Below are 57,671 nucleotides of genomic sequence, written 5' to 3' on the forward strand. Positions count from 1 at the left end.
CTTTTTTGTGACTATTACTTTTTTAACTATGTTTTTTAGGGCCAATAATACGCTTTATAACGGGAGCTTTTGTTGGCTTTGGTTCTTTATTTAAAACCATGACAGGGCGTGTCACAAATAAATTATTAGGGTAAATTACACGGTGCCCATCAATATGCTCAAGTACTACATTCATTAAGCCCATTTCAACAATGCGCCCTTCAACATGATTTGCACCATCAATAATTCGTACCCAATAGCCAACACGGCAATCGTTTTGAATAAACATTAGTAAAAATGCGGTTAGGTTACTCAGTAATGACCAAGCGGCAAAAAGCGCTACGCCTAACATAGCGAATAAAGAGGAGCCTAAAACCAATAAGCCACGCAGCTCTATACCCCAAAATACTAAAACTAAACACAGCACGACAAAGGCGAGTATAATTTTTAGTAAGAGCTCTGCACGATATTTTCGGTGTAAATCAACTTTCCCCTTAATTGCTTTTTCGAGTAATTTTTTGGTTATTTTTAATAGCAGAGGGAAAACCAAAATAGCGATTATAGTTACAATTAACTTATATTGTGATGCAAACAATTCTAAAACTTCTATTATTTCCACATTAGACCCTGAACTTTTATACCAATTTAATTTAATGCAATTGGTATTAGTTTAACGCGTTTGTATTATTTAAAAAGTATTTTTAACGCTCACTAACCACTGTACTGAGTCTACGTCATCGTAGCTATCAACTGGGGCTGCAATATCAATGTGGATCATGGTTCCTGAATTTGCACGACTCGGTGCTAAACGAAGACCCACGCCTATATTTTTTAATACATGTGCGTTTTCGCCATTATCTTTATCGTTAAACCATGCTCTGCCCACATCTACAAAAGCTGCGCCACCCACTTTAAATAGTTGTAGTAAATCGTACTCCCAGTAATAGCGCTTTTCTAGATTAACTAAAAAGCTGCGGTCGCCATGTTGATAATCCATAGGGTAACCACGCAGGCCTGTTTCGCCGCCTAAAGTAAGTTGTTGATCAGCAGTAAGGTTTTTGGCGTATTGCACCCGGGCTTTAACATACCAAGATTGGTCTTCACTGGTATTTAAATAATATTGTACTTGGCTAGTGGCCATAAAGTTTTCGAGTTTTTTCTGTTCTTTATTCCAATAGCCATCAATATCAGCACTAAAACGCCATAAGGTATTATCGTTAGTAAAGTGGGCTTTTTTAAAGTTAAAAGAATACACCGCGCGGCTGTCGTCATTACTTAATGATTCGTCTGAATAGCCAATTAAGCTTTTAATATTCCAACCTAAGTTTAAATCCTCAGTGCGAGATATACTGTCAAAATTGCGTACTTTTATGTAGTTATCTTCAAACCAATGGCCGCTTATAAAGGGATAACTTAAACTTCTGTTATCGGCAAGTGGTGCAAATGTAGTGTCTATAGCTTCAAAGGTATGCTGCTCGTCGGTATAACCTAAGGTTAAGCGTTGGGTCCAATTATTATTAAGCGCTTTAGAGTGTCCTATAAATGCACGGTTTAAATCAGTAGTTTGATCAAATTCGCTAAACTCTTCGCCGCGTTTATATAGTGACTCTTCGCGCTGCTCAGAATAGCTTAAAATACCGTAACTAAAAGGGGTGTCTATCGCGTAAAATGGATAGGTTAGCTCAAGTAAATGGCGCTTGCCATCGCTGTTATCAGCGTACTCTAAACGGCCGCGGTAGCGAGTAGATAAAATATTAGGATCGTCGTAAACAAATAAATAACCGCTACGATCGCTGTCGGTCGTGCGTGACAAAGAAAGGCGCTTCCCCCAACCAAGCAGGTTTGATTCTCTAAAACCTATACTCGATTTATTTTCTCCGCCGCTACGGCTAAAGTTTACTTCAGGTAAAAGTGTCCACAAATCACGGGTAACCACTTCTACATTAACGTCACCGTCGCAGTTTTCGATTGCACTAATTTGTGCATCATATAAGTAGCTTTCTTTACGAAGTAGGCGCTCAGACTCTGCAAGCTTTTTAGCATCGTACTTGTCACCAGGGGAGAATAATAAAAGGTTATTAATGACATCTGGCTCTGTTTGAATATGAGCGCGGTTAGCAAATCGGAATAGGGCATTATTTTCCTCTTCAAGCTCAGTATTAAATACATTAAGTTGCTTGAGCTTTATTGAGGCTATTTTAGCGTTACTATTACTGTGCGTGAGGGTTGTTTTGTCTTGAACTTCTCGGCGTAAGTTTTTATTTGTGCTTAAATCTGTCTGTTCTACAAGGCAGTTATCAGTTTTCGTTGAAGATTGTTGTGCGAATGCATTAGGCACATAAAAGCTTAAAACCGTTAAGCTAATACAACATTGTGCTATCCATTTCTTGTTCACCATTAAACCTCTTTACTGCTACGTAGCAAATGACTATCGTAATATCAGCTTACATCATTGTTATTATAATGTAAGTAAAAGGTATGGATTTTGAAACTAATTAATTGTTACTCATATTCACTTATGTTAATAACCAACCTGGTTTAGAACCGCCTGTGGGCGGGATATTAAAAGCTAACTTAAATAAAATGCTAAAGCGGCTAATAAGTGCTCAGCTTCATGGCCTTCGGCATTAATCCAAATACTTTGGCTATAATGCTCATAGTTTAAATTAAAGGTCTGCTGATTATAGGTAAAGCGAACTTGATGGCGATCGGCGCCTGCAGAATACTCATTGAGTGTTACATCGTCTGAGTGTAAAAAGAGTGTGCTCCACAGTTCAAAGTCTTCATCGTGTGGAGGCTCGACTGGTGTAATTAAAATGTATTTATGGGCGTGGTCATATTCTATTTGGGTCATAACATTCTTAATTTGTAGCTAGGTAATTGCGAATTGCAGTTAAAAACTCGCCGCCGTATTTATTTAACTTAGTAAAACCCACACCCGACACTTTTAAAAATTCGCTGTCGTTTGTTGGCATAAGCTGCGCCATTTCGGCTAGCGTTTTATCATTAAATACCACATAAGGTGGTACATCATCGGCATCAGCAAGTTCTTTACGTAGTGCGCGCAGGCGAGCAAACAGTTTTTTGTCGTAATTAAATTGCGCTAACTTATCTTGATAAACGTGTTTGGCTTGCAGGCGTGGCTCGGCTAATTGCAGTGCGTACTCACCTTTTAAAATTGCACGCGCGGCTTCGGTTAACCTAAGTGACGCACCTTGCGTTATATCTTGGCTAAGTAAGCCTTGATGAATAAGCTGGCGTAAAATACTAAGCCAAAATTCACTGCTTTTATCTTTACCTATGCCGTAAGTGCTTAGCTCATGATGATTGTTATCGCGTATGCGGCTAGTATTTGCACCACGTAGTAATTCAACAATGTACCCAAGACCAAAGCGCTGGTCAGCTCTATACACACAAGAAAGTGCTTGTTGGGCAACCAATGTACCGTCAAAGCTTTTAGGTGGATTTAAGCAAATATCGCAGTTACCACAAGGTTCGCGCTGATACTCACTAAAATAGTTAAGTAATATTTGACGGCGACACGTTTGTGCTTCGGCAAAGCTTGCCATTGCGTTAAAGCGTTGTTCTTCTACACGGCGGCGTTGCTCGTCGTCTATGTCTTCAAAAAAGCGCCTTACGCGACCTATATCAGCTGGATCAAAATACATTATGGCTTCTGCTGCGAGTCCATCTCGCCCAGCACGCCCCGTTTCTTGATAGTACGACTCGATACTTTTTGGAATATCGTAATGCAGTACAAAACGCACGTTAGGCTTGTTTATACCCATACCAAAGGCAACGGTTGCGACCACTATTTGTATATCGTCACGGGCAAAACCAGTTTGTACAAATTGTCGTTGCTCGTTACTCATACCTGCATGGTAAGCGGCAGCGTTTAGCCCTGCATCTGCAATTTTTTCAGCAATGTCGTCTACGCGTTTACGGCTAGTGCAATAAATAATACCGCTCTGGCTTTTTTGCTCTTTTAAGTAGCGAAGCAGTTGCACCATAGGTTTAAATTTTTCTTCTATGGTGTAGCGAATATTGGGGCGATCAAAGCTGCCAGTATGAATATAAGGCTGTTGTAGTTTTAGTTGCTCAACTATATCAAAACGGGTGGCTTTATCGGCAGTTGCAGTGAGCGCCATCATGGGTACATGTGCAAAACGTTGCTTTAATTCGTTTAAGCGAAAGTAATGAGGCCTAAAATCGTGACCCCAATGCGACACACAATGCGCTTCGTCAATGGCAAATAAGCTTACATTTAAATGCGATAAACGCTCTAAAAATTCGCGTTGTAATACTTTTTCAGGTGCCACATATAAAAGCTTAATTTGCCCCTGATGAAGCTGTTGATACACCAATTGCTGCTCTTCTCGCGCTAAGCTGTTATTTACGTAAGCGGCTTTAACCCCAAGTGCTTGTAGTTGACTTACCTGATCTTGCATTAGCGATATGAGCGGAGATATAACAATAGTGACGCCTTCAAGCACTAAAGCGGGTATTTGATAGCAAACCGATTTTCCGCCGCCAGTAGGGAGCAATACAAGCGAGTCTTGGCCGTTAATAGCAGCATCAATAACTGTTTTTTGGCCGTCGCGAAATTCACTGTAGCCAAACACTTGTTTGAGGACAGTTTCGGGTTTACGCACAAGGGTGCTAGAAGGTGGTGTTGATGTATTCATTGGCGGGTATTTTAGTGGTTTTTTAGTGAGATGTCTTTAGCTGAGTTACTTATACCAATCCGCAATACTACTTAATCAATTTGAGGGGTTAAATCTGACGCTAGCTGCGTTAAAAATTTCTGATATAGAACAACTAAATAACGAGTTTTTGCCTTGTTATAGACACTATTTTCTTACCTCCAGATAGATCACTTAATTAAGCTAATTGGTATTAACCTCAACTCTATTGTAAGTAAATTAAACTCTGGTAGTGTTGAAACCGCTTATTAAGATAGATCTGCTTTCTTAAAGTTAGGTTGCTAAGTAAATGATTTAACTAGAGCCTCGTAGTTTTGCTTAAGTTATGCTTTACTCATCGTACCAGTTTAAACATAGAGAATAATAATGAATAAAGAAATGTTAATTGAACAAGTGGGCGCATTATTTGTAAATGGCATGCCGTTTAACCAGTTTTTACAAATATCGGTTGAGTCGTTGAGCCCTGAACAGGCCAAAATTACGTTTCCGTGGCAGGATGTACTCATTGGTAACCCTGCGCAAAAAATACTGCACGGTGGTGTTATTTCAGCCGTACTTGATAATGTAGGCGGTATGCTCGCTGCAGCAAGCGTGATTGATAAACTCACCGATTTAGATATAGGAAGTGTGCAAACAAAATTAGCCACGCTTGGGACTATCGACTTGCGCACTGATTATTTGCGCCCTGGTAAAGGAGAGAGCTTTACAGCGAGTGCCACACTTATTCGCTCAGGTAATAAAGTATGTGTATGCAGAATGGAATTACATAATGAGCAATCAGTTCAAATTGCTTTTGGGACAGGCACGTATTTAGTTGGATAAAACGTGTATGGGAAGTAAACTAGCGGCCTTTTAAATCACTAAGTGTTTATTATGTCGATTGATACTGAGCAGCGTAAAGGTGCTATTTTTGCTTGTCTTGCTTTTTTTATGTGGGGCCTTGCGCCAATATATTTTAAGTTAATTCAGCATGTTTCTGCCTTTGAAATTTTAATGCATCGGGTTGTTTGGTCGGTTGTATTTTTAGTATTAGTAGTAAGTGTTTTAAAGTATTGGGGTAAAATTAAACGCATTATTGTTCAGCCTAAGCTTTTGCTTATGCTTGTTATTACCTCAACATTACTAGGGTTTAACTGGGGTTTATTTATATGGGCTATAAATAATAACCATATGCTTGATGCGAGTTTGGGCTATTACATAAACCCTCTTTTAAATGTATTACTGGGTATGCTCTTTTTAGGTGAACGCCTGCGTAAGTTTCAAGGTGTAGCAGTGGCACTGGCCTTTACCGGTGTTGTGCTGCAGCTAATTAGTTTTGGCTCGTTTCCGGTAGTGGCATTTTCATTAGCTATATCGTTTGCGCTTTATGGTTTGTTACGTAAAAAACTACCCGTTGAAGCCTTGCCTGGCATTTTACTCGAAGCACTTATATTACTGCCTGTTGCACTCATTTATTGGTGGTTAATGGTGCCTACAACAACATCAAGCCTGCCAGCTAACGATTGGCATACTAATGCATTACTGATTAGTGCAGGTATTGTAACTACATTACCATTGCTGTGTTTTACCGGCGCCGCTAAGCGTTTGCAATACACTACATTAGGCTTTTTTCAGTATATTGGGCCAAGCCTAATGTTTATATTGGCAGTGGTGTTTTACGGTGAAGTGTTTGACGCTGAGAGATTAGTAACGTTTGCATGTATTTGGAGTGCGCTAGCTATTTTTAGTTGGGACTCTTACAATCAATCACGCAAACGTAAAAAAGCGGCTATTACAGCCGCAGAAGTATAATTAACCTAATAGAGCTGTTAGCTAACTACTTTATTACGACCAGATTCTTTAGCGTCGTAAAGCTTTAAATCGGCCTGTTTTAATAATTCATCAATTTGATAAACAGGCCCATCTGCAAAACCAATAGATATAGTAAATTTGATTTTTTCTTTACTAAACTCTTGGCTGTTCGCCTCTATAAAGTACCTAAAACCTTCAAGTCTTTTTAGTGCTTCTTGTTTATCCGCATTTGCAAAGTAAACGGCAAACTCTTCACCACCTAAACGGGCTACTAAATACTTTTTAAAATATTTGCTAAAGCAAATGGAGAGCCCTTTTAATACTTCGTCGCCTACATCATGCCCGTGAGTGTCATTAATTATTTTAAAATGGTCAATATCAAGCATGGCTAGCGCTCCTAAACCTTGCTTATTTTTAATCTTTTTGAGTGATTTGTTTGTTTCTTCAAAAAAGTAACGACGATTAGGTAGATTAGTTAGGTAATCGGTGTTGGCTTGGCGTTTAATTGTGGCTATTTGCTCTAGCATATCGACGTTTTGGCTAAGCCTGCAGTAAAACTCTTCACTATTAAAAGGTTTATGTAAATAATCGTTTGCGCCATTTTTTAAAAATAAACTAGAAAGCCCTAAAGAGTCAGAGCCCGAAATACCAATAATGGCTTTTTCGTCGTTGCTATATAAGCGGCGAATTTCGCTACATAACTCATCACCATTCATGTTTGGCATTTCGTTATCAGTAATGATGACTGAAATGTCGGGTGAATTTTCGAGCATTTTTAATGCTTCTTGTCCGTCTTGTGCTTCAATAATTTGATATTTGTGACGAACTAACAAGCTGCAAATGTATCGTCGAGTCGATTTAGAATCGTCAACAACGAGTACTTTTACATTTTCATTGCGAGGTAAGCGGTGTAATTGTTTTTCTAGGTATTGGTAAGCTTGTTTGTTTTCTTTAATGATGTAATCGATGATTGGGTATTTTTCTACGGTGTCGCGAGTTTTTTTATCAATATTGCCCGTCATTACAATAGTTGGGATATCAGCATTAACAGTGCAGGGTACTGCTTCACCTGATGGGGCATCAGGTAATATAAAGTCAACTACAGCGCAAAAATAGCTATTTTTACTTATAAGCTCTTTTGTTTGTGCTAATGACTCTGCTATATCAACTTCATAGCCTGCTTTAAGCGCGATGTGCTTTTGCACTCGCGCCATTGCAGGTGTATCTTCAACTATTAGTATTTTTCGCGTCACGGAACAACCCTGTTTATATTTTGCAAAAATATTTGCTTATACAAGTTGTAACTGTTAAAACGCAAAAAAGCAAATAACTTAAGTACTTACAGATTATCCGCTTCTGAATAATACTCTTGGCTAATCGGTGCCGGCCCTGACATTTTTGAGCGGCCAAATAAAGTATGAAACTTAGTTTTACAGGTCGTTAGCTTTAAGTATTTTACCCAAGCACGTTCGATTGGGTTAGTAGGTTCTTGTGAGCCAGTTACTACTGCTACAAACTGTTCTTGATGTTCGTTTTGCGGCTCAATTGTTTTACTGTATAAGCCTCTTAAAACAACACCGTGTTGTTCTAATATACTGGCTTCTAATAAGGTGAAGTTTCCGCTGCGGCTAAAACCACGTGGAAAATTCTGATCATCATAAAATTGACGTTGGCTAACAAATGCTTGGCGTAGTAATGAAATGTTATTGCTCATAGCTTTATCCTCATACCCTATTAATTAGCTGGAGTATGATGCAAGTTTGGCAATTTATTAAACAAATTATTTTTATCGTGAGGATAAAAAATTGGATATCGATTTATTAAAAACATTTGTTGAAGTAGTGCGTACGCGTCACTTTGGTAAAGCGGCCGAAAACCTTTATATTACGCAGTCTGCAGTGAGCTTTAGAATTCGCCAATTAGAGCAAGGGCTTGGTGTTAATTTGTTTATTCGCCAGCGTAATAATATTCAACTTACAGCACCTGGCGAGCGCTTATTACCGCACGCACAAATGATTATTACGGGCATGCAGCGCGCCAAAGTCGATGTTGCACTTGCCGACAATATGCATAAGCAAATTAGCTTAGCAGGAACGCCTAATATTTGGGATGCTTTTTTACAGTTTGGTATAACAAATATTGTATCGGCGATGCCGGGCGTGTCGTTGGTTGCAGAAGTTAAAGCACAACAAGAGAGCACTCGACTTTTATTAGAGCGTACTCTCGATTTGGCAATATTGTTTGATCCACCAAAAGTAGATGAATTAGTGGTAGAGCGAATTTGTGAGTTGCCAATCATTCCAGTAAGCGGATACGACACCGCAACTAACGAAAACTTTTTTGATAATCAATATGTGTATGTGGATTGGGGAACTACTTTTTCTCTTTGGCATGCGCGTCAGTTTACAGGAAAAACGCCACCTTACTTTAGAACCAGCACGGGACGTATTGCACTTGATTTAATACTGCAATGTGGTGGTAGTGCATTTATACCTCAAGTATTGGTTGAAGGGCATTTAGAAAAAGGTGAGTTGTTTCATGTTAAAGGGGTAGAAAACACCTCAAGAGACGTATTTATAGCGTATCACAGAGACAACGAGCAAAAAGAGCTAATAGAAACCTTAGTTAATTTACTTTCGCAAATGACGCCAAGCTTGTCATTAAAGCAAGATAAGTAAGTACGACCATTTACTAGGCTTTCATGTTATTTTGATTTCACATTTAATGCATTTTTATTAACAAAAAAAGACATTAATATTTCTGTTGTAATATTACTGTCATTTAGGAATGACAAAATGCAGCAGTTTTGAAAATTAGTCTTTTGTGATTATCCAAGGAAATAACATGAAATTTGTAAAATCGAGCTTATGCTTAGCACTATTAAGTGGTTTATCTTTTAATGCACTTGCCGACGTAGACATTTACGGTAAAGCGAATGTAACAGTGCAATCATCTGATGATGGCGAAGGGTCTTTTACCGAGATAAAAAGTAATGCATCTCGTCTTGGTGTTAAAGGTTCTGAAAAAATAAATGATAGTTTAGAAGCGGTATATAAGTTTGAGTTTCAAGTTGATGTGTCTGATGCTGATTCAAAAGGCGATAACGACGACAATATTTCTGCGCGTAACCAATATGTTGGTTTAAAAGGTGCGTTTGGTCAGGTTGTAATTGGTCGTAACGATACTGCGCTTAAGCAATCTCAAGGTAAGTTAGATTTATTTAACGACCTTGAAGGCGACATTAAAAATGTATTTAAAGGTGAAAACCGCTTAGGAAATACAGTTAGTTATTCATCAAACTCATACGAAGGCTTTAAAGTACTTGCTACTTTTGTAGCTGAAGATGATGTAGACGCTGATAACGGTTATTCAATGGCGGTGACATACGGTGACGTGGCACTTAAAAAGAGCGCAGTATATGCCTCTATCGCAGCCGATAGTGAAGTAAATGGCTACGACGTAGTGCGTGCATCAATCCAAGGTAAAATCGAAAACTTTAAATTGGGCGCAATGTACCAAACACAAGAAGCAGTAGATGGCAGCGCAGAAGCGGATGGTTACTTGCTAAATGCTGCTTACAGCATGGGTAACAACACATTTAAAGTGCAATACCAAGATATGGACTTTGACGACAGCGACGATAAGTCAGCAATTTCAGTTGGTCTTGATCACAAATTAAATAAAAATATTAAAGTATTTGGTTTTTATTCAAGCTTCGATATGGACAACAACGTTGACCAAGACTACGTAGGCTTAGGTATGGAATACAAGTTTTAACGATTAGTTAAAACACTCCCTTTTTAACCGCGCTCTTTTGGGTGCGGTTTTTTTTTGCTTTAAATTATTTACTTAGCCGCCCATAATAGAGCTTCATTTGGAATGAGGTGCGAGTCCTCGACTGTTCCCGCAACTGTAAGCAGCTGAGCTGTAAGTCAGATACAAATGGTATAATACCAATTTTATTAAAAACATGATCTTTCTAGCGAATTAAATAACTTACTAACTTCGTTAAAAATTATTCATATAGAACAACTATATGTCATAATTTCCGCCTTGTTATTAAGCTATTTATTTGTCGCTATAATAAATCACTAATTTAATGCAATTGGTATGAATTCTTTTAACGAGCGGGTTTACTCATTTTTTCTTGTAGTGCATTAGTATTTTTATCGCATTTTTAGTGAGTTTAACCTAGGGTCTGTTGAACTTTGCGGATTAAAATTTGTTCAAACTAGGGGCTATTTAATCGCGGCGCGAGGTTTGTAACCTAGTGGGCTAAGTAAAAACTGAGCAACAAAGAGTAAATAGCCCCTAGGAAGAACCCTTTGGGCAGCGCCTGTTTGGCATTAATGCTACGTTATCGCCCATTTATGGGGAATAACCACACTACATAGGCTCTGCCTTGCCTAAATACCAAACAGACTGTTGCAAATTTAACCTTGAAAGATCAACAGACCCTAGCCTAGGACTGACTATTGCACACTCAAACGCCATTAAATAAACCATTACTAAACGTTAAAAACGTATCGTGGGATATTGGCAATAAAACGATCCTCAAAGAAATAAACCTTAAAATAACCACAGGTAAATTTGTTGGTTTAATTGGACCTAATGGCGCAGGTAAATCGAGCTTATTGCGTTGTTTATATCGTTTTAATAAACCTAGTGATGGCGTTGTAGAGTTTAACAACACCGACATTTGGCAGCTAAAAAGCGATGAGTACGCAAAAAAAGTAGCGGTTGTTTTGCAAGAAACCCCGTCGCAATTTAACTTAAGCGTATTTGACGTTATTGCGCTTGGCCTAACGCCTCATAAATCGTTATTTAGCTCAATAACTAACATTGATAAACAAAAAATCATTCAAGCAATCAACACCGTAGGGTTGGTAGATCATAGTGAGCAAAGCTTTGAGTCGCTCTCAGGCGGTGAAAAGCAACGTGCCTTGATAGCCCGCGCCATAGTCCAGCAACCTCAACTGTTAATAATGGACGAGCCAACTAGCCATTTAGATGTTAAATACCAAATACAGGTAATGGAGCTTGCTAAATCGTTGGGTGTAACGGTGTTTGCATCGTTTCATGATTTAAACTTAGCCTCGGCAATGTGCGATGAACTAGTGGTTATTAAAAACGGTGAAATTACACATACAGGTACGCCAAGTGAGGTATTAACCGAAAACATGTTAGGCGACGTTTTTGGTGTCTGCGCCCAAGTAAATAACCACCCGCAAATATCGAAGTCGGGAAATAGCATCCCTCATATCACTTACTTTTATGGTTACAAATAATATGAGCGCAGTTAATACTCGCCAATCACTTGCGCTATTTATAAGTGCTGCAGCTGCTTTATTTAGCTTATTTGCAGCACTTAGTTTTGGCGCAGCAGAGACCTCACTTCAAGACGTACTTAATAGTTTTTTGCTCTCAAATGATGCGTCTTTTAATACGCGTATTATTTTTGAACTAAGAATGCCACGCACATTACTCGCCTTTTTAGCTGGCTCTGGTTTAGCAATTGCGGGGCTTATTTTACAAACGGTAACGCGTAACCCTTTAGCCGATCCTTACTTATTTGGTATATCGTCGGGTGCCTCATTTGGTGTGGTGTTACTTATGGCATTAGCAGGTATTAGCGCAGGCTTTATGCTATCTGCAGCAGCATTATTAGGTAGCTTACTCGCTATGAGTTTATTAATACTTATTGCAGGTAGGCAGCAAAGTGCACAGGTAGAATCAATGCTATTAGCTGGCGTCGCTCTGTCGTTTTTATTTAGTGCGTTTACCAGTTTGTTGCTTTATTGGAGCGATCCTCAGGCGGTAGCCGCTATCTTATTTTGGACACTGGGCAGCTTTGCTCGTGCGCAGTGGGCTACGCTTTGGTTACCTTTATTGGTAATCACATTGTGTACGTTTGTAATGCTAAGCTATAGAAGGCAGCTCAATGCGATGTTACTTGGCGATGAAAGCGCAATTACATTAGGTGTTAGGGTCCAGCGCTTTAGAATACTTATGCTAGTTTTGAGCTCATTAATTACCGCTGTGCTGGTGGCTATGTGTGGTGGTATTGGGTTTGTAGGATTAATGGTACCGCACATTGTGCGCTTTTTTATCTCCCAAGGCACCATCGCGGGATTGCTAGTAACCAGCTTAGTGGGCGGTACATTTATGGTGTGGGTTGATGTACTTTCGCGCTCCTTGCTAAAAAACCAAGAGTTACCTGTAGGTGTTATAACCGCTGCTATTGGTAGCGTGTTCTTTTTAAGTTTATTGTTTTTTAGAAAGCGAAGGGTGTAATTCCATGAAAACCTTAATGGTGCAAGGCACTACATCAGATGCTGGTAAAAGTACCCTAGTTGCAGCCCTTTGCAGGGTATTTGCTAAGCGAGGGGTAAAGGTTGCGCCTTTTAAACCACAAAATATGGCACTTAATAGCGCAGTAACAAAAGATGGCGGCGAAATTGGTCGTGCGCAAGCTTTGCAAGCAATAGCAGCTAAAGTAGAGCCCGAAATAGACTTTAATCCTATTTTACTTAAGCCTAATAGCGATACGGGCGCACAAGTGATTATTCACGGAAAAGCCATTAGCAATATGGAAGCGGGCAAATATCACGACTATAAAAAAGTGGCGATGGATGCAGTAATTACCTCACATAACCGCTTAGCTAAACGTTTTGATTTACTCCTTGTTGAAGGGGCGGGTAGTCCTGCTGAAATAAACCTGCGTGAAAACGATATTGCCAATATGGGTTACGCCGAAGAGGTAGATTGCCCTGTCATTATTATTGCCGACATAGATAAAGGCGGTGTGTTTGCACATTTGGTAGGTACGCTTGCGTTGTTAAGCGAGTCAGAACAGGCGCGCGTAAAAGGCTTTGTTATAAACCGCTTTAGAGGCGATATAGGTTTGCTGCAAGGCGGGCTTGATTGGCTTGAAGAATATACAAACAAACCCGTACTTGGCGTATTACCTTATTTGCACGATCTTGCTCTTGATGCTGAAGACGCTGTCGCAATTGATAATAACGTAACCAACGCCACAATTAATATTGCAGTGTTGCTTGTTCCACACATTAGTAACCACACCGATTTTGATGCACTGCGTTTGCACCCAAACATTAATATAAATTATGTGCGCCATACCCAAACGATCCCAGAAGTTGATCTGATAATTGTCCCAGGCAGTAAAAATGTGCTGGGTGATTTAAGTTTTTTGAAAAATGAAGGCTGGGACACTCAAATTAAGCGCCACTTACGCTATGGTGGCAAAGTACTTGGTATTTGTGGCGGCATGCAAATGCTGGGCAATACAATCAATGATCCCGATGGTATTGAGTCATCATTAAAACAAGTAAATGGGCTTGCTCTGTGCGATTTTGAAACCACGCTAACAGCGCAAAAAGTATTAACTAAAATAACCGCTACACTGCTTTTAAATAACCAACAAACACCCTGTAGTGGTTACGAAATACATGCAGGAATTAGCCAAGGTGCAGCGCTTGATAAGCCATTTTTAACCTTTGATGAAAACCACCCAAATGGTTTTACGTTTGATGGCTTTATTAGCGATGATAACGCCATTGCGGGCACCTATTTACATGGTTTATTTGATGAAGCCGATGCTACATCGCAAATTTTAAAATGGGTAAAACCAAGCGCCTCAATTAATCCAATTAGTATTGCCACTCATCGCGAGCAGCAGTTAGAACGATTAGCAACCATGTGCGAAACGCATTTAAATATACAGCAAATTATCTCGATTTATGAAGGGCACAATAATGACTGAACAAAACAACGATAAGCACAAGCAGCGCCAACAAAAAGTAAAAGAACAAGTGGATGCGCGCGTTGCTGCGGCACAAGATGTAAAAGGTATTTTTCAGGTAATTACCGGTAACGGTAAAGGTAAATCAACTTCGGGTTTTGGCGTTGTAGCACGCTGCGTAGGGCATGGTAAAAAAGCAGCCGTTTGCCAATATATTAAAGGTACTTGGGAGTGTGGCGAGCGTAATTTATTACAAGGTGCAGGCGTTGAGTTTGTTGTAATGAACACCGGTTTTACCTGGGATACGCAAAACAAAGAAGCCGATACTGCAGCCGCGCAGGCAACATGGCAAGAGTCAAAACGCATGCTTGCTGATAGCAGTATTGATTTAGTATTACTTGATGAGCTTACGTATATGGTGACTTACGGCTACGTAGATTTAGATGAAGTAGTAACAGCGCTTAATAACCGCCCGCCAATGCAGTCAGTTATTATTACAGGGCGTGCAGCGCATCGTACTTTAACAGACCTTGCCGACACAGTAAGCGAAGTGCGTAATGTAAAACACGCATTCGACTCAGGCATAAAAGCGCTCGAAGGGTTTGATTACTAATGTTTAAAGCGTTTTTTATTGGGCTGCTGCTTTTTAGTGTATCGGGCGGTGCACTTGCAGAGCAGGTTAATGATTCTAAAAAACTGCGAATAATCGCGCTTGCACCACATATAGTCGAAAACCTATTTGCCATAGGGGCGGGCGATAATATTGTGGGCACGGTTGATTACGCCGACTACCCAAGTGAAGCCCAAAGTATTGAGCGCATAGGGGGTTATTACGGTATCTCGCTTGAGAAAGTATTAGCGCTTAAACCCGACTTAGTTATTGCGTGGAAAAGCGGAAATCAAAGCGAAGATTTAGCACAAATAGAGCGTTTAGGTATAAAAGTGTATTTGAGTAACCCCGTCACAATCGCTGGTGTAGCCGACGAGTTACTTACTTTTGGTGAATTTACAGGGAATATTGAGCAAAGCCAGCAAGCGGCAAATGCATTTACACAAAAACTAAACGCGATTATTAAAAGCCAGCAAGATAAAAAAGATATTACTGGGTTTTATCAGTTATGGGCTGAGCCCATGATGACAGTAAGTAAAAATACGTGGATAAGCCAACTGATTGAAACATGCCATGTAAGCAATGTATTTGCACAGAGCGTTACAGATTACCCGCAAATTAGTATCGAAAATGTCATTGTTACTAAGCCACAAGTTATTATTATCCCTGATGAAAAATCAAAAACACCACAGCCGGTTGTTAATTGGCAAAAGTGGCCAGAAGTACCCGCTGTTAAAAATGATCAATTTATTAGCGTAAATGCCGATTTATTACATCGTTTTACTCCGCGCATGCTAGATGGACTCGCGGATATGTGTGATAAAATAGACGCATCACGTAAACAGATTAAGAGTACACAATGAGCAATTGGGCTACATTTTTAGAAAGTGAATTACAACAACCTTACATGCAGCAAACGTTAGAGTATGTGGCTAACCGCCGCAATGAAGGTGTTGCTGTTTATCCGCCTGAACCTCAAGTATTTAGTGCTTTTGATGCCACAGCGCTCAATAACATCCGTGTTGTAATTTTAGGACAAGACCCATACCACGGAGAAAGGCAAGCGCATGGCTTGTGTTTTTCGGTATTGCCTGATGTAAAAAAGTTGCCACCGTCGCTTAAAAATATGTACAAAGAGTTAGCTGTCGATATCAGCGGATTTATTATTCCTGAGCATGGTTACCTGCAAAGCTGGGCAGATCAGGGCGTGTTTTTACTCAATACAGTATTGACCGTTGAGCAAGGGCAAGCGCATTCACATAAGCATTTAGGATGGGAGCAATTTACCGATAATGTAATTGCCCATATTAATAAGCACTGCGAAGGTGTGGTATTTATTTTATGGGGTGCACATGCGCAAAAAAAAGGTAAAGGCATAGATAGCGCTCGCCATCATGTTTTAAAAGGGCCGCACCCATCGCCGCTTTCGGCGCATAGAGGCTTTTTTGGCTGTCAGCATTTTTCAAAAACGAATGAGCTATTACAAGCCCAAGATGAAAAACCGATTAACTGGCAGGTGTAAATAACCTGGGCTCTGAATAATAAATTTATCTCATGCAGCTATTTTCAGCGCATTAAAAAAGGCTTCCATATATCGGAAGCCTTTTTGTTTAGTTGGGGCGTATTGAATTAAAAATCGAGCTCTTCAATTGCAATACTGTCTGTAAAGTAGTCTAGTTCTTGTAGTTCTTTACGTAGGCGCTGTTTGTCTTTTATTGCTTCTATTTCACGCCATTTTCTTTTTTTATTTTTCTGAGAGGTTTTCCTTGTTGTATCTGGTCCTTCTAATATCTCTAATATATCGTTTAGGCTATCCATGAACTTCTCCTATTGATTTTATTGACCTCAAGAATACCTATACCACAGGCCTAGTTAAAATAGAATAAAAAAGTGACAGTTATGTTACATAAGTGTGATTAATTGATGAAGGTTTATACGAAGATTATATGAAGTCGATATGAAGTCGATATGAAGATTATATAGAGGGGTAGCGTATTTTAGGCATAAAAAAACGCCGCTATTGCGACGTTTTTAAAACACGATTATAGCAAATTACATTGCTTTAAAGCGCGCCTCTAGTTGTTCTTGTGCATCAGCAAAAGAGCGAATACCTTCAGCTAGTTTTTCAGTAGCCATAGCATCTTGGTTATGTAACCAACGGAACTGTGCTTCTGTTAATGGCTCTGGTTTTGGCTCTTGTGGAACATCGCTTTCAAGCAAATATTCTTGTGCGCCTTCAAGGTTACCTAAATCTTCTAAAAGATTAGGGCTAATAGTTAGCTTGTCACAACCTGTAAGTGCAATAATTTCGCCTGTATTACGGAAACTTGCACCCATCACAACTGTTTTGTAGTCATGGCGTTTGTAAAATTCAAAAATGCTGCGTACAGACTGAACACCTGGATCTTGTAGCGGATCGGTTGGTTTTTCCATACCGTTAGCAACGTGCCAATCTAAAATACGGCCAACAAATGGCGAAATTAGAAATACGTTTGCATCGGCACACGCGCGAGCTTGGGCATCGCTAAATAATAAAGTAAGGTTACATTTAGTCCCTTCTTTTTCTAGTTGCTCAGCGGCTTTAATACCTTCCCATGTAGACGCTACTTTAATTAAAATTTTGTCTTTGCTTACACCTTCTTTTTCGTAAAGGCTAAGTAGGGTATGTGCTTTATCAATCGTAGCTTGCGTATTAAACGAAAGGCGTGCATCTACTTCAGTAGAAATATAACCAGGTACAATAGCGCTAATTTCTTTACCTAGTAATACGGCAAAGTAATCACATGCTAGTTCAAGTTGTTTAGCAGGCTCTTGCTCGGTTTCTTTTGCGTAGCTCCAAGCTTTATTTAGGTAAGGCTTATATGCTTCAATCTCGCTCGCTTTTAATAAAAGCGACGGGTTTGTAGTTGCATCTTCTGGTTGATGCTTTTTAATAGCTTCAATATCACCAGTGTCGGCTACGATAGATGAATGTTGTTTTAGCCTTTGTAGAGCTGAAGTCATTTGCTTTCCTCATTCCAAGCAAGTTAAAAGAAAAATCTAATCACTCTTAATATATCTAATCCATACTGCAACAGTGTGACAATGCTTGATAGGTCTTATGTCCTGATCAATAAAAAAACGGCAATGCATGGGTTATTAAGAGAGGATTTATTTAAACAAAACGTGCTTTTCGTTTCATTTAATGTTGAAATTGACACTAAATAAATTACAAGTCAATAGCTAACTATGATCACTGTTATTTCACCTGCAAAAAATCTTGATTACGAAACGCCACCCGCAACAGACAAGTTCACTCAGCCTGAATTACTAGAGCACAGCGAAGAGCTCATGAAAGTATGCCGTGAACTAACACCAGCGCAAATTGGCAGTTTAATGAAAATTAGCGACAAGCTATCTGGGCTTAACGCAGCACGCTTTAGTGAGTGGGCGCAGCCGTTTACACAAAGCAATGCTAAACAAGCCGCACTTGCCTTTAATGGTGATGTATATGGCGGTTTAGATGCAAGTACGCTTAAAGCTAGCGAGCTTGATTACGCACAAAACCACTTACGTATACTTTCGGGTTTATACGGCTTATTAAAACCACTTGATTTAATGCAAGCTTACCGTCTTGAAATGGGCACCAAGCTTGAAAACTCACGTGGCAAAAACTTATACGAGTTTTGGGGCAGCGTAATAGCGAATAAACTAAACGACGTATTAAAAGCGCAAGACGCACAATATTTAGTTAACCTTGCTTCAAACGAATACTTTAAAGCGGTAGATAAAAAAGCGCTTAATGCACAAATTATTACCCCTCACTTTAAAGATTGTAAAAACGGTCAATATAAAGTAATCAGCTTTTATGCTAAAAAAGCACGCGGCATGATGGCGCGCTATATTATCGAAAATAAAGTAACGCAGTTAAGCCAACTTAAAGAGTTTACGGTAGCAGGTTATTACTTTAGCCCAGAGGCAACAGTTAAAGAGCTTGAGCCGGTATTTATGCGCGACGAACAAAATTAGGTTTATAAGCTTAAATAAAAAATTTAAAAGCCATGCATTGCATGGCTTTTTTGATGTTGGCGTTATATTTGCAATCTCATCTAATATTAATGAGAACACTAATTAAATAGGTGCAAATAAAATGATCAGCATTCCGTCAATTGACGAAGCCGAAAAACTAATAGAAGAAAAGCTCGGAGGCTGGTTTGATATTGTTATCAGCCATATCCCTAATTTTATAGTTGCGATACTGATCGCAATTGTGTTTTCAATATTGGCACGCTTTGCTGGCAAGCTGATGAAAAACGTATTACGCCGCTCACTCGACTCAAAACAAATTGCCGACTTAATGGCGTCAATTTTTAAAGTTATTGTGTTGTGCATAGGTTTATTTATAGCGCTCGATTTTGTTGGCTTAAAAGGCACCGTTACTTCGCTACTTGCTGGTGCGGGTATTGTGGGTTTAGCCATTGGTTTTGCGTTTCAAGACATGACCGAAAATCTAATTGCTGGTATAGCAATGGGTGTACGTAAGCCATTTAAAACAGGTGATGTAATAGAAACCGATGATGTGTTTGGTTCGATACATTCTATAAACCTACGTAACACGCTAATAGAGAGCTTTTACGGGCAACTAATACTTGTACCAAACAAAGTCTTATTTAGAAATGTACTAAAAAATTACACCACGCTAGGTATAAGACGTATAGAAGTACCTGTAGGTATTTCGTACGGCGATGACATAGAAAAAGCAAAAGACGTTATAGTCGAAAAAATTAACGAATTTGACTTTGTAATACGCAAAGACGAAACCGCCGTATACGCTGAAGGCTTTGGTGACAGCAGCATTAACTTACTGGTATGGTTTTGGATTAAATACCCAGGCGAGCCTGACTTTATGACGGTACGCCATAAAGGTGTTGTTGCCGTTAAGCAAGCACTAGACGAGGCGGACATTAGCATTCCATTCCCAATTCGTACGCTCGACTTTGGCATTAAAGGGGGCGAAAAACTCGATGCCATGATTAGCGATAAAATAAGCCAGCAATCATCAAATAAAGACAGTGGTGAGGGGACTGACTCTAACCAAAGTGAGTAATTTAGTTAAAACTCATTAGGCAAAAGCATTGGGAAATAGTTACTTACCAACAGCGCATTTTTACAGAGTAAAAATGCGCTTTTTAATTAGTTCAAGTCACTTTTCTTTATTCATTAATTATTTTCTCCAGCAGATTTTGTAACGTATTTTTTATAAGGTAAGTTTCCCTTTTATCTATTTATTATGCAATTATTGGTTATACAAGGTGTATTTTTTTAGATATTAGGGCTACAAACAAATGAAGTTAAAGATTAAATGGTTTACAAAAATAATTTTATTTTCAAGCCTAGTTATTAGCTTTATTTCAGTAGGTAACGAATATAATGCTAAATATGATGTGAGTTATAAATTAAATATAGATAACAATACCGCTGAAATGCTTTTTCTCGATAAAAACAAAAACCTTACCTCTACATTAATCTTACCAAATAAAGCGGCATATATTGAAAAAGAGAAGTTACGAGAGTTTTGTAGCTCAGATGATGTTTTATGCCCTAGAAAAAGTTATGAAAGTAACGTTATTACTTGGTCACCTGATAATGAATATTTAGCTGTGTTTGTGGGTAATACAAAAGGGTTTTGGTTTATCCCCAGTAAAGAGATAACAAAAGCCGCATTCAATAAAAATAATGTAGTTAAAGTCGGCTTACATACTCAAAACGATAAAATAAATATTGCTCTATTTCATGGCGCGGCAGGATGGGTTGATAATCATCATTACGTTTTTTCAGCGGGTTTAAGTGGTGACAATTTTGTTTATAAGTTTAACCCAAAAACAAAGGAACTTAAGGGTTTTCCTTTTGAGCTAAATGAAGATTCTACGGTAAGCAGTTTTAAAGAAGTTTTTGTTGAAAGTTTTAATTCACAAAAAAGTAGTTTTAAATTAAGTGATGTTATTCAACAACTAGATAAATTGAAATAACTACAAAAAATAAACATAAAAAAGCGCAGCTTGTGTTGGAGTAACAAGCCGCGCTTATGAATTAGTTATACAAATAAGTTTATGTAGTGCGTATTAAATAACACTAATTTTATTACGAATGATTTTAACCCCATCCATATTTTCTAAAAACTTTTGAGCCAGTGCGCGCTGAAAACCAGTTTGTGCTTCACCGTATAAATCTACTTCCCCATTTTTTACCTGCACACGAATATCACTTAACGCTAGGTTAGGATTAGTTCGTAGGGTGTTGGTGATAGCTTGTTGTAAGTTAGGTTGAGTGGCTACACTGCTTACTACGGCCATGTTGGTTGCTGCACTTGCTTTTGTAGCGCAAGCTAATAAAAATAAACAACAAAATGATACTAAAGCGATAGTTAACTTGAAGCGGTTCATAACTCAATCCTTACATTACGGTGAATAGTGCAGCCACAATATGGAAATTCCATCGGCTAGGTTATCTTTGTAGTTACAATTTCGGTGCCAATATTAACGCTATGAAATATAAGGGAATTTTATTAATTGGGAATTCAGGTGGGCAAAAATTACATTTAAATGAGTATGAGTTACATGCTTGGGTTACATATGTAACGGGTACAAACACCAGAGCCTGTAAGGCTTGCATTAAAAAGCCGGCAAAAGCCGGCTTAGTATAAAAATGTTTTAGGTTACTTCTTCTTTTTAACCTTAGCCTTTTTCTTGGCTTTCATTTTTACTGGATCTTTACGCTTTTTAGCTGGTGGCTTAGCTTCTTTATGCTGTGGCTCAACACCTCTAATTACACGGCGTTTTAATTTTTGTTCAACGTAGCGCTCTACTTTATATAAAATACCAATATCGTGTGCTTCAACTAGCGATATTGCTATCCCTTTTTTACCAGCACGGCCAGTACGACCAATACGGTGTACATATACGTCGGCAGTACGCGGCATATCAAAGTTAATAACGTGGCTGATGTCAGATACATCAATACCACGTGCAGCTACGTCGGTAGCAACTAATATGCTTGTTTTGCCACTATGGAAGTTTTCCATGGCTTTCATACGTTTGTCTTGTGGCATTTCGCCGCGTAACCACGCCGCTTTTACATCATTAGTTGTAAGTTCGCCAATCAATGTTTCTAAGCGTTCGCGAGTTTTAACAAACACAATCGCTTTAGTTACGTCAGGGTTTTTTAGCGTATTAACTAATAATTCAAGTTTGTGATGATAATCGTCGGCTAAATGTACCCATTGGTGAATTTTTGCTTTTTCTTTACGTGACGATTCGGCTTCTAATAGAGCTGGGTCGTTTAATGTTTTTTCAGCAAACCTTTCTACGCTGTCACCTTCAAGTGTTGCTGAGAATAAAAAACATTGGCGACGATTTTTAGCTTCGTCACAAATACGGCTCATTTCTTTTTTGAAACCCATATCTAACATGCGATCTGCTTCATCAATAATAAGCATTTCTACGTGTTCAGCATGAAAGTTTTCGGTTTCTAGGTATTCCATTAATCGACCTGGTGTGGCGATTAAAATATCGTTATTTTTTTCAAAAATTTCTTTATGCGTGCCGTAGTTAATACCGCCTGTTACTACACCAATTTTTAGGTGTGTGCGTTTAGCTAGCAGTTCACATTGTTCATGAATTTGATAAGCCAGCTCACGAGTTGGGGTCATAACGAGTACGCGCGCAAAACCAGGGTCACGACGTGGGAAATCCAGTAAGTACTGAATAGCCGGAATTAAAAATGCCGCTGTTTTACCTGTACCAGTAGGCGCAGATGCTAAAATATCGCGCCCCTGTAGTGCTTCAGGAATAGCTTGTTGTTGAATGCTGGTTGGCGTCTCGTAGCCCATTTTATTAATGGCATCGAGTAGCTTGTTATCAAGATCAAATTCAGAAAATTGCATAGAGTGTCTAAAATAAGGGACAATTACCCTGATTATACGCGCTATGCTGCGCTTGGTGAATGAAAAGGTGAAAAAATGTCTGGTTTTGTATTTAAACAATTTAAAGTTGAACACGACCACTGTGCAATGAAAGTTTCTACCGATGGCATTTTGCTTGGCGCATGGGCTAATTTAAGCGGTGCAAAGTCATTACTTGATATAGGCACCGGCACTGGCTTGTTAGCACTAATGTGTAAGCAGCGCAGTAATGAGCTTGATATAACTGCGGTAGAAATTGACGAAAGCGCCTATACCCAAGCATTACAAAATGTAGCTAATAGTCCGTGGCCAACTATAAGTATTACGCACCAAACTATTCAAAGCTTTAGTAGTGAAGTTAAATTTGACGTGGTTATCTCTAATCCACCGTATTTTAATCACAGTTTAAAAGGCGATAATGTTGCGCGTAATAACGCACGTCATACCGACGGCCTAAGTTTTGAAGAGTTAATTAATGCGTTTAAACATTTAAGCCATAGTGGTTCCCGCTTTAGCTTAATACTCCCAAGCGTTGAAGGCGCATTATTTATTGAGCTTGCTATTCAAAATGGGCTTTATTTAAATACTCATTGCCAAGTAAAAGCCACGCCCAACAAAGATATTAGCCGCAGTTTAATGACATTTAGCTACGTAAAAAGCGATATAGAATCATCAACCCTGTGTATTAGAAACTTAGATAATACCTACACTGCTGATTATATAGCCCTGTGCAAAGCATTTTATTTGAAAATGTGAAGCAATTGTAAAATAGGAACGAATAACGCAAACTGACTAAAACCATTGTTGAGAACAGATATGGATAGTCAGTTACCAAAATCTTTTATAATTATACTTGCCGTATTACAGGCTATTGCTCTTACCCTTTTGTATAGCAGTATAGAAAATAATGTGTGGCCAGCAACAAGCCCTACATGGTTAGTCTCACTTATTACATTTTCTATGAGCTTTCCTTTATTAATGCTAATGACCGTTAATAAAAATAATATAAAAACGTCGTTGCTTTTAATCCTTCCTTTTTCCTTGTTGTTATCTTTATTGGGGGCGTATGTTGGCTTTCAGCAAGAGCCTCAAGAGTACGTAAGTAATAACACTTTAATGTCAGTTTTTATTTTTACTAGTTTAATAGCTGGCTTTAAAGGCCTTATGTACATACAACAATTTGGTAGCTCAGAAAATGTTAGTTACAGTCGTTTATTTAAGCTCTCTTGGCGTAATTTTATAATATTTGGAGAATGCTGGCTGTTTGTACTTATTTTTTGGGGAATTCTAAATTTAGGTGCGGCTTTATTTGATATTTTAGATATAGAATTTTTCTCTGAGCTACTAAGAAATGAATGGTTTTGGATCCCAACCTTAACGCTCGCATTTGCCTTTGCGAGTGTCATATTTAGAAAGCTTTTGAACATTGAAGATAATATCGCTTTTTTACTACAAACTTTAATTAAGTTTTTATTGCCTGTTTTATCAGTTATTTCTCTCGGTTTTTTAGCAACACTTCCTTTTACCGGACTCAATAAATTATGGGAGACCGGAAGTGGCAGTTTATTAGTAATGTGGCTGCAGGTGCTCACGTTGTTTTTTGTTAACACTGTTTATAAAGATGACTCATCAGTTCGCCCTTATCACATGCTCTTGCACCGACTCGTTTTTATAAGCGTTGCGTTACTTCCCGTTTATAGTGTTATTTCTGCCTATGGAATTTACTTACGGGTAGAGCAGCATGGGCTAACAGTAGATCGTTGTTGGGGCATTTTGATTTGGTTTTTATTGGCGTGTTTTTCGTTTAGTTATCTTGTTGGAATTATAACAAAGCGAGACAATTGGCTAGAGCCGCTTAGCAAAATAAATATTGTGATGGGGTGGGTGGTGCTCGTTAGTATGCTTGCTGTTAACTCCCCTTTATTAAATTTTCAAAGCTTATCTACAAACAGCCAAATAGCGCGTTTAGATGCAGATAAAGTAACAATAGAAAAGTTTGACTATTACTATTTTGAGCACAGCTTAGGTCGCCAAGGTTATTTAGCTATGCAGTTATTAAAACAGAAAATTGAAACGAGTCACCCAGAGCAATACGCTATCATCGATAGGATGTATGTAAATAATGAGTTTGCTTTAACGCTTGAACACACAGTCGATGATTTTATTGAGCGCAGTGTATTTTGGCCATCACAAGCGCTAATACCTCAAGGTTTAATAGAGGCAGTATTTTCTGAACAACATTTTTACGATCGTAACTCTTTAAAAGAACATACTTACTATTTCATTGGCATGGATTTAAACAAAGATGATGAACTCGATTTTATAGTGATTGACGAAAGTAATGAAAATATATCCGCATATTTCTGGTTATTCGACATGGGTAAGTGGCGCTCAAGGTATATGAATGTCGAAAATCCTGAAGAGATTAGATACCTTAAAAGCATGATTGATAATAACGAATTATCTTTAGTTGAGCCTGAATATTCAAATCTAAAAATAGGGGATGTTGTTTTTAAAGTGAGGTAATACGTAACTTTTTTTTATGCTACTGCCCCTTAAACCTAAACTAATGATTATTAGTTTAGGTTTTTTGCTTTTAGTTTTTTATTTTATGTACAGCGCTTTAATAGTGTGTTTATAAATCACCTGATATGATTTAACCATTGGCCACTTAATTTAAAAGGCAACACAATGAAAAAGTTAAATAAATTAGCATTACTTAGCACGTTAGCAGCCACCATTTTTGCAAGCCAAGGTGTGTTTGCTGCTATTACGCCTGTAGGGCTTTGGAAAACGATTGATGAGGATACAAACCAAGCTAAGTCGTATGTACGTATTACCCAAACCAACGGTGTATTAAGCGGCAAAGTTGAAACCATTCTTAACCCTTCAAAACAAAATGATATATGCAGTAAGTGTGATGATGAGTTAAAAGATCAGCCTATTTTAGGAATGACTATAATCACGGGTGTAAAAGCACAAGATGATGGTGTTTGGGGAGACGGTGAAATACTCGATCCAACAAATGGTAAAACCTACACTTTACAACTAACCCCGCAAGATGAAGGTAAAAAGCTCGAGGTACGCGGCTACATTGGCTTTTTTTACCGAAACCAATATTGGCTAAAAGTAGAGTAAGTTTTACTACTTATTTAATTACTAAACGTTAAATAATTAAGTATTAACTGAAATCATTTTTGCGCTTTGCCTTTCTTACTCACTAAGCCAGCTATATTTAATTGGCATTCAATTTTGAGTAAATAATAAAGGAAAAAAGATGATTAAGTACATAGTTGCTTTAATAATGCTTAGCGCACTGTTAATAAGCGGTGGGGCAAATGCAAAGGATGATGCTGTAAATACGGGTTGGTTTAATAACACGGCTATTAAAGGGTACGACAGCGTTGCTTATTTTACGCAAAATAAAGCCGTTAAAGGCAGCGACAAATACACGTTTAGTTATTTAGGTGCCAACTGGCACTTTTCGAGTGAAGAAAACAAAACGACATTTGCAGAAAACCCAAAACGTTATGCACCGCAATACGGTGGTTGGTGTGCTTATGCAATGGCTGATGAAGGTAACGCTGTAGGTATAGACCCAGAAGCATTTTATATTCACGAAGGTAAGCTTTACTTAAACTATAGCGAAAGCGTGCAGCAAAAATGGTTAAGTAATTTACTACCGTACATTGTTATGGCAGATGGGTACTACCCACAAACAACCAATGTGATGACGTTTCAATAAATTACTCATATTGCTAGGGCGTGTTGATCTTTGTGGATTGAAATTTGTTCAATCTAGGGGCGATTAAATCGCGGCGCGAGGTTTGTAACCTAGTGGGCTAAGTAAAAACCGAGCAACAAAGAGTTGATCGCCCCTAGAAAGAACCCAGAGGGCAGTGCATGTTTGGCATTTATGCTGCGTTATCGCCTATTTATGGGGAATAACCACACTACATAGGCTCTGCCTTGCCTAAAAACCAAACATACTGCTGCAAATTCACCCACCAAAGATCAACACGCCCTAATTAAAAAGCCCGCAACTAAACTAGTTGCGGGCTTTTTGCTTTTTATTTATTAGCTTATTAATTAAAGCGTTTCACCGTATTCAGTCATTACCTGTTCAACCCATGTTGCAATGCGGTCGTCGCTTAGCTCGTATTGACTGTCTTCGTCGAGTGCGAGTCCTACAAACTGTTTACCATCAGGCGTTAATGCTTTTGAAGCTTCAAACTCGTAACTACTGTCGTTTGGCCAAAAACCAAGTTGAGTAAATGTTTGCGTATTTATTTCGTCGTGTAGCATGCCTAGCGCATCTTGAAACCACTGCCCGTAACCTTGTTGATCGCCCATGCCAAATAAAGCAATGGTTTTACCATTTAGGTTTACGTCGGCTATGTCGTCCCACTTTGACTCCCAGTCTTCTTGTATTTCACCAAAATCCCATGTTGAAATACCAAAGATGATAAAGTCATACTGCTCTGCATTTTTTAGTGGCTCGTCTTTAATATTGTGCAGGGTAACTATATCGGCACCAATAATGTCGCGAATCTTTTCTGCTGCCATTTCGGTGTAGCACGTAGTAGAACCAAAAAATAAACCAATTTGCATCGTATTTATCACTGTGTAATTGCCTGATATGATAGGCTCAAGTTTACCGTAAGGTATTTTTAATTGATACCTTAGCAAAGCATGAGAGCATAATGTGACAACGCTATCTGACGATTCTTTTGAAAATAACAGCAGTATGAGCAGTAATAGCGACTACCTAGAAACCTTTTTAGATAGCCTGTACTTAGAACAAGGCGTAAGCGAAAACACATTAAGTGCTTATCGCAGTGATTTAGATAAGTTTTGCCTATTTTTAAAGGGCGAAAGTTTAATGACGGTAACAGGGCTTGATGTAGAGAGTTACTTAGCGCACCGAGTCGATTTAGGCTTAAAACCACGCAGTACTGCACGTAGTATTAGTGCGTTAAAGCGTTTTTATCAGTACTTTGTGCGCGAAAAACTAATTAGCGACACTCCCATGCTAAATATTTCTCAGCCAAAAGCAGGGCAGTCGTTACCTAAAACACTCTCAGAGGCCGAAGTTGAGGCATTATTAAATGCGCCTAATACCGAAGAAGCGATGGGACTGCGCGATAAAGCCATGCTAGAGCTACTTTATGCAACGGGTTTGCGTGTAAGTGAGCTTGTTGGACTGCGCATGGAGCAAATTAATTTGCGCCAAGCAGTGGTGTTTGTAAAAGGTAAAGGTAATAAAGAGCGCTTAGTTCCACTGGGTGAAGAAGCCATGTATTGGCTTGAGCAATTTTTAAAGGGTGGGCGTGCGCAAATGATAAAACATGCCACCGATTTTGTGTTCCCATCTAAACGCGGAGTAGGCATGACGCGACAAACCTTTTGGCATAGAATTAAACACTATGCTATTTTGGCAGCAGTTGAGTCTCCATTATCGCCCCATACTATGCGCCATGCTTTTGCTACGCACTTATTAAATCATGGGGCAGATTTACGTGTGGTACAAATGATGTTGGGCCATAGCGATTTATCAACTACGCAAATTTATACCCATGTTGCCAATGAACGGTTAAAGTCGGTACACGCAGAGCATCATCCGCGTGCGTAAGTTTGAAAGTAAATATCATTAAGCCGGTCAATATATTAAGTATTTTTAGGATAGAGAGAAGTTATGAAAAAATTAATGTTAGCAGGTGCCATGTTGTGCACAAGTATTAGTGCATTTGCAAATGGCGTTGCTGTAACACCAGATGCTAATGATCCTATTATTACTAAATTTGCCGAGCTTGGTGTAACTGTAAAGCAAATTAACCCAAGTCCAGTAACGGGTTTAAAAGAATTGATTACTAACAAGGGCGTGCTTTACGCAAGTCCAGACGGTCAATATTTAATGCAAGGTACGTTAATTGATTTAAATAATCGTAATAACCTAACAGAGCAAGCATTAAATGGCGTGCGTGTTGAAGGTCTTAAAGAATACGAAGAATCGATGATTGTGTACAAAGCGCCAAACGAAAAACACAGCATTACTGTATTTACCGACATTAGCTGTGGTTACTGTCGTAAATTACACCGCGAGTTAGACGATTTACTTGATGCGGGTATTACCGTTAAGTACTTAGCGTTTCCACGTGGTGGCTTACAAGGTTCAGGTTACGCAGATTTAATGAATGTATGGTGTGCACGCGATCAGCAAGAAGCACTAACAGAAGCTAAATCGGGCACAAGCACTAAAGTAGTTGCAGGCTGTAGTGCACCGGTTGCAGAGCATTACCAATTAGGTCAAAGCTTTGGTATTAGCGGCACACCCGCTATTATTTTAGAAGATGGTACTATGATCCCTGGTTACCAGCCAGCAGCAGCACTAAAAGCAGCATTAGAAGCTAACAAAGCGTCGTAATTAAACGCTTAGTTATTATTAAAAAGGCCTTAATGGCCTTTTTTTGTCTTTTTAATACGACTCAATAAGTTAAAACCCTGCATGAAAAAACTAATCATTGCGCGTGAAAACGTTGACGACTCGCATCTGCCGAGTAATTTACACCCTGTAATTAAACAAATTTATGCTAACCGCAATGTATTCAATGCCGAAGAGCTAAATAACAGCGTAGCTACGCTTCACGACTTCAAATTGTTTAAAGACATCGACAAAGCCAGCGACTTATTAATTGAAGCATTAAAAGCGCAAAGCCAAATATTAATAGTTGGCGACTTTGATGCCGATGGCGCAACAAGCACTGCAACATTAATGCAAGGCCTTGAGATGTTTGGCTTTAAGCATTTAGATTACTTAATTCCTGACAGGTTTAGCTTAGGTTATGGCTTAAGCCCCGCGCTTGCTGAGCAAATAGTACAAATAAAACCTGATTTAGTGATCACAGTAGATAACGGCATATCGTGTATTGCCGGTATTGATATTTTAAAAGCGGTTGGCATAAAAGTGCTGGTAACAGATCACCACTTACAAGGTGAGCAGCTGCCAAATGCAGATGCAATCGTAAATCCAAATAGGCACGAATGTGATTTTCCGTCTAAATCAATTGCAGGCGTTGGCGTTGCTTTTTACTTATTAATAGCGCTGAGAAGCGTAATGCGAGATTTGGGTTATTTTGAGCAACAACCACCGCCTAATTTAGCTAACTTGCTCGACATTGTAGCGCTTGGCACGGTTGCCGATGTAGTGGCACTTGATGCAAATAACCGTACCTTAGTACACCAAGGTTTAGCACGTATTCGCAGTGGTAAAACACGCCCAGGCATTACCGCGCTTATTGAAGTGGCTAACCGCAATGCTGCCCGCTTAAGCGCAAGCGACTTTGGCTTTTCACTTGCGCCGCGTTTAAATGCAGCAGGGCGATTAGACGACATGAGTTTGGGTATAGCGTGCTTGCTTAGCACCGACATAAACCAAGCGCGTAGTATAGCCGGCGAGCTCGACAGCTTAAACTTTGCAAGGCGCGAAATAGAACAAGGCATGCAAGCCGAGGCGCAAGCCGTGCTTGATAGGCTCGCATTTAGCGATGATAACATTCCTGATGCTATTTGTTTGTTTCAAGACGATTGGCATCAAGGTGTTATTGGGATTTTGGCTGGTCGCTTAAAAGAAAAATACCACCGTCCAACCGTTATATTTGCTGGTGGCGAAAACGGTGAGATTAAAGGCTCGTGCCGCTCTATTGAAGGGCTACACATGCGCGATTTACTCGAAGGGCTTAATACAGCCGACCCACACTTAATTAATAAATTTGGTGGCCACGCCATGGCAGCCGGCTTAAGTATTAACGAGCAGCACTTTAACGACTTTAAAAAAGCGTTTGATGCCGCAGTTAGCGCGCAACTGAGTGAAGAAAGTAAACGCTGTATTGTATTTACCGACGGTGAGCTGCCAAACGACTGCTTTACGATGGAATTTGCCCAGCTATTAAAGCAATCGGGCCCGTGGGGTCAGCAATTTCCTGAGCCGGTGTTTGAGCATACCTTTGAAGTAATACAGCAGCGCATAGTAGGCGAAAAGCATTTAAAGCTCGTGTTAAAGCATCAATCTGGTCGATTAGTTGACGCCATTGCTTTTGGTATTGATGTAAAAGAATGGCCAGATACTGAGGCTAAGTTTGTAAAAGTAGCGTACCAGCTCGATATAAATGAGTTTAGAGGTAAATTTACGCTGCAATTAATAGTTAGAGAGCTTGAAAAAGTGCACTAAAAAATATGTAATATCATGCATAAAATGCTAATAAAGCGCGCGGTTTTTTGTTAAAATCGGGCGTTTTTATCATTTGACGATAATTTATTGCGAAAATCCCATTTAAAGGGGCGCAATTACCTAGCCATTTTGGAGTGATGTACATGTTTGAAGTGAATCCTGTGATTAATCAAATCAAGGAAATTCGCGAACGTACTGAATTGCTTCGGGGGTACCTTTGACTACGCTCTTAAACAAGAACGCTTAGAAGAAGTTAACGCCGAGCTTGAAGATTCAGCCGTGTGGAATGAGCCTGAACGCGCACAAGCGCTTGGCCGTGAAAAGTCAGCATTAGAAGCTGTTGTTGAAACAATCGACAACCTTGTAGCCGGTACTGATGATGTTGAAGGCTTACTTGAGCTTGCTGTAGAAGCTGAAGATCAAGATACCTTTGACGAAGCGCAAAGCGAATTAACTGATCTAAACGAACAGTTAGAAGGTTTAGAGTTTCGTCGTATGTTTTCAGGTCCTCATGACTCAAACGATGCGTACCTTGATTTACAATCAGGTTCTGGCGGTACTGAAGCACAAGACTGGTGTAATATTCTACTTCGTATGTATTTACGTTGGGGCGAGGCTAAAGGCTTTAAAGTTGAGCTAGTTGAAGCGACCGACGGTGATGTTGCTGGTATTAAAGGCGCAACTGTCCGCTTTGTTGGCGAATACGCTTACGGTTGGTTACGCACAGAAACTGGTGTACATCGCTTAGTACGTAAAAGCCCATTTGATTCAAGTGGTCGTCGTCATACTTCATTTGCTTCTGCGTTTGTATACCCAGAAGTTGACGATAATATTGAAATTGATATGAATCCGTCAGACCTGCGTATAGACGTTTACCGTGCATCGGGCGCGGGTGGTCAGCACGTTAACACCACCGAATCGGCGGTTCGTATCACTCACGTACCAACAAATACCGTAGTGCAGTGTCAAAACGAGCGTTCACAGCATAAAAATAAAGCCCAAGCGATGAAGCAGTTAAAAGCTAAATTATTTGAGCTTGAGCTACAACAGCAAAATGCTGAAAAACAAACGCAAGAAGATGCTAAATCTGATATTGGTTGGGGTAGTCAAATTCGTTCATACGTACTTGATGACGCACGCATTAAAGATTTACGTACAGGCGTTGAAAACCGCAATACCCAATCGGTACTTGACGGTAACTTAGATAAATTTATTGAAGCCAGCCTTAAATCTGGCCTATAACCACCAAGCTAATAAAGAGCTAAAAAATGACTGATAAAATCCAAGACGAAAACAAGTTAATCGCTGAGCGTCGCGGCAAGTTAGACGCTATACGCGAAAATTGCCCAGCCAACGGTCATCCAAACCAATTCCGTCGTGAGCATTACACGGCTGATTTGCAAGCCCAGTTTGGTGATAAGAGCAAAGAAGAATTAGTAGAGATGCAAGAAGTTGTGTCTATCGCTGGCCGTATTTTAGCAAAGCGTGGACCGTTTTTTGTAATTCAAGACATGAAAGGTCGCGTACAAGCGTATGCATCTAAAGATGTTCAAAAAGATCTTAAAGAAAAGTATGGTCAACTAGACACTGGCGATATTATTGGTGTTAAAGGCGCATTAAATAAATCAGGTAAAGGCGATTTATACGTAGAAATGACTGAGTACCAACTATTAACTAAGTCACTTCGTCCGTTACCAGAAAAATTCCATGGCTTATCAGATCAAGAAACAAAGTACCGCCAACGTTACGTTGATTTAATTACTAACGAAGCAACGCGCGAAACATTCCGTATTCGTTCACAAGTAGTTGAAGGCATTCGTCGCTTTTTAGCAGACCGTGACTTTATGGAAGTAGAAACACCAATGCTACAGGTTATACCAGGCGGTGCATCTGCGCGTCCGTTTGTAACTCACCATAACGCACTTGATATCGACATGTACTTGCGTATAGCGCCTGAGCTTTACTTAAAGCGCTTAGTGGTAGGTGGTTTTGACCGTGTATTCGAAATTAACCGTAACTTCCGTAACGAAGGGTTATCTACGCGTCACAATCCAGAATTCACAATGATTGAATTTTACCAAGCATACGCTGATTACATCGACCTGATGAACATCACCGAAGACATGCTACGTACGGTTGCAGAAAACGTACTAGGTAGTGCAGTTGTAGTTAATACAACTAAAGACGAAAACGGCGAAGTTATCGATTCAGTTGAGTACGACTTTGGCCAACCGTTTACACGTTTAAGCATGAGCGATGCAATATTAAAATATAACCCTGAGTTTGATGCTGCGGTATTTAACGACCCAGAAAACCACTTTGACGAATTAAAAGCGTACGCTAAACAAGTGCACGTTAAAATTCCTGAAAATTGTGTTTGGGGCCCAGGTAAGTTCTTGTGTGAAATATTTGAAGAAACAGCAGAGCACATGCTTATTCAACCTACGTTTATTACTGGCTACCCGTGGGAAGTATCTCCACTTGCACGCCGTAACGACGAAAATGCATTTGTTACAGACCGTTTTGAATTTTTTGTTGGCGGTCGTGAACTTGCAAATGGTTTCTCTGAGCTTAACGATGCACAAGACCAAGCTGAGCGCTTTACTCGCCAAGTTGAAGAGAAAGACGCAGGCGATGATGAAGCAATGCATTACGATGAAGACTACATACGCGCACTTGAGTACGGCTTACCGCCAACTGCAGGTGAAGGTATTGGTATTGACCGTTTAGTAATGTTGTTTACTGACTCATCAACAATTAAAGACGTTATTTTGTTCCCGCATATGCGTCCACAAGCTGACTAAGCTTTGGGTAGAACAAAGTAAGTTAATAAACGCCGCTTAATAGCGGCGTTTTTTTTGCTTTGCATTAGTATTTTAATTAATAAGTACTACACTAAAAATTAAATGTAGTTATTAGTGCTGGTTAATGTGCAATTCAGCTTCGCTAATTTATTGTTATTGGCAGTTTTTAATATTAAAACTAACAGTGCTATAACTTTTTAGTATGATTGTTTTTTAAACATATGTTGTATTTATGTAAAGGTTTTAGCTAGAATACGCACGAAATTTACACTGCTTGGTACTTAGCAGCTAAATATAGGACTTAGAATAATAGTATGAAAGACAAACGAGTAGATGATTTATCAGAAGAATGCACATCAGAGCAAGAAAGAAATGCTTACTACCGTGCTTGTATTGCCGAATTTCAACAATTAGGTTACCAAGAACAGTATTTGGCTCAGTTAACGGATGAGTTAGTTCCTGTGCTAGGCATTAATCCTTCAAATAAAAATACGTAACCCGCTTAAATTTCAAACTAATTACACTTTTAAACCAAGCATATGTGCAATCTATAACCATATAGTCGTTTTTGGTAGAAAAGTGTTTGACATATTTTCTGAAATCTTTATTATACGCCCCACAAGACGGAGAGGTGTCCGAGTGGCCGAAGGAGCTCCCCTGCTAAGGGAGTATAGAGTTTGTAGCTCTATCGAGGGTTCGAATCCCTCCCTCTCCACCATTTCTTTTAATGGCGTGTTTAGTAAAGTTTTAAAGTATGGGTGCATAGCTCAGCTGGATAGAGTACTCGGCTACGAACCGAGCGGTCGGAGGTTCGAATCCTCCTGCGCCCACCATACTTTAATAACTCTGCTTAGAGTCTAAATAAGCAAAAGCTCTACTTAGAGTTAAAATAAGTAAACTATAAAGTGGGTGCATAGCTCAGCTGGATAGAGTACTCGGCTACGAACCGAGCGGTCGGAGGTTCGAATCCTCCTGCGCCCACCACTTTCATAAACAAGCCGACATTAAGTCGGTTTTTTTGTGCCTAAAATAAAGTGAAATAACAGAGAGGCACCTGTAGACGCTGAGCTTGCTCGCGTGAGAAGCGCCAGCTTCTAATCACTGTATCTGCTCAAGCCCACTTAACCCTTTTCTAAAGCTGCTCTTTAATATTACCTATGTTATTTTAAACGCCTTGTTTAAAAGGATATTGCAGTATGTTTAAAACCCTATTTATTACGTTATTTTTTATTTTTAGCGCTATTTTTATTTCCAGCGTACAAGCCAACGAAGCTAATAACTCACTTGTTGTAGGTGCGCAGCAATATGCTAAATATTTACCGCAGTTAAAAAATAAACGTGTAGGGTTAGTAGTCAATCAAACATCAACTATTGGGCAAACTCACTTAGTAGATGCGCTGCTGACTAAAAATATTAATATAGCTAAAATTTTTGCACCTGAGCATGGCTTTAGGGGCGATCACGATGCGGGCGCGCATGTGAAAAATGCCGTTGATAGCAAAACCGGTATTCCGCTTATTTCTATTTACGGTAAAAATAAAAAACCAAGCCAAGCTGCTTTAGCCGATGTTGATGTGATTATTTTTGACATTCAAGATGTCGGAGTGCGTTTTTATACCTACATAAGCTCTATGCACTACATGATGGAAGCCGCTGCAGAGCAGGGGATAGAATTTTTAGTACTCGACAGACCCAACCCAAATATTGCCTACGTTGATGGGCCAATATTAGAGCCAGAATTTAAATCGTTTGTAGGCATGCACCCAATACCTGTTTTACACGGTATGACCGTTGGCGAACTTGCCAAAATGATCAAGGGCGAGGGCTGGATCAATAAAGCGCCCGATTTAAAATTAACGGTGATCCCTGTTGATCATTACACTCGCAAAAGTACTTACAGCTTGCCTGTAAAACCCAGCCCTAACTTACCTAACGATCAGGCGATTGCGCTTTACCCGTCGCTTTGTTTTTTTGAGGCAACGCCTATCAGCATTGGTAGAGGCACCGACTTTGCATTTCAAGTAATTGGCTATTCGCCAGTTGCATTAGGTGACTTTAATTTTACACCGCGCGCAATTAAAGGCGCTGCTTTAAACCCTAAATTTAAAAACCAAGCCGTGCAAGGGCTCGATTTAAGACAGGCAAATATTTCAGGTTTAAATTTAACTTACTTAATAAATGCGTACACGGAGCTTAGTAAAAACAACATCTCGTTTTTTGAGCGCGCTGACTTTATGGATAAACTAGCGGGTACTAATAAATTGCGCTTAGCTATTGAAGCAGGTCAATCAGAAGCGCAAATAAAACAAAGTTGGCAGGCGGGGCTTGCGCGATTTAAAGCGCAAAGAGCGCCTTACTTGTTATATAAATAAGGGCTAAGCATGTTTATTGCTTTTAAAAAAAAATGTGGTTATATAAAAAAAGCGTTTGTAGTGATTTTAAGCTTTATTATTGTGGGTTGTAGTACACCATCTGAGCCTATTAGCTCGGTGCTACCACTTACAAAAAGCCAACTTGTAGAGCTGCCTAACGCACAAGTGGTCGTTACGTTTCCTGAGGTAAATCCAAGTAGCCGGTTTTATGTAAATAACCGAGGAACGTTTAAAGCTTACAAAGGGCGCGGGCAATTATTAATACAAAACCACGACGCACAAAGCGCCGATATTTATATTAATAATCAAAAGCTCGACGTTAGCCAACTGAGCGCCAACACTTTATACAATTACAGTTTGGCAAAAAATACTCACAATGGTGTTAATACTTTTAAAGTTGAAAATATTTTCCCTGTTGGCGCAAGTTTAACGCTACGTTTTGCATTTCCTACTTTAAGCGATGAGTCAAAAAAGCATATAGATTTTAGTGAAGTAGACACATTAATTGAGCGTGATGTAAAAGCGGGTTTTCCTGGGGCTGTGTTGGCCGTTGTTAAAAATGGTGAACTAATAAAATTAACCGCCTATGGCGATGCAAAGCAATATCAGCAAAGTGATTTAATGTTACTTCGACCAGAGCCCATGCAAACTAATACCTTGTTTGACCTTGCCTCAAACACCAAAATATTTGCCACCAATTTTGCACTTATGAAATTAGTAAGCGAAGGGTTATTGAATATTAATAAACCCGTGCAAAGCTACCTAAGCGAGTATAAAGGCGAAGGCCGAGCAAAGCGCACAGTAAAAGACTTACTCACTCACAGCTCCGGATACCCGCCAGTATTTGACTTTCATCGTAAAGATGGCAGCTACGGCGACGCGTTTTATTCGCAAAACAGTAAAACCACCAAACAGCTATTACTTACCAGCGTGCCTTTTAGTAGTAAATCATCTGGGCAGCATGTTTATTCAGATATTGATTACATGATTTTAGGCGTACTAATTGAGCGCATTACAGGGCAGCCCCTTGACGAATACCTAGAGCAGCAAGTGTACGCGCCACTAAAATTAACTAACACGTTATTTAATCCACTTAAAAAAGGCTTTAAGCCGGAGCAATTTGCAGCCACTGAGCTTAGCGGCAACACACGAGACGGGCGCATTAAGTTTGATAATGTTCGCACCACTGTTTTACAAGGACAAGTGCACGACGAGCGCGCTTACTATTCTCTTGATGGCGTAGCAGGGCATGCGGGATTATTTAGTAACGCTCACGACTTAGCTGTGCTTTGCCAGCTATTATTAAATAATGGTGGTTACGGCGACCAACAATTATTTAGTGCAAGCGCCTTAGCGCAATTTTTAACGCCGCAATCAAGCGACGAAACCTACGGGCTTGGTTTTAGGCTTGCCGGTAATAATCAAGCAAGGCGCTGGCACTTTGGCCCTTATGCAAGCGCGCAGGCTTATGGCCACACAGGTTGGACAGGTACAGTGACCGTAATTGACCCCGCTTACGACTTGGCTATTGTTTTACTTACCAATGCTCGCCATAGTGCAATTAAAGGCTCGCTAAAACGTTACGAATTTACAGGCAAACAATTTGAAACCGCACAGTACGGATCGGTGGTGTCGCTTATTTATGAAGCGTTACTAAATCAATAAGCTATCGTATAGGTTAAAACGTACTAACTGTGCCACCTTAAGTGATTTATTTACAGGTGACTTGAGTAAGCCAATCCATTAAGCTAAGCGGTCTATAAAACTAAGCCGGTTTATGTTGTTAGGCTTAACAAATAAGCGTTAAAACGCGTACAAAGCGAGGTTTACTCGCTAATAATTAAGGTTAACTTTTTATGCATTGGTATTCTATTTTACCGCCGCTAATTGCGATTGCTATCGTGTTTTGGCGAAAAGAAGTGATTATGGCGCTACTTGTTGCTGTTGCTTCTTCTGAGTTTTTACTCGCCTTTCAGGGCGAAGGTAATAGCTTGTTTGATACTTTTTTAAATACCATTGAACGTATTATTTCGGTTGCCAGCTCGCCAGGTAATACACGCATATTAATATTTAGTATTTTAATTGGTGCACTGCTTGCCTACATTCGCGAATCTGGCGGCGTTGCAGCAACTGTTAATATGCTAATGAACAAAGGCATTGCAAAAAGTAAGCGCCAAGTGGGCTTTTTAACCATGTTTACCGGCATTGCGGTGTTTATAGAATCTAACCTGAGCGTACTCACCTCGGGTATTTTATCGCGAGGCTTGTTCGACAAATTTAAAATGAGCCGAGCGCGTCTAGCGTATATTATTGACAGCACCAGTGCGCCAGTGTGTATTTTAATACTACTTAACGGCTGGGGCGCATTTGTACTTGGTTTGTTAGGTAACTACGAGCTAGGTGAGTCGGCTGTATCGGTATTATGGGGCAGCGTTGGGTATAACTTTTACGCCATAATTACCCTTGTTATTGTTTTTTACACCATCGCGTTTGATAAAGTGCACGGCCCAATGAAAGAAGCCGAAGAAAAACTAGAGCTTCAAACAACCGACTTAAAAGATGAAATAAAAGCCTCTAAAGCGCGTTACATGTTAATCCCGCTTATTACGCTAATTACCAGCATGGTTGGCTTTATGTATTACACCGGTAATGGTGTGTTGGCAGAGGGTAGTGGCTCTAAGTCAGTATTGTACGCAACAGTTTTAGCCATTGTTGTCGCTTACTTTTTAATGATTGGTTCTCGTAAATTTACGCACCATCAATTAGTTGATACCGGTTTTAAAGGTATGGGCGAATTAATGCCGCTAGTCGCCATTGTACTGCTTTCGCTTACACTTGGCGCAAGCTTAAAAGAGCTTGGTACTGGCGTATTTGTAGCGTCACTTGTTGGCGACTACTTACCTATTTACCTAATAGTACCGGTGCTGTTTTTAACCGGCGCGGTTATGTCGTTTACTACAGGTACATCGTGGGGTACGTTTGCTATATTAATCCCAATTGGTGTGCCACTTATTCAAGCGCTAGGTTTACCGCCATCGCTTGTTGTAGGTGCTATTTTGGGTGGTGGTATATTTGGCGATCATTGCTCGCCTATATCCGACACCAGCGCTGTATCGGCTATTGCATCGGGGTGTGACTTACTCACCCACGTTAAAACGCAGCTACCGTATGCCTTATTTGGTGGTGGCCTTACGTTTTTAGCGTACTTAGTAACAAGCATTATTGTTTTATAAAATTTGATTATTTAAATACTCAAAAGCCTGCTTAATCGCAGGCTTTTTTGTTTTCAAAATAAATAAAGCTAATTAAGATAGAGCCAAGCAATACCAAACTCAAAGGCTCTATAGTTATTAGAAAAACTATTTAATTATAGACTTAAGTACCCGTATTTATATTTTTTAGGTTATTGTATAGCATGAGCTTTAAGCTTTTTGATAGCTGGCAATTCTTACTTTTCAACTCATATAAGGCTGTAAATCCACACTATGTTTGCAATTGATAATATCATTCTCGTTAGTGCCATATTAATTTTACTAGGAGTGATCTCGAGCAAGTTATCTGCACGCGTTGGCTTACCTGTGCTGGTACTATTTTTACTTGTAGGCATGCTCGCAGGTGAAGACGGTATTGCAGGTATTTCATTCGACAACGCAGAGGCCGCACATGCTCTGGGTACTCTTGCGCTTGCCATTATTCTATTTGATGGCGGCTTACAAACGCCTACCAGTTCAATTAAACAAGTGTGGAAACCCGCGTCTGCTTTAGCAACCGTCGGGGTGTTATTTACCGCTATAATTACAGGTCTTGTGGCCACTTATATTTTAGATCTGCCCATATTACAAGGTGTTTTACTGGGCGCTATTGTTGGCTCTACAGATGCTGCAGCAGTGTTTGCGCTTTTACGAAGTGCGGGCATTCACTTAAACAAAAAGCTTAAATCTACGCTTGAAATAGAAAGTGCCTCGAACGATCCAATGGCTATTTTTCTAACGGTTGGATTGCTCGAAATGCTCGTTAACGACATGCCAATAGGGCTGGATTTACTACAGTTATTTGCTCAACAAATGGGTGTTGGCGCTATTTGTGGTCTTTTAATTGGTAAGGTATCGGTTTGGTTTATTAATCGAATTAAACTAAATGCATCGGGTTTGTATTTAGTGATGGTAACCGCATTTGGACTGCTTTCTTTTGGCCTTTCTGCAACGCTCGGCGGCAGTGGATTTTTAGCTGTATTTATAACAGGCGTGATTTTAGGTAACAGCAAGTTTGTATATAAACGCGGTATTTTTCTGTTTCATGACGGCTTAGCATGGCTTGGGCAAATAACCATGTTTGTTGTATTAGGACTTCTTATTAACCCGTCGTCGTTGGTTGATGTATGGCTAGAAGGATTGCTTATTGCATTGGCACTCATTTTTGTTGCTCGCCCATTAGCGGTAGCGCCTATTTTAAAACTGTTTGGCTTTAATAATCGCGAAACCCTGTTTGTATCTTGGGTTGGCCTTAGAGGCTCAGTACCCATTATTTTAGCTATATTCCCATTACTATTTGGCCTTTCAGGGGCTGAACTTATTTTTAACGTTGTTTTTTTCGTGGTGTTAATTTCAGCCACGTTGCAGGGCTCAACAATGCCTTGGATGGCTAAAAAACTAAATTTAGTAGAGCCGCCACCTGATTTGGCTGCTGCAACACTCGAAATTACAGCCCTAAACGATATTGATATAGAAATTGTAGAATACACCTTAAGTGATGTTTCTCGGGTTTCTGGGCGCAGCTTGTCACATGCCGCACTTCCTGAGAGTGTGGTTGTTGCTATGATTACACGGGGTCCGTCAATCATACCGCCACGAGGCTCAACTAAGTTAAAAGCAAACGACCACTTATTTGTTGTTTTAAAACCAGATAACAGACCTTTTGTTGATTTAGTTTTTACAGCAACCGATAAAACAAACCACCAAGATAGCCACTTAGCGCACAACGAACTTAAAGTGAAAGGAGTAACGTTGGTAGGCGATATATTTTACTCTTATCACATGCAAATAGACGCCCCAGAAGAGATAAGCTTGGAAGAAGTGATCAACCAAAAGCTTTCAGGAGAAGTCAGTAAAGGCGATATTGTTGTTATTGGTAATGTGCAAATACGCGTTATAACAATGGTGCATACACGCATAGTTACCATTGGCTTAAAGTACTTAAACAATCCAGAAAAACGACTTTTAAAGCCGTAATCATTAACAATAATTTGTTTAGCGCTAGGCTCACGTTTATAGCGTACGTAGGTTGGGTTGAGTGGCACGAAACCCAACGGTTCTCCAATGCAATGAGCACACCCAAAGCTAGTTATATGTAGTGTTTTTTGTAGGTGAACAGCTTGCTGGCGTGTCGGGCGCTAGCCAAAAAAGTTAGGTTCAGCATAGGAACAGTATTCAATATTTTTGCGCTAGCGGCAGCCTCTAAAAATTATATCCCAGGGCGTGCTGGCACACTGATAATCATGCGATTTTTCCGAACATCAATTGACTACTTTTAGGCTAAAGTTTTTCTGCTTTAGGTGGTTTCAGGTAAACTAACTATATGAAATACGCAAAGGAATGTTTATGAGCCAGATTTTTGGTGATACAGATGATAAAAGGGCTTTATATGAAGCTCTAACTAGATATAACTATTTTCCAAATCAACGAGCAAATATAGGTGAGTTACCACCGAGTCTAGATACAAGGCAATTTACACCAGAGGTGGCAGAGGCTATTTCTAAGCTTGAAGAGACTAAAGGAAGATCTGGTTATGACTTAGTTGAATATAAGGCTACAAGATATAATAACGTGCCTAGAGTATTGGGACTTGTTCATCCCAGAGCTTACTCATCACTAGCCAAGTGTATACATGAGAATTGGGGAGAGCTGAAATGCGTTACCGAGAACGCAAATAGTATAATTAAGCCTGAGTTTCATCACAGTGAAAAGCGATTGGTTGTAATGAATTATGAAGATCCATTCGTAAAAATTAGTCGCTCGCATACTTCTTCTTTTGCAAAACGATTTAGAGTTCACACTGATATAGCGAATTGTTTTAATAGTATTTATTCTCATGCGATTGCATGGGCTGCTGTTGGAATTAAAGAGGCTAAAGATCAGCAAGGTAATAAACGTGCTTGGTTTAACCGTTTAGACACCTGCCAGCGAAAAACTAAGCGTAATGAAACTCAGGGAATACCAATAGGTTCGGCAGCCTCTAGTATTGTGAGCGAGTTAATCTTAGGTAAAATTGACGAAGCCTTAATAAGTAAAAATTATGAGTTTCATCGATATATAGATGATTATACTTGCTACTGCTTGACTAGCGAAGACGCTCAAAACTTCATCCAAGATTTATCTAACTCTCTTGCTCTATATAAGCTGACACTGAACTTAAAGAAAACATCGATAATAGAGTTACCAGCGGCTTTTGAAGATGAATGGGTGTTAGATTTGAGAAGTGCACTACCAAGTCGCTTGGGTAATGCAGGCGAAAGCGAGCCCCAACTATCTGCTGACGAAGCGCTTACGTTTTTAAATAAAGCTATTGGGATAAATAAAAGTACGCCTGATGGAAGTGTATTAAAGTATGCAATATCATTAATCATTAATTACTTAGATGAAGGTGCTAATGTAAGTTTATTGGAAGCTCTTCTGAACCTATCGTGGCACTACCCAGTTTTACTCCCGTTATTTGACAAATTATTAGGCAAAGCAGAGATAAATGCAGGGATTTTCGAGCAACAATTAAATGTAATAATAAGAGAAAATGCTGATAAGTTCCGATCTGATGGTATGTCTTGGCCGCTTCACACGATGTTAATTAATAACGTCATCCCAAAAATAGAAACGGCTGAAAAGGTCATTGCGAGTGGTGATTGTGTTGCAATTACTTTGTTATTAGAAATGCATGACTTTAATGAAATGATCGTCGAGTTCGCACAAACTATAATTGATGATGGTGATAACTACGAAAAAGATAACTATTGGTTATTACTTTACCAACTATATCTAAAGGGCCTAATTGATAATCCGTATGATGACAAAGTATTTGAGTGTTTGAAAAAATACAAGGCTAATTTTATACCTCAAAATACGCTTACTGAAGCTGAAAAAAAATGTGATGAAATTCATAGTGAAATGGGAACTAACGCATTCAAAAAAGTATTTTCAGAAATTAAGGGGGTACCGGTTAATGAAAAACCTAATGAGGACTCACCTGCTTTTTAGTTTCTAATGAACAGTTACGACCTAATTCTATTAGGTCGTAAAATTAAATTACCACCTAAGCCCCACATTGCCTAACCCCAGCTCCCGCATGTTTAAGCGCAATAATCTGCCCTTTACCGTTATGCGCCATAGCGAGCATATCACCCGTATTTAGACCACTTTCTACCGCGTGTTTACCCTTTAAATCACTCAACAGCGAATGCTTAATTTGCACGAGCACCTCGTCATTACAGCTGGCTATGTACCAGTCGTTATCTACCTTCACTAGAGTGCCGTATTCTATGTGGCGTTGTTGGTGGCGGCGTAAATCGTTAGCTAATTGATTATCAAGCGCGTGTTTTTGCTCGTTTATGGAGCTTGCGTAGCTACCTGCTTGATTTATTTCGTGTGTTTTTATAAATGAATAGTCGTGAATGTCTATAGTGTTAAATACGCTTTTAAGTACGGTTTTAGGCTCTGTATTTATTACGTTGTTATTATCAAACACAATAAAAGCGAACACGCCCAGTGCGCAGGCAAGGCTGGTTAGCTGCAACGTAAAGCCGAACTTTTTAGGCTTAGTGTGGGTGGCTTTATTAAGTAACGCTTTTTTCTGATCGCTTGTAAGTGTAGTGCGCGCTTTTCGCTCTTTGTAGTGTTGTGTGAGCTTTTGATCAAGCGGCTCATCAGGCTTGTTCATTGTTTGCTCCTAATAAACGTTTAAGGTTTTGCTTGGCATAGCGCAGCCTTGTTTTAATAGTCTCAAGGCTGCTCTGCGTTATAAGTTCTATGTCGGTGAGCGAAAAGCCTTCTTGTTGTAAAGTAATGGCTTCGCGTTGTACAAAGCTGAGTTGTTTTAGGGCGGCGTCGAACGCGTCATAGCTTATGTTTGAGCTGCCTATATGCGAGTCTCCACTAGTTAAGTCACTGCTATTTAAGTCGCTTTCGCTTTTATCATTTTGTGCTGCTAAATGCGTGTTTTCGTCAAGCTCTACAAAGTGTTGTTGCCTGCGGTATTCGTCAATGAGTGTGTTGCGGGCAAGTTTAAACAACCATGCTTTGGGTGTAGTTTGGGCTTGGTAAAGGTGGCGTTTTTCGATTACTTTTAGCCATGTTTGTTGGCTTACGTCGTATGCTAAATGCGTATTAGATTGCGTAACAAGGTAGTGGTATAAGTCGTTACCGTAGAGGGCAATAAGCTGCTCTAAGTAACGATTGTCGCCACTTTTTGCGTAACTTGCCATGCAGTCCTTGCTTGGCGTTTCAAATAACCATGACTTAATACTTAGTAGCATAGGCGTTTAGTCCGTTAAATAGAGTTATCTAATTTAAAATCGAGCTGTACGGTTTGACCTGTTTGTAATTGTGCCACACCTTCAATTACTTTGGGGCGATATTTCCAGCGTTTAATTGCTCTTATTGCTTCGCGGTCAAAGGTACGTTTTGGCTCGGCGTTAATAACTACTGGGTCGATTACTTCCCCCGTTGGCGAAATACTAAAGCTTAGTTGCACCCAACCTTCAACACCAGCGCGTGCTGCTGTGGTTGGGTATTTAGGGTTAATGCGCACAATGGGTGTTGCATCCCCTGTTGGGCGATTAATGGTGTTGTTAATGTCGCCACCAAAATCGTCAATTGTAATCGGCGTAAAGTCGCTAATTGCCAACACAGGATCGGCTGATGTATCAAGCGGTGGAGCTTTTTGCGGCACTTTAGGCATCGGCGGTGGCGGCTGTATTTTTTGTATATGCCTTAGCTTTGAATCCTCAGGTGCCTGAAAAATTTCTACTATAATATCGTCCCCTGGTTTAACCGGTGCGCGTTGCTCGCCACTTATTAAATATTGCATAAACGCAAAAGCTGCAAAGGTCATTGCGGCGCCGCCAATAACGGCAGTCGATGTTTTAATAAATACTGGGTTGTTAGGTACTTCAAGTGTGTGCATAAGCCGCTCCAAATTTTATTGACCACTACAATTAGGGTGTTTTCAAAGCTATAACGGGTGGCAAATCAAAAAGGGGTGAAATAATTTTATAAAAAATGTGGGGTTTAGTTACAATAGCCATTCGCAAATATTAAAACTTAACTTTTTAGGCTGTTATGCAACTCATTGAAATAAATAAAGCGCGTTACCGTAAACATTTAAACCGTGTTATTGCAGGATGTGGTATTGGTTTGGCTGTAGGCAGCTTGGCTATATCGCAAACGCTGATTGCTTTATTTCCTGATGAAAGTGGTAGCCACTTTCATTGGAACTTAATAGGTGTTGCTATTACTAGCGTTGGGCTTGCATGGTTACTTCATAAATACCGTACACATACGTTTATGACAGAAGTTGTTTATGTGTGGGAGCTTAAAAAAGCACTTAATAAAATAACCCGTAAAATGGCTAAGTTAAAAGCTGCTGGCCGTGAAGGGAATGCCGATGCGTTATTGGCGATTCATTATAGCTACGCGGGCTCTCGGTTATTGTGGCAGTTAGACGATAACCTAATCACTATGGACGATTTAGCCATTAAACAAGCTGAGCTTGAATCTGTTGCAGCGCAACATAACGTAACGCTCAACGTTGAAGATTACGACGCAAGTATTTTAAAACAGTTTTAAAGCTTAGGTTTTTAAACTAGTTAGAGGAGCCTTAATGAAAAAAGTACTCATAGTTTGTTTAGGTAATATTTGCCGCTCGCCAACTGCAGAGGCGGTATTAAAAGCCCGTGCTAAAAAGCTAGGTGTTAACGTTAAAGTCGATTCGGCAGGGACTATTGGTTACCACGAAGGTAAAACGCCTGATAGTCGCTCAATGGCTGCAGGCGAAAAACGTGGTTATAGTTTTAAAGGTATTTATTCGCGTAAAGTACGTACAAGCGACTTTACTGAGTTTGGTTTAATTTTAGCGGCCGATACACAAAATTTAGCTGATTTAATAGCGCAATGCCCTGAGCATTTACGCTATAAGCTGGCACTATTTTTAGAATATGGCGAGCAAGCCCAAAGCGCTATTCCCGATCCTTATTACGGCGGCGATGATGGCTTTGAAAATGTGCTCGATTTAATAGAAGCGGCAAGCGATAAAATACTCGCTAAAATTTAATCCCTATTTTATTACTAAAGCTAAATTTAACGAGCTTTTTGTCGTATTGCATGATGTTCCTAAAGTAAGTACATTTTATACTTACTCAAAGGGAACTTTATGAAAATAAAAATATTACTACTCACTTTATCTATCGCTTCTTGTTCTACTTTTGCTAACGATGTTAGTTTTTCGATTGGGGGTGGCTATCCTTATTTAGTTATTCCTGAAGTGTCTTTGTCGGCTAACGACGACACACAACGCTGGTATGCAAACTACAAACTAGGCCTTGATGATGGATTTTCTGCAGGTTTTGAACAAGCAGTAAGCGATAATAAAAAGCATGCTTTTGGCGCGCTTGTAGGTGCAATTGGCGCAAGAGATACAGACCAAGAATGTGAAAGTTCAACTAATGATGTAGCAACTGACTTTGCTAATACGCTAGGTTGTGTAATTGGCGGAATTTTTGATGAAGAAACAACAAACGGAATAGGGCTTACGTACAGCTATAACTTTAATGGACTGAACAGCGCTGGTTTTAGATTAGAGCTAGATGTGGGCTATGGTAAAGCAAGCGACAGCAACGAAAAAAGAGCCGATGGCGGTATTAGCGTAAGTTACGAATTTTAACTACGTAGAATTTGTATTAGTTGGTATTAAAAAAGGCGCATAAAGCGCCTTTTTTAATGAGCCGCTTTTAGTGGCGGTTAATTTTAAAGTCGAGCTGTACCTGAGAAATAGCGCTAACAGGTTTACCATTTTCAAACTTTGGCGCGTAACGCCATTGCTCAAGCGCTGCTTTGGCTGACTTTTCAAATGCGCTGCCGCCTTCAGAGCTAAGTACTTTTGGGTTTTTTACAAAGCCAGCTGCGTCTACCTCAAACTCCATAACAACGCTACCATCGGTACTAAATCTAGCTTTGTGTACTGGGTATTTAGGATTAACACGATAGAGTGGTGTTTGCTCTTGCGATTCTTTCCATGGCACCATTTGAGCGATAGCGAGGCAATGTTTAGTTGCTTCTTCGCTTTTGCCTTGTTTTTCGTACAGACCTACAAGTTTAGAGTGAGCGGTTAGCTCAGCACTGTGATCGTATTTTAAGTTATCGTCAAACGCGGTAACTATGTTGTTTAAGCGCTCAATTGCTCGGTTATATTTTTTACTACCTTCGGCAAATGCGGCTATTAAAAAATTAGCTTTAATTTGCTCTACCGAGCTACTAGGCAGATTTTCACGGTAGTATTCGTCGGCTTCTTCTAGGTAGTTTTTCGCTTCGCGATATTTTTTAGAGCTAAACTTTTTAGCAAGCAGTGATGCCGCTTCTAGTTTCATGTCGGCTACAAATTTAGGCTTATTTTGTGTTTTAGCTATATCTATTACTTGTTCTAAAAAGTTAGCTGCTTTGTAAGCTGATGTTGTGTAGTTAGCTTGGCCGAGTAGTGCATCAATTGTTTCTATTGATAGTTTACCGTGGTTTGCAGCTAAAATAGTATGGGCTTCGTTATAGAGTGCAAAACGCTGTTCGTCTAGCTCATCGCCGTAGCCTTTTATTGCTTTAGCGTAATTAATAGCTAAGTTGGCAGTATTGTCGTCGCTTTTACCGTAAACGGCTTTACCTGATGTGTAAGCAAGTTTGGCAGTTTGTTGTACGTTTTTGTCTGCTTTAACTGCTGCTAAATAGCTTTGGTATGCTTGGCTAAATACCGTTTGAGGATCGCTTGCTTGGCTGGCAAGTGCTGTAGTGCTTAAAGTTGTTGCGCTTAAAGCAGACAAACTTAAGCCTATAAATAAAGCGAGTTGCTGACGTTTCATAATAATCCCTATCGTTGTTTAAAATACAAAATACCAAACGCGCCCGTAAGTGTCACTGATTAAGGTAAATCAACGTAAATAACATTGGCTGTTATTTGTATTAATTTATTGCTTAACAATCATTGAAAATAACGCCTGTCGTCGCCATATATTTGCCATAAACAGTCTTGTACTACGGTGTATTTATCCTATTTTGTGATATTATCACTTTATTGTCGTGTCGTAGTTATTTAAATATTTGGATTTGTCGTGGCGCAAGTAAGAGCAAGAGTCCAGCTTAATGTTGGCAGAAATAGTGATATCCCTGCAGAAATAATCTCATTTACTGATTTAAAAGATGGCAAAGAACATATTGCTATGGTGTTTAACAACGCCGATACAGAGCAAGATGTACCGCTTATTCGTATGCATTCAGAGTGTTTAACAGGTGATGTATTTTACTCATCGCGTTGTGATTGCGGCGAGCAGCTAAATGAATGTATTGAAATGATGCACGAGCAAGGCGGTATTTTATTGTATTTACGCCAAGAAGGCCGTGGCATTGGTTTATACAACAAAATTGATGCTTACGTACTGCAATCGCAAGGTATGAACACCTACGAAGCTAATAATCATTTAGGCTTTGCTGATGATTTACGTGACTTTTCGGATGCGGTATTAATGCTTAATGCGCTTAATTTAAGCCACGTTAAATTAATGACCAATAATCCTAAAAAGCTTAACGCATTAAAAGATGCCGGTATTAATGTTGACTCGGTTGTGGGCACGCATGCGCACATTAAAGCGGGTGTTGCGGGTAATAAATCGTACCTAGAAACAAAAATTAAGCATGGCGCGCATATGTTAGATATTAAGAAAATTAAAAAACCTTAATCATTTAATTACGTTTCGTCTATTAATACCCCCTCACGCCAAGTTATACTTGGCGTGTTTCGTTTTAAATTAAGAGCAAGTATGTCTACACAATTACGAATTTTTAAAGCCGATGCAGGGCTAAAGTGGTTAAAAGCCGGATGGCTTATTTTTAAAACCCAGCCAGCAACCTTTATTTTTATGCATTTATTTATTGGTATTGTAGGGCTGCTGTCTTTATTTTTACCGCTGCTGCAAGTAGTAGCAGCACTAGCTACGCCATTTTTAACCGCAGGGTTTTACCAAGCGGTGCTTAGTAAGCAGCAGGGCGGAAAAATTATGCTAGCCGATATTCTCAAGCCATTTACGGCTAAGGGAAATCGCTTAGGGTTATTGCGTTTAGCACTTTATCAAATGGGTGCGGGCATTTTAATGGCGTTACTTGCTAATGGCTTATTTGCCGATGCAGTGGCTGTTATGAGCCAACCAGGACTAGATCCAAACGTAGCACTTGAACAAATGCTTGAGAGTATTTCGGGCGCGAATGTCATTTTGTTTTTTATGGCAATGCTAATTTATTTAACGGCGTTTGCTTATGCTGTACCGCTTGTTTATTTTAGTAAAGAAACACGTATTTTAACGGCGCTTAAAAAATCGTTAATGGTGTTTTATCATAACATTTTGCCACTTGGCGTTTTTGGCCTTATTTGCGCATTATTTATGGCGCTTTCGATGTTCTTATCGTTCTTACCACTGTTGATTTTAATGCCGATTTGCTACATTAGCTTTTTTGTATCTTATCAAGCCATTTTTATGCCTGTTGTACCACCAAGTGACGACATTAATGTTAAGCCACTTAGCAGTGAAACAAGCGGGCGTTTTGACGCTTAATGGATGATAAATTAAAGCAAAAACTAAAAAACTATGTACTTTGGTTACTAGGGCGCCAAGAATATTCGCGTCGAGAGTTAACGCTCAAATTACAGCAAAAAGAAGCGACAGAAGAGTTTATTGAAACGCTGCTTGATTGGTGCGAAAAGCATAATTTTATTAACGAGCAGCGATACTGTGAAGGCTTTGTAAGAAAACACATATTTAAATGCCACGGGCTTAAGCGAATACAAAGCGAAGCTATGGGCAAAGGGATTGATCGTTCGCTACTTGAATTGGTAGTTGAAGAGCTTGAAGTAGATTGGTTTGAGCTTGCGCAGGATGCGTACAATAAAAAATATTCGAATACACCGGCCGATCTCGATTACAAAGATAAAGCTAAGCGCGTGCGCTACTTAATGTATCGGGGTTTTAGCTACGATGAAATTAATTTTGCAATGCAAGCACAGTAAATACAGGTGAGACTTTCAAATGCAGCACATGACTACCGCACAAATTAGGCAACAGTTTTTAGACTTTTTTGCCAGTAAACAACATCAAATAGTACCTTCTAGCTCGCTTATTCCGGGTAACGATGCCACGTTGTTATTTAATAACGCCGGCATGGTGCAATTTAAAGATGTATTTTTAGGCGCAGAAAGCCGCCCTTATACACGTGCGACAAGCTCGCAGCGCTGTGTACGTGCTGGCGGTAAGCATAACGATTTAGAAAACGTAGGCTACACTGCTCGCCACCATACATTTTTTGAAATGTTAGGTAACTTCAGCTTTGGTGATTACTTTAAGCAAGACGCGATTAAGTTTGCATGGGAGTTTTTAACTGAGGTAGTAAGCCTACCTAAAGAAAAACTTTTAGTAACTATTTATCACGATGATGAAGAAGCGTTTGAGTACTGGTCAAAAGACATTGGCTTAAGTGAAGATCGTATTATTCGTATTGCGACCTCAGACAACTTTTGGTCTATGGGCGATACTGGTCCGTGTGGTCCGTGTTCTGAAATATTTTATGATCACGGCGAGCATATTTGGGGTGGTCCTCCGGGCTCTCCTGAGGAAGACGGCGACCGTTTCATCGAAATTTGGAACCTTGTATTTATGCAATACAACCGTCAAAGCGACGGTACAATGTTGCCTCTACCTAAGCAATCTGTTGATACGGGAATGGGCCTTGAGCGTATTTCTGCTATTTTGCAGGGCGTGCATTCAAACTACGAAATCGATTTATTCCAAGGCTTAATTGCTGCTGCTGCAAGTGTTACTAATGCACAAGACATGGACGACAAGTCACTACGCGTAGTGGCGGATCATATTCGTTCGTGTGCGTTTTTAATCTCAGACGGTGTTATGCCATCTAACGAAGGCCGTGGTTATGTACTGCGCCGTATTATTCGTCGTGCTGTGCGCCACGGTAACAAGTTAGGTGCACAAGGTTCGTTTTTCTATAAATTAGTTGCTGCGCTAATTGAGCAAATGGGTCAAGCGTACCCTGAGCTTGCTAAGCAACAAGAAATTATTGAAAAAGTATTACGCATTGAAGAAGAACAGTTTGGTAAAACACTTGAGCGTGGCTTAGCTATTTTAGAAGAAAGCTTAAGCGACCTTAAAGGCGATATTATACCGGGCGACTTAGTATTTAAACTTTATGATACGTATGGTTTCCCAGCTGATTTAACGGCCGATGTTGCGCGTGAGCGCCAGATGACAATTGATCATCAAGGCTTTGAAGAGTGTATGGCTGTACAACGTAAAACAGCGCAGCAAGCAGGTAAATTTGGTGCAGATTACAATGACCAATTAAAATCAGATAAACACACTGACTTTAAAGGTTACGACAGCACACATTATAGCGCGACCGTTATTGAAATTTTTGCCGGTGGCGAAGCTGTTCAGTTATTAGAAGATGGTCAACAAGGTATTGTAGTACTAGACCGCACACCGTTTTACGCTGAATCAGGCGGCCAAACGGGTGACTCGGGTACTATTACAGTTGCTGGTGGCGAATTTAATGTTACTAATACCACTAAGCTTGGTAATGCTTTTGCTCACCACGGTACTGTGCAAGGCCGCATTGGTGTTAATGACAAAGTTGACGCAACTATTGATGATACGCGCCGCGACAGCATTAAGAAAAACCACACAGCTACGCATATTTTACACGAAGCACTACGCCAACTATTAGGTGACCATGTAGGCCAAAAAGGCTCACTTGTTCAGCCAGATCGTTTACGTTTTGACTTTTCGCACTTTGAAGCGGTTACTAAAGATGAGCTACGTGAAATTGAGCGTGTAGTTAATGACGAAATTCGTCGTAACTTTGCACTTAATACTGAGCTTATGGCTATTGATGATGCTAAAGCGAAAGGTGCTATGGCATTGTTTGGCGAAAAGTACGACGACGAAGTACGTGTAGTTACTATTGGCGACTACTCTATTGAGCTTTGTGGTGGTACTCACGTTGAGCGCGCTGGCGATATTGGTTTATTCAAAATTGTATCTGAAAGCGGTATTGCCGCAGGTGTTCGCCGAATTGAAGCGGTAACCGGTGCAGATGCTGTAGCGTACGTTAGCGAGCAAGAGCAACAACTTAGCGATGTTGCAGCTTTAGTTAAAGGCGATAGCGCATCGGTACTTGAAAAAGTAACTGCGTTGCTTGAAAAATCTAAAGGCCTTGAAAAGCAAATTGCACAGCTTAGCGATAAGCTAGCAAGTGCGGCGGGCGCGTCTTTACTTGATTCGATTGTTGAAATTAATGGCGTTAAGCTACTTGTAGCAAACGTTGAAGGTACTGAATCTAAAGCGCTTCGCGGTATGGTTGATGACCTTAAAAACAAGATTGGCTCAGGTGTTATTGCACTAGGTGTTGCCAGTGGCGACAAAGTAAGCCTAATTGCCGGTGTAACGAAAGACTTAACAGGCAAAGTAAAAGCCGGTGAGTTAGTTAACCATATGGCAGGTCAAGTAGGTGGTAAAGGTGGCGGTCGTCCAGATATGGCACAAGCTGGTGGTAGTGAGCCACAAAATCTTGCTGCTGCACTAGATAGCGTTACAGCTTGGTTAACTGAGCGTACTTAAGCCTAAGTGGCGCTTATTGTTCAAAAATTCGGTGGCACTTCGGTCGGCTCAATAGAGCGAATTGAAGCAGTCGCCGACCTTGTTGTTAAAACCAGACAACAAGGACATCAAGTGGTTGTGGTGCTCTCGGCTATGTCGGGAGAAACCAACCGCTTAATTAACCTCGCCAAACAAATTGATACTCGCCCGAGTAGCCGTGAACTAGATGTACTTATTAGCACCGGAGAGCAGGTTTCTGTATCACTGCTTGCTATGGCTATTATCAAACGTGGTCATTCAGCTGTAAGCTTATTAGCCGATCAAGTCAATATTCTAACCGACAACATGTTTGGTAAAGCTCGTATTGCTGAGGTTGCTGCTACGCGCTTAAAGCATGAGCTTGAGCATAATCGTATTGCTATTATTGCTGGGTTTCAGGGACGTGATATTGAGGGCAATATTACAACGCTTGGACGCGGCGGCACCGATACATCGGCTGTAGAAATAGCAGCGGCTATAAAAGCCGACGAATGCCAGATCTATACAGATGTTGACGGCGTATATACTACAGATCCTCGTGTTGAACCTAACGCGCGCAGAATGAGCCAAGTTACTTTTGCCGAAATGCTGGAGCTGGCAAGTTTAGGCGCAAAAGTTTTGCATATTCGCTCGGTAGAAGCTGCAGGTAGACACAATGTGCCACTTAGGGTGCTTTCTAGTTTTAATCCTGATGAAGGCACATTAATAAGTTTTGAGGAGAACGATATGCCAAGCAAGGTGGTATCGGGGATTGCGTTTAATCGTGACGAATGTTTAATTAAAGTAGATGGTGTGCCAAGCGGTACGCAATATCTTTCAAAAATATTGAAACTTTTTGCTGATAATGGCATCGAAATAGATATGATTAATCAAGTTAATCATATCTTTGAAAAAATAGACTATGCTTTTACTGTGCACTCGAATGATTATCTGCAAGCACTTGAATTATTGAGCGAAGATCAAGCTCAACTCAGTGCTCAAAATATAAGCGGATTACCAACAGTAGCTAAAGTTTCTGCTGTTGGAATGGGTATGAAATCGCATTCTGGTGTAGCAAGTTTATTTTTTGATGCATTAGCGCAGGAAAATATTAATGTGGTTTTAGTCTCGACTTCTGAGATCAAAATTTCAGTTTTAATAGATGAAAAGTACCTAGAGTTGGCAGTTCGTGCATTACACAAAGCATTTTTAACAGAAAATGGATAGATTGAGAGTTTTTACTTACTTTTCAGTCTAATTTTCATTAGTATGTTTAAGCGGAATCTTATAATTTTTATTGGAACATGGGAGCAAGAGAATGCTAATACTAACTCGTAGAGTAGGTGAAACCCTAATGATTGGTGACGAAGTAACAGTTACTGTTCTAGGTGTTAAAGGAAATCAAGTTCGAATCGGTGTTAATGCACCAAAAGACGTATCAGTGCATCGTGAAGAGATTTACATGCGCATACAAGCTGAAAAGTCGAACCCTAATCCGGGCAATGCTTAATCAACACGTATACGTAGTTGAGTAATTAACTCAACTAGTCAAAAAGCCACTCACTGAGTGGCTTTTTTGTTTATAAAGGCGAGTGTTTCTGGGGTTAGTATTTGTTTTGAAATGTACTGCATTCCGCTTTTATTTTTAATAATAATACCTTGCTGAGTATCTATTACTTCGCTTATGTCTTGCCAAGTTAGCTGAAAGCTTTTGTAATGATTAGCCGATTTAATGCCTTCTTCATCAAAGGTAAGTGTTACCTCAGAGCCTGACGCTCTGCTGAGCATTTGTCTGGTTACCCACCAAGGTCTGCGATAGTAAAAAGCGACGCACTCTAGTACACCTAGCATGATCATAAACGATCCTAAGTAATGATCGTTTAAAACATAAATGCCAAATAAACCAAGCGCAACGAGGAGTACAAGTAAAAAGTACTTAGGTTTGGCGCGCTTACTGTAGGGGAGTGACTCGTCAAAGCACTCGTAAAAGTAAGGTTTATCTAGTGTGTAGGTTGTTGTAAATGCCATATTGCCTTGCTTTAAATATCGTTTTTTTTATTTTAACAAGCTAACCGCTAAATGAGCAGCTTTATAGTCAGTGATTTTATTACAGGCACAAAAAAACGGCCCTAAGGCCGTTTTTTAGCGTTACAAGAAGAATTAACAGTTAGTTTCTTCAGCGTTTACGCCTTCTTTAACATTTTCACATGCATCTTCTACTTTGTTTTGCACGTCAGTTACTGCTTCGTCAATACGTTCGCCTGCGTCTTCTGCATGATTGTCTTCACAACCCATGATGAAGAAACTTGCGAATAGACCGATTAGTGCTGCTTTTACAGTTGTTGAATTCATAATGTAATTCCTTGTAAGTATCAATTAAATTTTAGTGTTTGTTAGTTGAATGCTTTATCTACCTGGGTGATTTACCACGTAGTGCACCTGAAACTAATGAGATCACTAAAAGTACTAAAAATATAAAAAATATAATTTTTGCTATACCAGCTGCGGCACCTGCGATGCCACCAAAACCTAACACTGCAGCGATTAAAGCAATAACTAAAAATGTAATTGTCCAGCGTAACATTGTTTTCTCCTTGGTTATTAAATTTGCTCACAATAACTAATGCCAGTTATATGCCAAAGTTTATTTTTGTTTTATATCAGCTAGTTATGGTTTTTAACTGTATTTTTAGTTATTAGTTAGTTAGTAATTTTTACGCTTTGTTATGTAAGTTATTCACACTGTTACAAGTTACCGGTAAATATTCACTAAAAATAATGTTTTTGGTAAGACCAATTAACAATTGATGTGTGTTTTTGTACTTATTATAATAATTTGGCGGTTATTTTTATTAAGTTGAATAGTTAATTAACAACTTCCATATAACTATTAGCTATAGTCGTTATTTTCTGTATGTATTGTAGGGCGCATGATTGCTGGGTTATGGCATGTAAATTTGTTGAGTGTTATGTTGTTTATAGTTTAATTGGTTTTACCAATTTACAAGATGTAGACAAAGCGACTAGTTTTGTTATTATCCAGTGAATAAATATTTAATTAAATCGATTTTTTATTTTCGATATGGGTTTCAAGGGGGAGAAAAATGGATATAGGTGCTCTACTCACAACGGCTGGTAGCTTAATGCTAACTGGTATGGTTGGGGTGTTTGTATTTCTGTCGATATTAATTGGTGCAGTAACGCTTATGTCTAATTTGGTGACGCGCTATAGCGAACCAGAGGCATCACCAGCTAAATCACCGTCTTTTAAATCTCAAGGTGTGCCTAATGAGCACATCGCTGCTATTAGTGCTGCCATTGCTCAGTACAAATCAAATAATAAATAAGGGGCACACACATGGCTAAATTAAAATTAACAGAATTGGTATTACGCGATGCGCACCAATCATTGCTCGCAACACGTATGCGCCTAGACGATATGCTACCTATTGCTAGCAAGCTAGATGATGCAGGTTATTGGTCTATTGAATCGTGGGGCGGTGCTACATTTGATTCGTGTATTCGTTATTTAGGCGAAGATCCTTGGGAGCGTATTCGTGCGCTTAAAAAAGCGATGCCTAATACTAAACAGCAAATGCTATTACGCGGTCAAAACCTATTAGGCTACCGCCATTACGCTGATGATGTAGTTGAAAAGTTTGTAGAACGCGCACATAAAAATGGCGTTGACGTATTTCGTATTTTCGATGCAATGAACGATGTACGTAACCTAGAAACAGCGATTAAAGCGGCTATAAAAGTAGGCGCGCATGCTCAAGGTACTATTTCGTACACGGTAAGTCCTGTTCATACGCTTGATATGTGGCTGACTCTTGCTAAGCAATTAGAAGATTTAGGCTGTCACTCAATTTGTATTAAAGACATGGCGGGTTTATTAAAGCCGTACGATGCTGAAAAACTAATTAAAGCACTTAAAGAAACCGTATCGGTTCCTATTGCTATGCAGTGCCACGCTACAACAGGTTTAAGTACTGCGACTTATCAAAAAGCGATTGATGCAGGCATTGATATGCTTGATACCGCTATTTCATCAATGAGTATGACTTACGGACACACAGCAACTGAAACTATTGTATCGATAGTTGAAGGAACTGAGCGCGATACCGACCTTGATTTAAACCACCTAGAAGAAATTGCTGCTTACTTTAGAGATGTACGTAAAAAATATGCGGCATTTGAAGGTAGCTTAAAAGGGGTTGATGGTCGTATTTTACTCGCTCAAGTACCTGGTGGCATGCTTACAAACATGGAAAACCAACTTAAAGAGCAAGGCGCGGCAGATAAGCTTAATGAAGTTTTACTTGAGATCCCACGCGTACGTGAAGATCTTGGTTTTTTACCTTTAGTAACACCCACGTCGCAAATTGTAGGTACTCAGGCAGTACTTAACGTGCTAACCGGTGAGCGTTATAAAACAATTACTAAAGAAACTGCTGGCGTATTAAAAGGTGAATATGGCTTAACACCAGCACCAATGAATAAAGAGCTACAAGAGCGTGTGCTTGATGGAGCAGAGGTTATTACTTGTCGCCCTGCAGATAACAT

General features: G+C 39.7%; 57 protein-coding genes, 3 tRNA genes and 1 riboswitch (1 of these 61 running past the window's edge). Of the genes, 42 read left to right on the forward strand and 18 right to left on the reverse strand.

From position 1 onward, the window contains the following. Positions 1–22: 22 nt before the first annotated feature. The 4 genes from P20429_RS08945 to recQ form a co-directional block, all read right to left on the reverse strand. Positions 23–598 carry a mechanosensitive ion channel domain-containing protein gene (locus P20429_RS08945; RefSeq protein ID WP_007583721.1) on the reverse strand — a complete coding sequence of 192 codons (576 nt, stop codon included), beginning with the start codon at positions 596–598 and terminating at the stop codon, positions 23–25. A gap of 69 nt (positions 599–667) precedes the next feature. Then, positions 668–2,377, reverse strand: coding sequence for a ShlB/FhaC/HecB family hemolysin secretion/activation protein (locus P20429_RS08940; RefSeq protein ID WP_007583723.1), 1,710 nt, complete (start codon positions 2,375–2,377; stop codon positions 668–670). A gap of 171 nt (positions 2,378–2,548) precedes the next feature. Further along, the gene (locus P20429_RS08935) at positions 2,549–2,833 is read right to left on the reverse strand and encodes a DUF3630 family protein (protein WP_007583724.1); all 285 of its coding nucleotides are present in this window, start codon (positions 2,831–2,833) and stop codon (positions 2,549–2,551) included. Between the two features lie 7 nt (positions 2,834–2,840). Continuing rightward, positions 2,841–4,664, reverse strand: coding sequence for a DNA helicase RecQ (recQ, locus tag P20429_RS08930; protein WP_010553279.1), 1,824 nt, complete (start codon positions 4,662–4,664; stop codon positions 2,841–2,843). A 384-nt stretch (positions 4,665–5,048) separates the two neighbouring features. Here recQ and P20429_RS08925 point away from each other — a divergent pair, with 384 nt between their 5' ends. Together P20429_RS08925 and rarD are read left to right on the forward strand one after the other, a co-directional pair. After that, positions 5,049–5,504, forward strand: coding sequence for a thioesterase family protein (locus P20429_RS08925; RefSeq protein ID WP_007583728.1), 456 nt, complete (start codon positions 5,049–5,051; stop codon positions 5,502–5,504). A 51-nt stretch (positions 5,505–5,555) separates the two neighbouring features. Further along, positions 5,556–6,473: an EamA family transporter RarD gene (gene rarD, locus P20429_RS08920; RefSeq protein WP_007583730.1), complete on the forward strand. Its 918-nt coding sequence runs from the start codon at positions 5,556–5,558 to the stop codon at positions 6,471–6,473. Between the two features lie 17 nt (positions 6,474–6,490). Here rarD and P20429_RS08915 read toward each other — a convergent pair whose 3' ends face one another. Together P20429_RS08915 and P20429_RS08910 are read right to left on the reverse strand one after the other, a co-directional pair. Beyond that, positions 6,491–7,726, reverse strand: coding sequence for a response regulator (locus P20429_RS08915; protein WP_007583732.1), 1,236 nt, complete (start codon positions 7,724–7,726; stop codon positions 6,491–6,493). A gap of 86 nt (positions 7,727–7,812) precedes the next feature. After that, complete coding sequence (locus P20429_RS08910) at positions 7,813–8,187, reverse strand: DUF413 domain-containing protein (protein WP_007583734.1); 375 nt, start codon at positions 8,185–8,187, stop codon at positions 7,813–7,815. A 91-nt stretch (positions 8,188–8,278) separates the two neighbouring features. Here P20429_RS08910 and P20429_RS08905 point away from each other — a divergent pair, with 91 nt between their 5' ends. The 8 genes from P20429_RS08905 (at position 8,279) to ung (ending at position 16,367) form a co-directional block, all read left to right on the forward strand. Further along, positions 8,279–9,151 carry a LysR family transcriptional regulator gene (locus P20429_RS08905; RefSeq protein WP_007583736.1) on the forward strand — a complete coding sequence of 291 codons (873 nt, stop codon included), beginning with the start codon at positions 8,279–8,281 and terminating at the stop codon, positions 9,149–9,151. A 166-nt stretch (positions 9,152–9,317) separates the two neighbouring features. After that, on the forward strand, positions 9,318–10,250 hold the full coding sequence (locus P20429_RS08900; RefSeq protein WP_007583738.1) for a porin: 933 nt from the start codon (positions 9,318–9,320) through the stop codon (positions 10,248–10,250). Between the two features lie 53 nt (positions 10,251–10,303). Next, positions 10,304–10,436, forward strand: a riboswitch (cobalamin riboswitch). A 512-nt stretch (positions 10,437–10,948) separates the two neighbouring features. After that, complete coding sequence (locus tag P20429_RS08895; protein WP_007583740.1) at positions 10,949–11,761, forward strand: ABC transporter ATP-binding protein; 813 nt, start codon at positions 10,949–10,951, stop codon at positions 11,759–11,761. A gap of 1 nt (position 11,762) precedes the next feature. Further along, on the forward strand, positions 11,763–12,767 hold the full coding sequence (locus tag P20429_RS08890; protein WP_007583742.1) for an iron ABC transporter permease: 1,005 nt from the start codon (positions 11,763–11,765) through the stop codon (positions 12,765–12,767). A gap of 4 nt (positions 12,768–12,771) precedes the next feature. Then, positions 12,772–14,256, forward strand: coding sequence for a cobyric acid synthase (locus tag P20429_RS08885; protein WP_007583743.1), 1,485 nt, complete (start codon positions 12,772–12,774; stop codon positions 14,254–14,256). Then, positions 14,249–14,848 (forward strand): cob(I)yrinic acid a,c-diamide adenosyltransferase, encoded by a 600-nt coding sequence (gene cobO / locus P20429_RS08880; protein WP_007376484.1) that lies wholly within the window; start codon positions 14,249–14,251, stop codon positions 14,846–14,848. The genes P20429_RS08885 and cobO overlap by 8 nt, the downstream gene beginning before the upstream one ends. After that, on the forward strand, positions 14,848–15,708 hold the full coding sequence (locus P20429_RS08875; RefSeq protein WP_007583744.1) for a cobalamin-binding protein: 861 nt from the start codon (positions 14,848–14,850) through the stop codon (positions 15,706–15,708). Before cobO ends, P20429_RS08875 begins: the two co-directional genes overlap by 1 nt. Then, a complete protein-coding gene (gene ung / locus P20429_RS08870; protein WP_007583745.1) occupies positions 15,705–16,367 on the forward strand; it encodes a uracil-DNA glycosylase in 663 nt (220 codons plus the stop codon). The genes P20429_RS08875 and ung overlap by 4 nt, the downstream gene beginning before the upstream one ends. 107 nt (positions 16,368–16,474) lie before the next feature. On the opposite strand, the gene P20429_RS08865 is transcribed toward ung, so the two are convergent. Next, positions 16,475–16,663 (reverse strand): DUF3545 family protein, encoded by a 189-nt coding sequence (locus P20429_RS08865; protein ID WP_007583746.1) that lies wholly within the window; start codon positions 16,661–16,663, stop codon positions 16,475–16,477. A gap of 234 nt (positions 16,664–16,897) precedes the next feature. Beyond that, positions 16,898–17,848 carry a transaldolase gene (gene tal, locus P20429_RS08860; protein ID WP_007583747.1) on the reverse strand — a complete coding sequence of 317 codons (951 nt, stop codon included), beginning with the start codon at positions 17,846–17,848 and terminating at the stop codon, positions 16,898–16,900. 225 nt (positions 17,849–18,073) lie between these two features. Here tal and yaaA point away from each other — a divergent pair, with 225 nt between their 5' ends. The 3 genes from yaaA to P20429_RS08845 all read left to right on the forward strand — a co-directional run bounded on the left by yaaA (position 18,074) and on the right by P20429_RS08845 (position 20,853). Continuing rightward, the gene (gene yaaA, locus P20429_RS08855) at positions 18,074–18,853 is read left to right on the forward strand and encodes a peroxide stress protein YaaA (RefSeq protein WP_007583748.1); all 780 of its coding nucleotides are present in this window, start codon (positions 18,074–18,076) and stop codon (positions 18,851–18,853) included. A 121-nt stretch (positions 18,854–18,974) separates the two neighbouring features. Beyond that, entirely contained in the window at positions 18,975–19,931 is a 957-nt protein-coding gene (locus tag P20429_RS08850) for a mechanosensitive ion channel family protein (protein WP_007583749.1), read from the forward strand. A 238-nt stretch (positions 19,932–20,169) separates the two neighbouring features. Then, positions 20,170–20,853, forward strand: coding sequence for a hypothetical protein (locus P20429_RS08845; RefSeq protein WP_007583750.1), 684 nt, complete (start codon positions 20,170–20,172; stop codon positions 20,851–20,853). Positions 20,854–20,946: 93 nt separating this feature from the next. On the opposite strand, the gene P20429_RS19550 is transcribed toward P20429_RS08845, so the two are convergent. Continuing rightward, the gene (locus P20429_RS19550; protein WP_033026825.1) at positions 20,947–21,267 is read right to left on the reverse strand and encodes a BON domain-containing protein; all 321 of its coding nucleotides are present in this window, start codon (positions 21,265–21,267) and stop codon (positions 20,947–20,949) included. A 272-nt stretch (positions 21,268–21,539) separates the two neighbouring features. Continuing rightward, a complete protein-coding gene (gene srmB, locus P20429_RS08840) occupies positions 21,540–22,766 on the reverse strand; it encodes an ATP-dependent RNA helicase SrmB (RefSeq protein ID WP_007376476.1) in 1,227 nt (408 codons plus the stop codon). 75 nt (positions 22,767–22,841) lie between these two features. Between srmB and P20429_RS08835 the strand changes: the two genes are divergently transcribed. From P20429_RS08835 to P20429_RS08820, 4 genes are all read left to right on the forward strand, one after another. After that, positions 22,842–23,540: a tRNA1(Val) (adenine(37)-N6)-methyltransferase gene (locus P20429_RS08835; RefSeq protein WP_007583757.1), complete on the forward strand. Its 699-nt coding sequence runs from the start codon at positions 22,842–22,844 to the stop codon at positions 23,538–23,540. Between the two features lie 60 nt (positions 23,541–23,600). Then, positions 23,601–25,310: a DUF4153 domain-containing protein gene (locus tag P20429_RS08830; RefSeq protein ID WP_007583759.1), complete on the forward strand. Its 1,710-nt coding sequence runs from the start codon at positions 23,601–23,603 to the stop codon at positions 25,308–25,310. 165 nt (positions 25,311–25,475) lie between these two features. Further along, positions 25,476–25,922 (forward strand): DUF2147 domain-containing protein, encoded by a 447-nt coding sequence (locus P20429_RS08825; RefSeq protein ID WP_007583761.1) that lies wholly within the window; start codon positions 25,476–25,478, stop codon positions 25,920–25,922. 139 nt (positions 25,923–26,061) lie between these two features. After that, on the forward strand, positions 26,062–26,529 hold the full coding sequence (locus tag P20429_RS08820; RefSeq protein ID WP_007583762.1) for a YHS domain-containing (seleno)protein: 468 nt from the start codon (positions 26,062–26,064) through the stop codon (positions 26,527–26,529). A gap of 344 nt (positions 26,530–26,873) precedes the next feature. Here the strand turns inward: P20429_RS08820 and fldB are convergent, their stop codons facing one another. Beyond that, positions 26,874–27,395, reverse strand: coding sequence for a flavodoxin FldB (gene fldB / locus P20429_RS08815; RefSeq protein ID WP_007583764.1), 522 nt, complete (start codon positions 27,393–27,395; stop codon positions 26,874–26,876). A 94-nt stretch (positions 27,396–27,489) separates the two neighbouring features. Between fldB and xerD the strand changes: the two genes are divergently transcribed. The 14 genes from xerD (at position 27,490) to drt4 (ending at position 43,431) form a co-directional block, all read left to right on the forward strand. Beyond that, positions 27,490–28,416 (forward strand): site-specific tyrosine recombinase XerD, encoded by a 927-nt coding sequence (gene xerD / locus P20429_RS08810; protein WP_007583766.1) that lies wholly within the window; start codon positions 27,490–27,492, stop codon positions 28,414–28,416. A gap of 63 nt (positions 28,417–28,479) precedes the next feature. Further along, complete coding sequence (dsbC, locus tag P20429_RS08805) at positions 28,480–29,208, forward strand: bifunctional protein-disulfide isomerase/oxidoreductase DsbC (RefSeq protein WP_007583768.1); 729 nt, start codon at positions 28,480–28,482, stop codon at positions 29,206–29,208. A gap of 81 nt (positions 29,209–29,289) precedes the next feature. After that, on the forward strand, positions 29,290–31,011 hold the full coding sequence (gene recJ / locus P20429_RS08800) for a single-stranded-DNA-specific exonuclease RecJ (protein WP_007583770.1): 1,722 nt from the start codon (positions 29,290–29,292) through the stop codon (positions 31,009–31,011). A 143-nt stretch (positions 31,012–31,154) separates the two neighbouring features. Then, positions 31,155–32,253 (forward strand): peptide chain release factor 2 gene (gene prfB, locus P20429_RS08795; protein WP_096058065.1). Its coding sequence is split into 2 segments (ribosomal slippage): positions 31,155–31,229 and positions 31,231–32,253, totalling 1,098 coding nucleotides; the frame shifts between segments, so codons are not numbered across the junction. A 26-nt stretch (positions 32,254–32,279) separates the two neighbouring features. After that, positions 32,280–33,815 (forward strand): lysine--tRNA ligase, encoded by a 1,536-nt coding sequence (gene lysS / locus P20429_RS08790; RefSeq protein ID WP_007583775.1) that lies wholly within the window; start codon positions 32,280–32,282, stop codon positions 33,813–33,815. Between the two features lie 314 nt (positions 33,816–34,129). Beyond that, the gene (locus tag P20429_RS08785; protein WP_007583777.1) at positions 34,130–34,312 is read left to right on the forward strand and encodes a hypothetical protein; all 183 of its coding nucleotides are present in this window, start codon (positions 34,130–34,132) and stop codon (positions 34,310–34,312) included. 128 nt (positions 34,313–34,440) lie between these two features. Next, positions 34,441–34,533: transfer RNA gene (locus P20429_RS08780), tRNA-Ser, on the forward strand. A 38-nt stretch (positions 34,534–34,571) separates the two neighbouring features. Next, a tRNA-Arg gene (locus tag P20429_RS08775) sits at positions 34,572–34,648 on the forward strand. Between the two features lie 74 nt (positions 34,649–34,722). Continuing rightward, positions 34,723–34,799 (forward strand) — tRNA-Arg (locus tag P20429_RS08770). 212 nt (positions 34,800–35,011) lie between these two features. Beyond that, complete coding sequence (locus P20429_RS08765; RefSeq protein ID WP_007583779.1) at positions 35,012–36,187, forward strand: exo-beta-N-acetylmuramidase NamZ domain-containing protein; 1,176 nt, start codon at positions 35,012–35,014, stop codon at positions 36,185–36,187. Positions 36,188–36,196: 9 nt separating this feature from the next. Then, positions 36,197–37,852, forward strand: coding sequence for a penicillin binding protein PBP4B (gene pbp4b / locus P20429_RS08760; RefSeq protein WP_007583781.1), 1,656 nt, complete (start codon positions 36,197–36,199; stop codon positions 37,850–37,852). A gap of 191 nt (positions 37,853–38,043) precedes the next feature. After that, entirely contained in the window at positions 38,044–39,420 is a 1,377-nt protein-coding gene (locus tag P20429_RS08755) for a Na+/H+ antiporter NhaC family protein (protein WP_007583783.1), read from the forward strand. A gap of 252 nt (positions 39,421–39,672) precedes the next feature. Beyond that, the gene (locus P20429_RS08750) at positions 39,673–41,415 is read left to right on the forward strand and encodes a potassium/proton antiporter (protein ID WP_007583785.1); all 1,743 of its coding nucleotides are present in this window, start codon (positions 39,673–39,675) and stop codon (positions 41,413–41,415) included. Positions 41,416–41,784: 369 nt separating this feature from the next. Beyond that, complete coding sequence (gene drt4 / locus P20429_RS08745; RefSeq protein ID WP_007583788.1) at positions 41,785–43,431, forward strand: antiviral reverse transcriptase Drt4; 1,647 nt, start codon at positions 41,785–41,787, stop codon at positions 43,429–43,431. 55 nt (positions 43,432–43,486) lie between these two features. Here the strand turns inward: drt4 and P20429_RS08740 are convergent, their stop codons facing one another. Genes P20429_RS08740 through P20429_RS08730 form a run of 3 tightly spaced genes read right to left on the reverse strand, consistent with a single transcriptional unit; the run spans position 43,487 to position 45,355 of the window. Further along, the gene (locus P20429_RS08740) at positions 43,487–44,110 is read right to left on the reverse strand and encodes a hypothetical protein (RefSeq protein WP_007583789.1); all 624 of its coding nucleotides are present in this window, start codon (positions 44,108–44,110) and stop codon (positions 43,487–43,489) included. Then, positions 44,097–44,705 (reverse strand): sigma-70 family RNA polymerase sigma factor, encoded by a 609-nt coding sequence (locus tag P20429_RS08735; RefSeq protein WP_033026829.1) that lies wholly within the window; start codon positions 44,703–44,705, stop codon positions 44,097–44,099. Before P20429_RS08735 ends, P20429_RS08740 begins: the two co-directional genes overlap by 14 nt. Before the next feature lie 14 nt (positions 44,706–44,719). Further along, positions 44,720–45,355: an energy transducer TonB gene (locus tag P20429_RS08730; RefSeq protein WP_007583793.1), complete on the reverse strand. Its 636-nt coding sequence runs from the start codon at positions 45,353–45,355 to the stop codon at positions 44,720–44,722. 155 nt (positions 45,356–45,510) lie between these two features. Here P20429_RS08730 and P20429_RS08725 point away from each other — a divergent pair, with 155 nt between their 5' ends. From P20429_RS08725 to P20429_RS08715, 3 genes are all read left to right on the forward strand, one after another. Next, a complete protein-coding gene (locus P20429_RS08725) occupies positions 45,511–46,017 on the forward strand; it encodes a DUF3087 domain-containing protein (protein WP_007583795.1) in 507 nt (168 codons plus the stop codon). Positions 46,018–46,051: 34 nt separating this feature from the next. After that, complete coding sequence (locus P20429_RS08720) at positions 46,052–46,501, forward strand: low molecular weight protein-tyrosine-phosphatase (protein ID WP_007583797.1); 450 nt, start codon at positions 46,052–46,054, stop codon at positions 46,499–46,501. Between the two features lie 99 nt (positions 46,502–46,600). Continuing rightward, entirely contained in the window at positions 46,601–47,110 is a 510-nt protein-coding gene (locus P20429_RS08715) for a hypothetical protein (protein ID WP_007583799.1), read from the forward strand. 67 nt (positions 47,111–47,177) lie between these two features. On the opposite strand, the gene P20429_RS08710 is transcribed toward P20429_RS08715, so the two are convergent. Beyond that, positions 47,178–48,293, reverse strand: coding sequence for an energy transducer TonB (locus P20429_RS08710; protein WP_007583801.1), 1,116 nt, complete (start codon positions 48,291–48,293; stop codon positions 47,178–47,180). A gap of 249 nt (positions 48,294–48,542) precedes the next feature. Here P20429_RS08710 and ribA point away from each other — a divergent pair, with 249 nt between their 5' ends. From ribA to csrA, 6 genes are all read left to right on the forward strand, one after another. Then, positions 48,543–49,166 (forward strand): GTP cyclohydrolase II, encoded by a 624-nt coding sequence (gene ribA, locus P20429_RS08705; RefSeq protein WP_007583803.1) that lies wholly within the window; start codon positions 48,543–48,545, stop codon positions 49,164–49,166. A gap of 81 nt (positions 49,167–49,247) precedes the next feature. Further along, positions 49,248–50,036 (forward strand): BPSS1780 family membrane protein, encoded by a 789-nt coding sequence (locus P20429_RS08700; RefSeq protein WP_007378958.1) that lies wholly within the window; start codon positions 49,248–49,250, stop codon positions 50,034–50,036. Next, positions 50,036–50,488: a regulatory protein RecX gene (locus tag P20429_RS08695; protein WP_007583805.1), complete on the forward strand. Its 453-nt coding sequence runs from the start codon at positions 50,036–50,038 to the stop codon at positions 50,486–50,488. Before P20429_RS08700 ends, P20429_RS08695 begins: the two co-directional genes overlap by 1 nt. A 19-nt stretch (positions 50,489–50,507) precedes the next feature. Then, positions 50,508–53,108, forward strand: a complete 2,601-nt coding sequence (gene alaS / locus P20429_RS08690) for an alanine--tRNA ligase (protein ID WP_007583806.1) — start codon at positions 50,508–50,510, stop codon at positions 53,106–53,108. Positions 53,109–53,114: 6 nt separating this feature from the next. After that, entirely contained in the window at positions 53,115–54,332 is a 1,218-nt protein-coding gene (locus P20429_RS08685) for an aspartate kinase (protein ID WP_007583808.1), read from the forward strand. Between the two features lie 91 nt (positions 54,333–54,423). Then, the gene (gene csrA, locus P20429_RS08680) at positions 54,424–54,615 is read left to right on the forward strand and encodes a carbon storage regulator CsrA (protein ID WP_004587515.1); all 192 of its coding nucleotides are present in this window, start codon (positions 54,424–54,426) and stop codon (positions 54,613–54,615) included. A 50-nt stretch (positions 54,616–54,665) separates the two neighbouring features. Here csrA and P20429_RS08675 read toward each other — a convergent pair whose 3' ends face one another. The 3 genes from P20429_RS08675 to P20429_RS20340 form a co-directional block, all read right to left on the reverse strand. Continuing rightward, positions 54,666–55,133, reverse strand: a complete 468-nt coding sequence (locus P20429_RS08675) for a YcxB family protein (RefSeq protein ID WP_007583811.1) — start codon at positions 55,131–55,133, stop codon at positions 54,666–54,668. 132 nt (positions 55,134–55,265) lie between these two features. Next, a complete protein-coding gene (locus P20429_RS08670) occupies positions 55,266–55,457 on the reverse strand; it encodes a hypothetical protein (RefSeq protein WP_007378921.1) in 192 nt (63 codons plus the stop codon). A gap of 58 nt (positions 55,458–55,515) precedes the next feature. Further along, entirely contained in the window at positions 55,516–55,689 is a 174-nt protein-coding gene (locus P20429_RS20340; protein ID WP_002961939.1) for a DUF1328 domain-containing protein, read from the reverse strand. 520 nt (positions 55,690–56,209) lie between these two features. Here P20429_RS20340 and P20429_RS08660 point away from each other — a divergent pair. Both P20429_RS08660 and oadA read left to right on the forward strand, forming a co-directional pair. After that, positions 56,210–56,452 (forward strand): OadG family protein, encoded by a 243-nt coding sequence (locus P20429_RS08660; protein WP_007583814.1) that lies wholly within the window; start codon positions 56,210–56,212, stop codon positions 56,450–56,452. An 11-nt stretch (positions 56,453–56,463) separates the two neighbouring features. Next, positions 56,464–57,671: the 5' portion of a sodium-extruding oxaloacetate decarboxylase subunit alpha gene (gene oadA / locus P20429_RS08655; RefSeq protein ID WP_007583817.1), read on the forward strand. Its footprint extends 574 nt past the window's final position; the window shows 1,208 of its 1,782 coding nt (coding positions 1–1,208); it begins with the start codon at positions 56,464–56,466; the stop codon falls past the right edge of the window.

It is taken from the genome of Pseudoalteromonas sp. BSi20429, assembly GCF_000238895.1.
GTDB classification, from domain to species: domain Bacteria; phylum Pseudomonadota; class Gammaproteobacteria; order Enterobacterales; family Alteromonadaceae; genus Pseudoalteromonas; species Pseudoalteromonas arctica.

Coding starts and splice junctions, on each gene's coding strand:
- P20429_RS08940 (WP_007583723.1), bottom strand. CDS start 2,377: ATGGTGAACAAGAAATGGATAGCACAATGTTGTATTAGCTTAACGGTT.
- P20429_RS08935 (WP_007583724.1), bottom strand. CDS start 2,833: ATGACCCAAATAGAATATGACCACGCCCATAAATACATTTTAATTACA.
- recQ (WP_010553279.1), bottom strand. CDS start 4,664: ATGAATACATCAACACCACCTTCTAGCACCCTTGTGCGTAAACCCGAA.
- P20429_RS08925 (WP_007583728.1), top strand. CDS start 5,049: ATGAATAAAGAAATGTTAATTGAACAAGTGGGCGCATTATTTGTAAAT.
- rarD (WP_007583730.1), top strand. CDS start 5,556: ATGTCGATTGATACTGAGCAGCGTAAAGGTGCTATTTTTGCTTGTCTT.
- P20429_RS08910 (WP_007583734.1), bottom strand. CDS start 8,187: ATGAGCAATAACATTTCATTACTACGCCAAGCATTTGTTAGCCAACGT.
- P20429_RS08900 (WP_007583738.1), top strand. CDS start 9,318: ATGAAATTTGTAAAATCGAGCTTATGCTTAGCACTATTAAGTGGTTTA.
- P20429_RS08890 (WP_007583742.1), top strand. CDS start 11,763: ATGAGCGCAGTTAATACTCGCCAATCACTTGCGCTATTTATAAGTGCT.
- P20429_RS08885 (WP_007583743.1), top strand. CDS start 12,772: ATGAAAACCTTAATGGTGCAAGGCACTACATCAGATGCTGGTAAAAGT.
- cobO (WP_007376484.1), top strand. CDS start 14,249: ATGACTGAACAAAACAACGATAAGCACAAGCAGCGCCAACAAAAAGTA.
- P20429_RS08875 (WP_007583744.1), top strand. CDS start 14,848: ATGTTTAAAGCGTTTTTTATTGGGCTGCTGCTTTTTAGTGTATCGGGC.
- ung (WP_007583745.1), top strand. CDS start 15,705: ATGAGCAATTGGGCTACATTTTTAGAAAGTGAATTACAACAACCTTAC.
- P20429_RS08865 (WP_007583746.1), bottom strand. CDS start 16,663: ATGGATAGCCTAAACGATATATTAGAGATATTAGAAGGACCAGATACA.
- tal (WP_007583747.1), bottom strand. CDS start 17,848: ATGACTTCAGCTCTACAAAGGCTAAAACAACATTCATCTATCGTAGCC.
- yaaA (WP_007583748.1), top strand. CDS start 18,074: ATGATCACTGTTATTTCACCTGCAAAAAATCTTGATTACGAAACGCCA.
- P20429_RS08850 (WP_007583749.1), top strand. CDS start 18,975: ATGATCAGCATTCCGTCAATTGACGAAGCCGAAAAACTAATAGAAGAA.
- P20429_RS08845 (WP_007583750.1), top strand. CDS start 20,170: ATGAAGTTAAAGATTAAATGGTTTACAAAAATAATTTTATTTTCAAGC.
- P20429_RS19550 (WP_033026825.1), bottom strand. CDS start 21,267: ATGAACCGCTTCAAGTTAACTATCGCTTTAGTATCATTTTGTTGTTTA.
- srmB (WP_007376476.1), bottom strand. CDS start 22,766: ATGCAATTTTCTGAATTTGATCTTGATAACAAGCTACTCGATGCCATT.
- P20429_RS08835 (WP_007583757.1), top strand. CDS start 22,842: ATGTCTGGTTTTGTATTTAAACAATTTAAAGTTGAACACGACCACTGT.
- P20429_RS08830 (WP_007583759.1), top strand. CDS start 23,601: ATGGATAGTCAGTTACCAAAATCTTTTATAATTATACTTGCCGTATTA.
- P20429_RS08825 (WP_007583761.1), top strand. CDS start 25,476: ATGAAAAAGTTAAATAAATTAGCATTACTTAGCACGTTAGCAGCCACC.
- P20429_RS08820 (WP_007583762.1), top strand. CDS start 26,062: ATGATTAAGTACATAGTTGCTTTAATAATGCTTAGCGCACTGTTAATA.
- fldB (WP_007583764.1), bottom strand. CDS start 27,395: ATGCAAATTGGTTTATTTTTTGGTTCTACTACGTGCTACACCGAAATG.
- dsbC (WP_007583768.1), top strand. CDS start 28,480: ATGAAAAAATTAATGTTAGCAGGTGCCATGTTGTGCACAAGTATTAGT.
- recJ (WP_007583770.1), top strand. CDS start 29,290: ATGAAAAAACTAATCATTGCGCGTGAAAACGTTGACGACTCGCATCTG.
- lysS (WP_007583775.1), top strand. CDS start 32,280: ATGACTGATAAAATCCAAGACGAAAACAAGTTAATCGCTGAGCGTCGC.
- P20429_RS08785 (WP_007583777.1), top strand. CDS start 34,130: ATGAAAGACAAACGAGTAGATGATTTATCAGAAGAATGCACATCAGAG.
- P20429_RS08765 (WP_007583779.1), top strand. CDS start 35,012: ATGTTTAAAACCCTATTTATTACGTTATTTTTTATTTTTAGCGCTATT.
- pbp4b (WP_007583781.1), top strand. CDS start 36,197: ATGTTTATTGCTTTTAAAAAAAAATGTGGTTATATAAAAAAAGCGTTT.
- P20429_RS08755 (WP_007583783.1), top strand. CDS start 38,044: ATGCATTGGTATTCTATTTTACCGCCGCTAATTGCGATTGCTATCGTG.
- P20429_RS08750 (WP_007583785.1), top strand. CDS start 39,673: ATGTTTGCAATTGATAATATCATTCTCGTTAGTGCCATATTAATTTTA.
- drt4 (WP_007583788.1), top strand. CDS start 41,785: ATGAGCCAGATTTTTGGTGATACAGATGATAAAAGGGCTTTATATGAA.
- P20429_RS08740 (WP_007583789.1), bottom strand. CDS start 44,110: ATGAACAAGCCTGATGAGCCGCTTGATCAAAAGCTCACACAACACTAC.
- P20429_RS08735 (WP_033026829.1), bottom strand. CDS start 44,705: ATGCTACTAAGTATTAAGTCATGGTTATTTGAAACGCCAAGCAAGGAC.
- P20429_RS08730 (WP_007583793.1), bottom strand. CDS start 45,355: ATGCACACACTTGAAGTACCTAACAACCCAGTATTTATTAAAACATCG.
- P20429_RS08725 (WP_007583795.1), top strand. CDS start 45,511: ATGCAACTCATTGAAATAAATAAAGCGCGTTACCGTAAACATTTAAAC.
- P20429_RS08720 (WP_007583797.1), top strand. CDS start 46,052: ATGAAAAAAGTACTCATAGTTTGTTTAGGTAATATTTGCCGCTCGCCA.
- P20429_RS08715 (WP_007583799.1), top strand. CDS start 46,601: ATGAAAATAAAAATATTACTACTCACTTTATCTATCGCTTCTTGTTCT.
- P20429_RS08710 (WP_007583801.1), bottom strand. CDS start 48,293: ATGAAACGTCAGCAACTCGCTTTATTTATAGGCTTAAGTTTGTCTGCT.
- P20429_RS08700 (WP_007378958.1), top strand. CDS start 49,248: ATGTCTACACAATTACGAATTTTTAAAGCCGATGCAGGGCTAAAGTGG.
- P20429_RS08695 (WP_007583805.1), top strand. CDS start 50,036: ATGGATGATAAATTAAAGCAAAAACTAAAAAACTATGTACTTTGGTTA.
- alaS (WP_007583806.1), top strand. CDS start 50,508: ATGCAGCACATGACTACCGCACAAATTAGGCAACAGTTTTTAGACTTT.
- csrA (WP_004587515.1), top strand. CDS start 54,424: ATGCTAATACTAACTCGTAGAGTAGGTGAAACCCTAATGATTGGTGAC.
- P20429_RS08675 (WP_007583811.1), bottom strand. CDS start 55,133: ATGGCATTTACAACAACCTACACACTAGATAAACCTTACTTTTACGAG.
- P20429_RS08670 (WP_007378921.1), bottom strand. CDS start 55,457: ATGAATTCAACAACTGTAAAAGCAGCACTAATCGGTCTATTCGCAAGT.
- P20429_RS20340 (WP_002961939.1), bottom strand. CDS start 55,689: ATGTTACGCTGGACAATTACATTTTTAGTTATTGCTTTAATCGCTGCA.
- P20429_RS08660 (WP_007583814.1), top strand. CDS start 56,210: ATGGATATAGGTGCTCTACTCACAACGGCTGGTAGCTTAATGCTAACT.